Source organism: Mycolicibacterium pyrenivorans (assembly GCF_025821625.1).
In the GTDB taxonomy this organism is placed as follows: Bacteria; Actinomycetota; Actinomycetes; order Mycobacteriales; family Mycobacteriaceae; genus Mycobacterium; species Mycobacterium pyrenivorans.
This window is the reverse complement of the sequence record NZ_JACKSH010000154.1, coordinates 1-41,718: the sequence shown is the minus strand read 5'-3', so window position 1 is coordinate 41,718 and position 41,718 is coordinate 1. Positions and strand designations below refer to the sequence as shown.

Sequence of the window (41,718 nt, the reverse complement as noted above, 5' to 3'; positions counted from 1 at the left end):
GACCTCGAGCTCGCGGTGGGCCCACTCGACGGTGCCGTCGGCGGTGACGGCGGGAGCGGCGGCGCGGGCGGCGCGAACCTGTCCGACCCGGGCGTCGGCACGGTGCGGGTCGGTGACGGAGGCAGCGGCGGTTCCGGTGGCTCCGGAGGTGCCGGCGGAAACGGTGGAACCGGGGGCTCCGGCGGCAAGGGCGGAGCCGGCAGCGTCGAAGGGCCTGCAGGCGCGGACGGTGCACAGGGCACTACCGGCTCCGGTGGCTCCGGTGGCTCCGGCGGCGGTGGCGGCGCGGGCGGAGCGACCGGGGACGGCCAAGCGGGAGGGTCGGGGAGCGCAGGTGTCGGCGGCAGTGGGCCGCGGGGCACCAGTGGCGGGGCCGGCGGTCAGGGTGGCGGTGGCGGCGACGGTGGCCGCGGCTCTGGCGACAGCGGAGACTGACACCCCCGAGGCCCGACTGACTCAGACGGGAACGGCCTCGATGATCGACACCGGGCCCGGGGTGAACACCACTCGGGAGAGCCGAAAGCCCGCTCTGGACAACAGCTCCGCGTACTGGGCCTCGGTGCGCTCCATGCCGCCGGCGGAGACCAGCATCTCCAGGTCGACCAACATGCCCAGATGGGCCGGGGCGCCCTCGGGAAGGACCAGTTCGAACAACAGGAGCTTGCCGGCGGGGTCGATGGCGGTGCGCACGTTGCGCAGGATCGCGACCGACTTCTCGTCGTCCCAGTCGTGGATCACGGCCTTCAGCAGGTAGGCGTCCCCGCCTGCGGGGACCGCGCCGAAGAAGGATCCGCCCTCGATGCCGCACCGGGACGCCACCCCCGCCGACTCGAGCAGGTCTGCGGCGTTGGCGACCACCGACGGGAGGTCGAAGAGCACGCCGCGGGCCTGCGGAGCCTGCTTCAACACCGCGGCCAGCAGGGCGCCGTGTCCGCCGCCGACGTCGACGATCAGCCGTGTATCGCTGAAATCGTATGCGGGAACCGCGGTTTCGATGGCGAGCGTGGAAGCTCCCGTCATCGCGTCGTTGAAGATCTCGGCGAACTCGGGGTCGGTGGCCATATAGTCGAATGTCGGCACGCCGCGGATGGCCTCGATCGCGGTCTGCCCTGTCCGCACGGAATGCTCCATGCTGCCCCAGTGCTCCCAATGCTGGCGGCTCCCCACCATGGTGGCCATCGCCGCCACACTGTTGGGGGCGTCGCGGCGCAACGTCCGCCCCAACCTGGTCAGCTCGAATCGTCCGTCCCGGCGAAGCTCGAGGATCGAGTAGCTGGCCAGCAGTCGCATCAGCCGGTAGGTGGCTCCCGGGTGCGAACCGACCCGCTGGGCCACCTCGTCGGCCCTCTGCGGACCGGTGCTCAGTTCGTCGGGGATACCCAGCCGCACCGCGACGTAGATCGCCTGCGTGAGCCATGACCCCAGCACGATCTCCATCATCGTGACGTTGGCTGGTGCCGTTGACCTGTGGAGCCGGGCGAGCGCACCCCGGAGCCCGCTGATCATCCGCAGCACCGCGGGCGGCGGTGCGGCAATACGTCCGGCCATGGTCCTAGTCCAGGTAGTCGCGCAGTACCTGAGAACGGCTCGGGTGGCGCAACTTCGACATCGTCTTGCTCTCGATCTGGCGGATGCGCTCGCGCGTGACGCCGTAGACCTGGCCGATCTCGTCGAGGGTGCGCGGCTGACCGTCGGTCAGACCGAAGCGCAGTCGGACGACGCCCGCTTCACGCTCCGAGAGGGTCTCCAGCACCGACTGAAGCTGATCCTGCAGCAACGTGAACGAGACGGCGTCCACGGCCACCACGGCTTCACTGTCCTCGATGAAGTCGCCGAGTTGCGAATCACCCTCGTCGCCGATGGTCTGGTCCAGCGAGATGGGCTCACGCGCGTACTGCTGGATCTCCAGCACCTTTTCGGGCGTGATGTCCATTTCCTTGGCGAGTTCCTCGGGCGTGGGCTCACGGCCCAGGTCCTGCAGCAGCTCGCGCTGGATACGGCCGAGCTTGTTGATCACCTCGACCATGTGCACCGGGATGCGGATGGTGCGGGCCTGGTCGGCCATCGCGCGGGTGATCGCCTGCCGGATCCACCATGTCGCGTACGTGGAGAACTTGTAACCCTTTGTGTAGTCGAACTTCTCGACCGCACGGATCAGGCCCAGGTTGCCTTCCTGGATGAGGTCGAGGAACGCCATGCCGCGTCCGGTGTAGCGCTTGGCCAGGGACACCACCAGTCGCAGGTTGGCCTCGAGCAGATGGTTCTTGGCGCGGTCGCCGTCACGACAGATCCACTGATAGTCGCGGCGCTGCGCCGTCGTCAGCTTCTCGCCCCGCTCGGCGAACTCGGTCATCAACTGCGTGCAGTACAGCCCCGCCTCGATGCGCTTGGCGAGTTCGACCTCTTCCTCGGCGTTGAGCAGCGCGACCTTGCCGATCTGCTTGAGGTAGGCGCGAACCGAGTCGGCCGACGCGGTGAGCTCGGCGTCCTTGCGGGCCTGCCGCAGTGCCTCGGACTCCTCCTCGTCCCAGACGAAGTCGCCGGAGGCCTTGTCCTTCTCCGAGGGTTCGGCGATCTCGTCCTCGACCTCGGCCGCCTTGGCGGGCTTGCCTGCCGCCTTGGGCGCGGCTTTGGCCGTGCCCACGGCGTCGTCGGATGCCTCGTCGTCGGTGTCGGCTTCGTCGTCGGACGATTCCTCGTCGTCGGCGTCGTCCTCGACCACGATGTCCTCGAGGTCGATCTCGGTGTCGTCCACCTCGAGGACGTCACCGGGCTCACCCTCGATCTCGGCGGCGTCGCCGTCGACGAGATCGTCGTCGGCCGCACCGGGAGTGGGCGACGTCGCCTTCTTGGCCCGGCTGCGCGCTGCCGGGGCGTCGGCGGCCTTGGCGGCACGCGGCTTGGCGGTCTTCGCGGCCTTCTTGGCGGGCGCTGCACCGTTCGCCGACTTCGCCGGCGAGGCCTTCTTGGCGGGGGGCTTGGTGGCGGTGCGCTTCACCGGCTCATCGGTTGCCGGGCTTGCCTTTGTCGCTGCCACGTACACCCTTTCGGTCGTGCGGTTTCCGGCGCGCACACGTGCGCCACCGAAAAGTGTCGGCTATGTCGAATGTCGGCGTGGATCTCACGGCGGTTTGGTCGAGGTGGGATACATCCGCCGCTACTCGGTAGGCGGCCGCCGTCATCCATTGTAACGACAGTGTGGGTGGGTGCTGCGCCGAGCGGCAAATTTGACGCGCGAGCGTGCCGACCAGCCGAGGCTACCCGCGGGTAGCTGTGACGTCGACGTCGGCCGCCATGGCGGCACCGACGATGCCCGCCTCGTTCTGCAACGCCGCCGCGACCACGGGCGTGCGGTTCTTCAACAGCGGAATCCACTTGTGAGCTTTGCGGCTGATCCCGCCGCCCGCGATGAACAGGTCCGGCCAGATGGCATTCTCGATCGCCACCAGCACTTTCGTGACCTCCTCGGTCCAGCGCTCGTAACTCCATTCCTTGCGTTCCTTGACCGAACTCGCGGCCCGATGCTCGGCCTCCTTGCCGCCGACCTCGAGGTGCCCGAACTCCGTGTTGGGCAGGAGCACGCCGTTGTGGATGACCGCCGAGCCGATGCCGGTACCGAACGTCAGGAGCACGATCACTCCCGTCTCGTCGCGTCCTGCGCCGAATTTCTCCTCGGCGAGTCCTGCGGCGTCGGCGTCGTTGAGCACCGTCACACGCCGGCCGCCGAGCGCCCCGCCGATCACGTCTTGGGCGTTGGCGCCGATCCAGCCCTTGTCGACGTTGGCGGCCGTGCGCACCGTCCCATCCGTCACCACACCCGGGTACGTCACACCCAACGGGCCCTCCCAGCCGAAGTGCTCCACGACCTGGGCGATGGTCTCGGCGACGGCGTCAGGCGTGGACGGCTGGGGGGTGAGCAGTTTGAAGCGCTCACCGATCAACAGGCCTGTGTCGAGGTCGACGATGCCGCCCTTGACCCCGCTGCCGCCGACGTCGACGCCGAACCCGCGGTGCTGCCCGGCGCCGCTGGATTCGGCGGCAGGTGAATCGCTGGCGGTCATGGAAGCTCCTCTGCGCAGGTCGGCGGCCACGAAAGTCATCGGCACGGCTCGGCCGTGCGGCAGCCAAGGCGCACTCCACACATTATCGGCTCGCCAATTCTGATGGGTGCCAGTCGCGCATCCGAAGGGCCGCCGATCGCCGGATGTGCTGCGATGGGCGTGTGACCGACCTCGACACCGATCCCGCGCTGCTTCGTTCGGTGGCCGAGCAGCTCGCGGCGGAAGCCGCCGCGTTCGTCAGGCGCCGCCGGGTCGAGGTCTTCGGCACGGGCCGGGCCGGGGCCGATTCGACCGTGGGGGCGGTGTCCTTCACGAGCGCGGTGTCCTCCAAGAGCTCGGCCACCGACCCCGTCACCGTGGTCGACACCGAGACGGAGCGGCTGTTGCGGGACCGGTTGGCCGAACTGCGCCCGGGCGACCCCATTCTCGGCGAGGAGGAGGGCGGGCCGGTGGGCGCGGCGGACGGGAAGGTCATCTGGGTGCTCGACCCCATTGACGGCACGGTGAACTTCCTCTACGGCATCGAGGCGTACGCGGTGTCGGTCGGTGTGCAGCGCGATGGCGTCTCGGTGGCCGGGGCGGTGGCCGACGTCGCCGCCGGCGCCGTGTACTCGGCGGCGCTGGGGCACGGTGCCCGGGTGCGCCGCGGCGGTGTGGTCTGTGAGCTGCGGGCCAGCGGTGTCACCGAACTGTCGATGGCGCTGGTGGGGACGGGTTTCGGCTACCAGGCCGAGCGGCGCAGGCGCCAAGGTGAGGTTGTCGCCCGGTTGCTGCCGGAGGTGCGCGATCTGCGACGGATCGGTTCCTGCGCGCTGGACCTGTGCATGGTCGCCGCGGGCAGGTTGGACGCCTACTACGAGGAGGGCGTCCACGTGTGGGATTGGGCCGCGGGCGCCCTCATCGCCACCGAGGCCGGCGCGCACGTGCGGTTGCCGCAGACGACCGAGGGTGCGGGCCTGGTGGTGGCCGCCGCGCCGGGCATCAGCGCGGCGTTCGGCGACGCGCTGGTCCGCTGCGGCGCGATGTAGCGGCCGCGGCCGGTAGAAACCGGGCCGCGCTCAGCACGTTCCGGTGTGGATCTTCGACAGCAGCGTGGGGTCGGCCGGCTGGGTGGCATCGGGCAGCAGGCTGGCGAGCACGGCGTCGATGTCGTCGCTGTGGCTCAGCTCGGCGAACTCGGTTCCCAGCGCCAGGTCGACGGTGTCGTCGGTGCGCTGATCCTGGAAGAGTTCGGTGCACGGGGCCACCAGCCAGAGCGCCGCCGCCGCGGCCCGGCCGGACGGTCCGAACCGGATCTGGCCCTGGCAGACCAGCCGCACCGCCTCGTAGATCGGGTCGTTGGCAGCCTCCGGGTCGGCGAACCCGAGGTCGCGCAGCGCGCCCGCGACCTCGGCGGCCTGCCCGCCCTGCCCGCTGGCGTTGAGCACCCGGACGTCGGTGTCGGCGAGCTTGGCCGGCGTCACGTCGATCATCTCGGCCCGCGACACCTGCTCGCCGAGCTGGGGCCGAAATGCGCCGGGTTCGGCGGGAGCGGGGGGCGGGTTGCAGACCGCGGCCTCCCTGACCTCGGGTGGCCGCGACAGCGCGATCATCCAGACGAGAAGGGCCACCACCGCCAGGGATGCGAACAACACGATCCCGGGGAGGAAATGGCGGCGTCGGAAGGGGCGTCCGTGTTTGTCGAACGCCGTGCCGTCGGTGATTTGAGCGACCACGTTGAGCACTCTAAGGCCAGCATGACCGGGGTTCCGACCGGTGTCGCAAGGCGTGAGGACCAAACTGTGACATAAATCACATTAGAACCGGTGTCAATACGGGCACGAATCATTTGGCGGATGCGTTCGACGCTGGTACAAAGCACTGCTGCACAAGCTTGATGGAGGGGACCGAGATGGCCACTGACTACGACGCCCCACGGCGCACCGAGACCGACGACGTCTCCGAGGATTCGCTCGAGGAACTGAAGGCACGCCGCAACGAGGCTCAGTCGGCCGTCGTCGACGTCGACGAGTCAGAATCCGCCGAGTCGTTCGAACTGCCCGGCGCCGACCTCTCCGGTGAGGAACTGTCGGTGCGGGTGATCCCCAAGCAGGCCGACGAGTTCACCTGCTCGAGTTGCTTCCTGGTGCATCACCGCAGCCGTCTCGCCAGCGAGAAGAACGGGATGATGATCTGCACCGATTGCGCGGCCTGAGGTCAGGACGCGAGCGCGGCGAGCACCTTGTCGGGGTGCCTGGCGCTGATCAGCCAGTACGGGGTGGGGTCATCGGGATCGTCGAGGACCAGCAGGACCATCGGGCCGACCCACGCCCGATGCACGACGTAGGCCGCCGGGTCGAGCTGTCGGCCCAGGGCCGCCGACTTCGCCGAACGGGGAACCGCTGCCGAACGCGCGATGACGCTCACCGGCAGGTGGGCGCCGCCGATCCAGACCTCGGTGACGCCGTCGCCGGTGGTGACGCGCAGTTCGGTTCGGCCCATCCACACGAGCACGATCGCCGCCACCGGCAGCAGCACGGCGAAGGGCAGCCAGTTCGGCAGGGCTGCGACGCCCTGGTTGACCTCGAGTGCGATCAGGCCGGCAAGGCCCAGGCCGGGCAGCCACCACCACCACGGGACCCACAGCCGTTCGCGGTAGCGAACGGTTTGCGTGGTGGCGCGCGTGTCGGACACGCGGCCAAGAGTAATCTCTGACGTCGTGTCCACCTCTCTTGCGGTAGTGCGACTGGATCGCGACCTGCCGTTGCCCCACCGGGCTCACGACGGCGACGCGGGAGTCGACCTCTACAGCGCACAGGACGTCGAATTGGCGCCCGGTGAGCGGGCATTGGTGTCGACGGGGGTGGCGGTGGCCATCCCGTTCGGCATGGTGGGCCTGATTCATCCGCGCTCGGGTCTGGCTGCCCGCGTGGGGCTTTCAATCGTCAACAGTCCCGGCACGGTCGACGCGGGTTATCGTGGCGAGATCAAGGTCTCCCTGATCAACCTCGACCCTGTCGTCCCGATCGTCGTCCGACGGGGGGACCGGATCGCCCAGTTGCTCGTGCAGCGGGTGGAACTACCCGAGTTGGTCGAGGTGACGTCCTTCGACGAGGCGGGTCTGGCCGACACAACCCGTGGTGACGGTGGCCACGGTTCCTCCGGCGGACACGCCAGTCTCTAGAAATCGAGTTGAGCTGACCATGGCACTGAGAAGACAAAACCAAGACAGCCCCGAGACACCCGAGGTGGCGCCGCAGGACGCCGGTGAGGAACTCGAGGGTCCGTTCGACATCGACGACTTCGACGACCCGTCGGTCGCCGCGGTGGCCAGGCTGGACCTCGGATCGGTGCTGATCCCGATGCCCGACGGCGGGCAGGTGCAGGTCGAACTGAACAACGCCGGCGCACCCAGCGCCATCTGGGTGGTGACCCCCAACGGCCGCTTCACCATCGCTGCATACGCCGCGCCCAAGTCCGCGGGCCTGTGGCGCGAGGTCGCCTCGGAGCTGGCCGACTCGCTGCGCAAAGACACGGGCAAGGTCAGCATCGAGGACGGTCCCTGGGGTCGCGAGGTCGTCGGCGTCGGCGCCGAGAACGCTGGGGTGGTGCGCTTCATCGGCGTGGACGGATACCGCTGGATGATCCGCTGTGTGGTCAGCGGGCCGCACGACCGGATCGACGCCCTCGTCGAACAGGCACGAGATGCGCTGGCTGACACCGTTGTTCGCCGTGGCGATACCCCGATGCCGGTGCGCAACCCGCTTCCGATCCAGCTGCCCGAGCCGATGGCCGCCCAGCTGCGGGCCGCGACCGAACAGGCCGCAGCGCAGCAGGCGCAGGCGACGGGGCAGCCTCAGCCGACGCAGCCTCAGCAACAGCAGCCCACCGCGCGGCGCGGCACCCAGGGATCGGCGATGCAGCAATTGCGCACGATCACCGGCGGCTGACTACCCCCCGGCGTCCCGCAACGCGGCCAGGCACTGCGCGCCCAGAACCCCGGGGTCGGCTCCGATCTCGTCGAGGGTCACCGTGCGCAGCGACGCTCGTGGGGCTGCCGACACCCACTCGAGGCCGACCTCCAGAGGGTGCACCGGATCGTCGGTGGCTGACACCACCCCCATCGGCGCCGTCAGCGACTCCAGATCGACGCTCGTCGGCGCGACGTATCCGGCCGCCTCATCCATCGCGTCGGGCAACGACGGCCACTGCCCGACCCACGATCGGGTCAGCTCGTCGGCGAGCCACCTCGGGCTCGACGCCTGCATCTGCCCGGTGGCCGACACGAGTCCGTCGCGACGCAGCATCTCCGCGGCGTGACGGGCTGCCGACGCCGCCGGCGCCGCGTCGGGGGCGCCGGTCCACGCCGGCAGCGCCGCCAGCACCGCGGCCACACGGTCCGGATGTGACAATGCCCACGCAGCGGCGACGGCGGCGCCGATCGACACACCTCCGACGGCGATCGGCAGAGGTCGAGCTGCGCGGGCCGCGTTGTCGAGGTCCTCGCGGTAACCGTCGACCAGGCGGTGCGGCTGCGGTGCCGGGGTGACGACGACCGCGCCGACCGCGTGCAATGCGGCGGAGAACGCCCGGTAGACGAAGTCGTCGTCGGATCCTGTTCCGGGAAGCAGCACGGTGGTGACGCCGCGCAGATTGACCGTCATCACTCGATCGTGCCCGGTCGCGAAATCCCCGGCGCGGCGGGCCGTGCCGACGTGGCGAATCGGAACCAAGAGGTCTAGCGTGGCGTTGATTGGGGTACACACAGTTGCTTGGCAACAAGTTCCACAGAAGGTCAGGAGAAGCCATGGCCACGGCCGAGGGGTATCTGCGGCGGTTGACCCGTCGGCTGACCGAGGACCCGGAACAGCTCGACGTCGAGGAGCTCGGCGACGAGGCCGCGAGCACCGGCGCGCAGAAGGCGATCGACTGTCAGCGCGGCCAGGAAGTGACCATGGTCGGCACCCTGCGCAGCGTTGAGTGCAACGGCAAGAGTTGTGCGGGCGGCGTCAAGGCCGAACTGTTCGACGGCACCGACTCGGTGATCCTGGTGTGGCTGGGACAGCGCCGCATCCCCGGCATCGAATCCGGCCGCACCCTCAAGGTGCACGGCCGGGTCGGCAAACTGGACAACGGCGCCAAGGCGATCTACAACCCCCACTACGAGATTCAGAAGTGACCGACCCCGGCTCCGAACCGGGCAGTCAGACCTCACCACCGCGGGGAGCGGCCGTCCTGGAACAGATGGGCGGCATCAGCGGGCTGATCTACTCGTCGCTGCCGGTGGTGGTGTTCGTGCCCGTGTCGTCGGCCTTCGGGCTGATGCCCGCCATCGGCGCCGCGCTCGCCGTGGCCACCCTGATCCTGGCGTGGCGGCTGCTGCGCCGGGACTCCGTGCAGCCGGCCATCTCCGGATTCTTCGCCGTCGGGATCAGCGCGCTCATCGCCTACCTCGTCGGCGCCTCCAAGGGCTATTTCCTTCTCGGCATCTGGATGTCGCTGTTCTGGGCCATCGTGTTCACCGCATCCGTGATCGTCCGCCGGCCGGTGGTCGGCTACATCTGGGGCTGGGTGAACACCCACGACCGGCGCTGGCGCGGCGTGCGGCGCGCGGTGCTCGCCTTCGACGTGGCGACCCTGGTGTGGGTGGTGGTCTTCACGTCCCGGTTCGTGGTGCAGCACCACCTGTATGACGCCGACCAGACGGGATGGCTCGGTGTCGCCCGGATCGCGATGGGATGGCCGCTGACGGCGGTGGCCGCGCTGGTGACCTACCTGGCGATCAGAGCCGCGCAGCGGGCGGTGCGCGAGCACCACGGCACCGATGAGGTGTCAGGGGACACTGACACGTCGGGGGACACGGACGCGGCAGGGGACACCGAGACGTCGGAAGCCGGCGACTCGGCGCGGAAGCCGCGCTGACGGGCGCTCAGCGCTGACGCGGGTGAAGCAGCAGTTCGCGCAGCTCGGGCTCGACCTCGGAGACCGCGACGAACAGCAGCTCGTCGCCGCCCTCGAGTGGTTCGTCGCCTTCCGGCACGATCACCCGCGGCCCTCGCAGGATCGTCACCAGCGCAGCGTCTCTTGGCAGTTCGAGGCGCTTGACCGGCTTGCCGCCCCACGGTGTGTCATCGGGGAGGGTGATCTCGACGAGGTTGGCCTGGCCCTTGCTGAACTCCATCAGCCGGACCAGATCACCGACCGACACCGCCTCCTCCACCAGTGAGGCCAGCATCCGGGGGGTGGACACCGCGACGTCGACGCCCCAAGCCTCGTCGAAGAGCCATTCGTTGCGGGGGTCGTTGACCCGGGCCACCACACGGGGGACCGCGAATTCGGTCTTCGACAGCAGGCTGACCACGACGTTGGCCTTGTCGTCGCCCGTGGCGGCGATCACGACGTCGAACTCCTCGAGCTTGACCGCCTCGAGCAGGCTGAGCTCACACGCGTCACCCAGGCGCCAGCTCGCCGTCGGGATCGCCTCGACGTCGATGTGGTCCGGGTTGCGCTCGAGAAGCGTCACGTCGTGGGCGTCGACGAGCTCGCGCGCGATGGACCTGCCGACGGCCCCGGCTCCGGCGATCGCGACCTTCATCGTCTTGCTCCTCGCGTCCGCGTCATCGTCTTGCTCCTCGCGTCCGCGTCATCGTCTTGCCCCCCGCGTCCGCGTCATCGGGCCTCCGAATCCTCGCTGGGGGGCAACGCCGCAATGGCCAGCGCTTCGGCGATGTGACCGGAGACGGCGGCCAGGTAGACCTGGTCGCCGGCCTGGATGACGGTCTTGGCGTCGGGCAGCGTGCCGGCACCGAACCGGATCAGGAACGCCACCCGGCCCGACGTGGCCGCTTCCAGCTCCGTGACCCGGTGTCCCACCCAGTCCTCGTGCAGCGACAGCTCGGCGACCCCGACGTTGCCGGTCGGGTCGCGCCATTTGGTCGTCTCGGTCTCGCGGGTCAGCGCATGGAGTAGCCGGTCGGTGGTCCACGGCACCGTGGCGACGGTGGGGATACCGAGGCGCTCGTAGACGGCGGCACGTTTGGCGTCGTAGATGCGCGCGACCACGCGCGAAACACCGAACGTCTCGCGGGCGACCCGGGCGGAGATGATGTTCGAGTTGTCGCCCGAGGACACCGCCGCGAAGGCTGATGCGCCTTCGATGCCCGCACGGAGTAACACGTCGCGGTCGAACCCCATGCCGAGCACCCGTTCCCCGGGGAAATCGGGAGAGAGCCGGTGAAAGGCCGTGCCGTCCCGGTCGATCACGGAGACGTCATGGCCGATCCTGGCCAGGCTGTCCGACAGCGACGCGCCCACCCGGCCGCATCCCATCACCACTACACGCACCTGAGGTGTCCTTTCCGGCTGGAGCCAGAGGTGGCTTACCCAAGACTGCTGAAACAGAACCTGCGCACGGTGAACGCTACCGTGATTCGGCCCTGGGCCTACTCTTGGCACTCGTGTCCAAGCTTTCTACCGCCGCGCGGCGTCTGGTGCTGGGCCGGCCCTTCCGCAGCGACAACCTGTCGCACACCCTGCTGCCCAAGCGGATAGCCCTGCCGGTCTTCGCCTCCGACGCGCTGTCCTCGGTCGCGTATGCACCCGAGGAGATCTTCCTGGTGCTGTCGGTGGCGGGGCTGGCCGCCTACTCGATGGCACCGTGGATCGGCCTGGCGGTGGCGGCGGTGATGCTCATCGTGATCGCCAGCTACCGGCAGAATGTGCACGCCTACCCGTCGGGCGGCGGCGACTACGAGGTGGTGACCACCAACCTGGGTCCCACAGCGGGTCTCACCGTCGCCAGCGCGCTGCTGGTGGATTACGTGCTGACCGTCGCGGTGTCGATGTCCTCGGCGATGTCGAACATCGGGTCCGCGGTGCCGTTCGTCGACCAGCACAAGGTGCTGTTCGCGGTCGTCGCGATTCTGGTGTTGGCGTCGCTGAACCTGCGGGGTATCCGGGAATCGGGCACCGCGTTCGCGATTCCGACCTACGCGTTCATGATCGGCATGATCGTGATGCTCGCCTGGGGCTTCTTCCAGATCTACGTCCTCGGCGAGCCGTTGCGTGCGGAGTCGGCCGATTTCGAGATGCACTCCGAACACGGCGACATTCTCGGGTTCGCGCTGGTGTTCCTCGTGGCGCGGGCCTTCTCGTCGGGAAGTGCGGCGCTGACCGGTGTGGAGGCGATCAGCAACGGTGTCCCGGCGTTCCGGAAACCCAAGTCCCGCAACGCCGCCACCACGCTACTGCTGCTCGGGGTCATCGCTGTCACGATGTTCATGGGGATGATCATGCTGGCGAAGGCGACCGGCGTGCAGATCGCGGAGCGGCCGCACGAACAACTCGGGGGCGCGCCCGCGGACTACCAACAGAAGACGCTGATCGCCCAGTTGGCGGAGACGGTGTTCCACGGCTTCCCGCTCGGCCTCATCCTGATCGCCACGGTGACCGCCCTGATCCTGGTGCTCGCGGCGAACACCGCCTTCAACGGATTCCCTGTGCTGGGATCGATCCTGGCGCAGGACCGGTTTCTGCCCCGCCAGCTGCACACCCGCGGCGACCGGCTGGCGTTCTCCAACGGAATCCTGTTCCTGGCCTTCGGCGCCGTCGCCTTCGTCGTCGCGTTCCAGGCCGAGGTCACCAAGCTGATCCAGCTCTACATCGTCGGGGTGTTCGTGTCGTTCACGCTGAGCCAGATCGGCATGGTCCGGCACTGGACCCGGCTGCTGCGCACCGAGACCGAGCCCACGGCCCGGGCCCGCATGAAGCGTTCCCGTGTCATCAACACCATCGGCTTCGTCTGCACGGGCACCGTGCTGATCATCGTGGTGGTCACCAAGTTCCTTGTCGGAGCATGGATCGCGATCCTGGCGATGGGCGCGCTGTTCGGCCTGATGAAGCTGATCCACAAGCACTACGCGTCGGTCAGCCGCGAGCTCGAGCTGCGTGCCGCGGAGACCGAGGACATCGTGCTGCCCAGCCGAAACCACGCGATCGTGTTGGTGTCCAACGTGCACATGCCGACGCTGCGGGCGCTGGCCTACGCGCGGGCCACCCGCCCCGACATGCTGGAGGCCATCACGGTCAGCGTCGACGACGCCGAGACCCGCGAGCTGGTGCACAAGTGGGAGCACAGCGACATCAGCGTGCCGCTGAAGGTGATCGCGTCGCCGTACCGCGAGATCACCCGGCCGGTACTCGACTACGTCAAGCGGGTCAGCAAGGACTCGCCGCGCACCGTGGTCACGGTGTTCATCCCCGAGTACGTGGTCGGGCATTGGTGGGAGCAGGTGCTGCACAACCAGAGTGCGTTGCGGCTGAAGGGCAGGCTGTTGTTCGAACCCAACGTCATGGTGACCTCGGTTCCGTGGCAGCTGTCCTCGTCGGAGCGGTTGAAGAAGCTGGCGCCACAGTCCGCCCCGGGCGACGCGCGCAAGGGGTTCCTGGATTGACCGCCTTCGAAGCACCCGACGAACTCACGCTGACGACCGGAGACGCCGCGAACGGCGGCAGTTGTGTGGCGCGCCACGACGGCCGGGTGGTGTTCGTGCGGTACGCGCTCCCCGGCGAGACGGTCAGGGCCCGCCTGACCGGGGGAGCGGGCGAGCGCGGGTCGTACTGGAACGCCGAGGTGATCGAGGTGCTCGAGCCCTCCGTCGACCGGATCGACTCATTGTGCCCGATCGCCGGAGTTGACGGGGCGGGTTGCTGCGACCTCGCGTTCGCCGAACCCGCGGCCGCACGCAGGCTCAAGGGCGCGGTCGTGGCCAATCAGCTCGCGCGGCTCGGGGGATACCGGTGGCGCGACGAACACGACGCGGTCGCGCAGCCGGTGGGTGAACTGGGGGCCACGGGATGGCGGACCCGGGTGCGGCTCGACACCTCGGCCGACGGTCGCGCAGGATTTCACCGGTACCACAGCACCGAGCTGGTGCACCGGCTCGACTGTGCGCAGCTGCCCGCGGGCATGCTCGCGGGCATCGCCGACACGCGGTGGCCCGGCGAGTCCCACGTCCATGTGGTGATCGACGACGACGGCGACCGCCACGTGGTGGTGGCCGGGACTCGCGGTGGCCGCAAGACCACGACGTCCGAAGGCGGCTACGAGGCGGTTCAACGCGTGGGCGGGCGCAGCTGGCGGGTGCCGGTGACGGCCTTCTGGCAGGCCCACCGCGACGCCGCGGAGTTGTACAGCGCGCTTGTCGCCGAGTGGGCCCGGCTCGGGACGGGGATGACCGCGTGGGATCTCTACGGCGGCGCAGGCGTTTTCGCCGCGGCACTGGCGCAGTCCGTCGGTGACACCGGCCGAGTGCTCACCGTCGACACGTCGCGCGGTGCCTCGCGGTCGGCGCGCGCGGCGCTCGCCGACCTGGGCTGCGTGTCCGTGCTGACCGACTCCGTGCGCCGGGCGTTGGCCGGCCAGCGGGACCGCGCCGACGTCGCGGTTCTCGACCCGCCGCGTGCCGGTGCGGGTCGTGAGGTGATCGACATGCTGGCCGCCGCCGAGGTGCCCAGAATCATCCACATAGGTTGTGAGGCAGCATCATTCGCCCGGGACGTCGGGCTCTACCGCGGCCACGGATATACGGTCGAACGGTTGGAGGTGTTCGACTCGTTCCCGTTGACCCACCACGTCGAGTGCATCGCAGTGCTGACCCGCTGAGCAGCATCCGTCACGGGCCCCCCGGCGCGAGTCCGTCGACCGCCTGCTCCATCCGCTCGAGGGCCTCGCGCATCTCCGCGAGGGCTTCCCTGAGTTCGGTCGCCGACGTCGGCGGCTCGTCGGCCACGGGTCCCGGCGCGGCCCGCGGAGGTGCCGGCGGCGGCGCCGTCGGTGCCGGCGGAGGAGCCGACGCGGCATCACCGCCGGGTGCGGTGGCCACCCGGCCGGCGCCCGGGCCGAAGACCTGATCGAGCGCTTCGGCCACCGTCGGGGCGTAACCCACCCGGAGACCGCCGGCACCGGGTTCGCGGAAGCTCACAAGGACGCGAGACAGTTGCGGGAACGTCGAACTGTTCGGGTTGGTCGAAATACGCTCTGTGTAAAGAGGTTCCACGTACAGGACACCGCCGTCGCCGATCGGCAGAGTCAGCAGGTTTCCGTAATGGATACGGTTCGACCGCTCCAGCAGCGTGCGCTCCGAGGCCACCCGGGTGTCGGAGATCATCGAGTTCTGGATCTGCTGCGGTCCCTGTGTGAGCGTGTCGGTCGGAAGCCGAAGCACGGTGAGTTTGCCGTAGTCGCCGGGGTCGGAGTGCGCGGAGATGTAGGCCGAGAGGAACTCGCGGTTGTAGCCGACCATCGCGGTCGCCAGCCGGAACGATGGTTCAGCCGTCTGGTCGTCCCCGATGAGGATGTAGAACGGCGGCTGCGCCGGGTTGGCGTCATCGGTCGGGTCACTGGGCACCGACCAGAACGCGTTGGTGGTGAAGAACTCTCGCGGCTCGTTGACGTGATACTTGGCCAGCAGCTCCCGCTGGACGCGGAAAAGGTCCTCGGGATACCGAAAGTGTGCGCGCAGTTCGTCGGGAATCTCGTCTTCGGCCTTGACGCTCCCGGGCAGCGATCGCATCCACGCCGCCAACACGGGGTCCGCGGTGTCGAACTGATACAGCGTCACGGTGCCGTCGTAGGCATCGACGGTGGCTTTGACCGAGTTCCGCGCGTAGGACACGCTCGCGCCCGGTCGCACCACCCCGGTCGCGGTGGTGACCGGAGCCCCCAGCGACATCCGCTGGGCGTAGGGGTAGGCATCGAGGGTGGTGTACGCGTCGATGATCCACAGGATGCGTCCGTCGACGACGGCGGGATATGCGTTGGCGTCGACGGTGAGCCACGGCGCCACCCGTTGCACCCGTTCCTTCGGATCGCGGTGGAACAGCACCCTGGACTCCGAGCCGATCGCGCGGGAGAACAGGATGTTGCGTTCGGCGAACTTCGCCGCGAAAACACCGCGGTGCAGCCAGCTCCCGATCGAGACCCCGCCTGCGCCGGTGTAGGTGTAGGTCGAGGTGTCGGTGTCGTACTCCCGCGGCTGGGAGCCGGCTGCGCCGCCGACGATCGCGTAGTCGGGGTCGGTGCTGGCGATGACCTCACCGAAGTAGACCCAGGGTTGGTCGACGGGGATTACCTGTCCGCCCGCTGACTGGGTGGCGATGTCGCTCACCGCGTAGATCGGGTAACCGCTGTTGGTCTCCGACGCCTCCGCGGCGTCGCGCACCGCAGCGTTGACGCGGTTGGCCGGCGCGGCAACGAAGCCGTTGCCGTGGGTGTAGACCGTGTGGCGGTTGATCCAGTCGGTCTGATTGCCGGTCAGGCTCTCGGGCGAGAGTTCGCGCACACCGACGATGTAGTCCTGCAACTGCCCGTCGATGTGGTACCGGTCGATGTCGAGAACGTCGGGGAAGCTGTAGAAATTCTTCAGTTGCTGCTGCTGGGTGAACGTTCGCGACAGAATGTTGGGGTCGAGCAACCGGGTCTGCGCGATGGTCGTCCGATCGGCGGGCACCTCCTGCGGAGCCTTGGTGCCGACGCCCGGGTAGTCCCGGTATTCGACGGCGTCCCCGTCGAGTCGGAAAGCCTGCCGCGTGGCGTCCATGTTGCGTTGGATGTAGGGCCTTTCGACGTCGGCCGCGTTGGGGCGCACCGAGAACTGTTCCATCAGCATCGGCCACACGCCACTGACCAGCAGAGACGACAGCACCAGCAGGACCGTGGCCATCGCCGGGATGCGCATGTCGCGCAGGAACACCGCGGCGAAGAAGGAGGCGGCGCACAGCACGGCGATGGCCAGCAGAACCAGTTTGGCCGGCAGATTCGCATTGATGTCTGTGTAGCCCGCTCCGGTGAACGTCGGTTCCTTGCGTCCGCTGGTGAGCAGGTCGTAGCGGTCGAACCAGTAGGCCACCGCCTTGAGCAGGATCACGGTGCCCGCCAGCACGGCGAGCTGCATCCGCGCGGGCTGGCTGAGCGTCGCCTTTCCCTTCTTCAGGCGAAACCCGCCGAACAGGTAGGTGGTGACAAGGTTCGCGACGAAGGCGAGCACCGCGGCGATGAGCAACCAGTTCAGCACCGACCGGTAGAACGGCAGGTCGAAAACGAAGAAGGCGATGTCATGACCGAACTCCGGGTCGTCGACGCCGAACGGGCCGCCGTGCAGGAACAACTGCACTGTCGCCCAGTTCAGCTGGGCGATCAAACCGCACAGCGCGCCCAGCCCGCCTGCGGTCGACAGGGTGATCAACAGCGGGCGGGTCATCACCGGGGTGCGATAGGGCGTCAACGGATCGTTCGGTTCGGTTTCCGGGACGAACACCGGGCGGGCGCGGTAGGCCATCACGATCGCGATCGTCAACGCGCCGCCGATCAGCATCGTCACGACGGCGAACGTGGCCAGTTTGGTGAGCAGCACGGTCAGCCACACCGACCGGAAGCCGACCTCACCGAACCACAGCCAGTCGACGTAGACGTCGAGAAGGCGTGGGCCGAAAAGCAATAGCGCGAACAGGGCCGAGGTCGCGATCACGATCGCCCGGCCGCGCCTGGACAACTGGGGAAACCTGTCGGGCGATCGTGTGGTCATGTGCGCGCTCCGAATCGCGTTACATGCCGTCGATCCGGGCATACCGCGGCATCGTTGCGGTCAGGCTCCCGGCATTCACCGATTCTGGGAACCCGGCTCGGTGAGTACGCGGGTGGCAGATGACTTAGATTGATCGTAGTAGGTGTGCCGGGAAGTCTGGTCGGCGCGTATTCGTCGAGCGCCAAATCAAAGAGGGGTCCAGTCATGCCTTCCGACCGCGTCCCAGCCGGGGGCAAGCGCCCGCTTCTCGCGCGCGGGTCCTGGTCGGAAACCAGTCGCATCACCTCGATCCTGCGCAAGGAGACCGTCGGCGGGATCATCTTGCTGGTGGCCGCGGCCGCGGCGCTCGTCTGGGCCAATTCACCGTGGGCGGAGACCTACTTCTCGTTGCGAGACCTCGAGGTCGGCGGTGAGCCCTTCGGCTTGCACCTGAAGCTGACGTTGGGCGCATGGGCCGCCGACGGGTTGCTGGCGATCTTCTTCCTGGTCGTCGGGCTGGAACTCAAACGCGAGTTCGTCGCCGGGGATCTCCGCGATCCTCGCCGCGCGGCGCTGCCGATCGCCGCGGCCGTCGGCGGGATGGTGGTGCCCGCGGTCATCTTCGTCCTGGTCAACATCCAGACCGGTGACGGCGCACTACGAGGCTGGGCGATCCCGACCGCGACGGACATCGCGTTCGCGGTCGCCGTGCTCGCGGTCATCTCCACGCACCTGCCGTCGGCGCTGCGCACGTTCCTGCTGACGCTGGCCGTGGTCGACGACCTGCTGGCGATCACCGTCATCGCCGTGTTCTACACCCAGGACATCGACGGGGTCGCCCTGGCGCTCGCGCTGGTGCCGCTGGCGCTGTTCACGCTGTGTGTGCAGCGCGGGGTTCAGGCCTGGTGGCTGCTGATCCCGCTGGCGGTGGCGACCTGGGTGCTGGTCCACGAGTCGGGCGTGCACGCCACGGTGGCGGGGGTGCTGCTCGGGTTCGCCGTGCCGGTTCGCCGCTCCGCGACGCGGCGCGGTGTCGAGGTCGACGGGCAGCATCGGGTGGGGATGGCCGAGCACTTCGAGCACCGCACCCGGCCGCTGTCGGCTGGGATCGCGATACCGGTCTTCGCGTTCTTCGCCGCCGGGGTGAGCCTGGGCGGCATCAGCGGCCTCACGACGGCCCTCAGCGACCCGATCGCGCTGGGCATCGTGCTGGGGCTGGTGGTGGGCAAGCCCGTCGGGATTCTGCTCACCACCAGGGTGATGTCGGCGGTCACCCGCGCGAACCTGGACTCCTCGCTGCGCTGGATCGACGTGCTCGGCATGTCGATGCTCGCCGGGATCGGCTTCACGGTGTCGCTGCTGATCGGCGATCTCGCGTACGGACTGGGGTCCGATCGTGACGAATTGGTGAAGGTCGGCGTGTTGTGCGGGTCACTGTTGGCTGCCGGGTTGGCCTCGGTGCTGCTGCTGTCCAGAAACAGGGCCTACCGGCGCATTCACCTCTTGGAGACCGCCGACGACGACGCCGACGGAGTGCCCGATGTCTATCAGACTCAACAGGACTGACAGTGACGGCCGTGCGTAGACTGACGGGATGCTTGAACAGATCCGCGGTCCCGCTGATCTGCAACACCTGACACAGGCGCAGCTGGACGAACTGGCCCGTGAAATCCGCGACTTCCTGATCCACAAGGTCGCGGCCACAGGTGGGCACCTGGGACCCAACCTCGGCGTCGTGGAGTTGACGTTGGCGCTGCACCGCGTCTTCGATTCGCCCCACGACCCGATCCTGTTCGACACCGGTCACCAGGCCTATGTGCACAAGATGCTCACCGGCCGCAGCCAGGATTTCGAGACGCTGCGCAAGAAGGACGGCCTGTCGGGCTACCCGTCGCGGACCGAGAGTGAGCACGACTGGGTCGAGTCCAGCCATGCCAGCTCCGCGCTGTCCTATGCCGACGGCCTGGCGAAGGCCTTCGAGCTCAACGGACACCGCAACCGGCACGTCGTCGCCGTCGTCGGCGACGGTGCGCTCACCGGCGGGATGTGCTGGGAGGCGCTGAACAACATCGCCGCATCCGGGCGCCCGGTCGTCATCATCGTCAACGACAACGGCCGCAGCTATGCACCGACGATCGGCGGGTTCGCCGAGCACCTGGCCGGCCTGCGGCTGCAGCCGGGGTACGAGCGGGTGCTCGACGAGGGTCGCAAGGCCGTCCGTGGCGTGCCGGTGATCGGCGAGTTCTGCTATCAGTGCATGCACAGCATCAAGGCCGGCATCAAGGACGCGATCTCCCCTCAGGTGATGTTCACCGATCTGGGGCTCAAGTACGTCGGCCCGATCGACGGTCACGACGAACACGCGGTGGAGAACGCGCTGCGTCACGCCCGTGGCTTCAACGCGCCGGTCGTCGTGCACGTCGTCACCCGCAAGGGGATGGGCTACGCACCGGCGGAGAACGACGAAGACGACCAGATGCACGCCTGCGGGGTCATCGACCCCGAGACCGGACTGGCCACCTCGATCCCCGGCCCCGGCTGGACGTCGACGTTCTCGGAGGCGCTGATCCGGCTGGCAGCCAAGCGGCGCGACATCGTCGCGATCACCGCGGCCATGCCGGGTCCCACTGGCCTCAGCGCGTTCCGGAAGCGGTTCCCGGACCGATTCTTCGACGTCGGCATCGCCGAGCAGCACGCCGTGACGTCGGCCGCCGGGTTGGCGATGGGCGGCTTGCACCCGGTGGTCGCCATCTACTCGACATTCCTCAACCGCGCGTTCGACCAGGTGATGATGGACGTCGCGCTGCACAAGCTTCCGGTGACGATGGTGCTGGACCGGTCCGGTGTCACCGGACCCGACGGCGCGAGCCACAACGGCATGTGGGACCTGTCGATCCTTGGCATCGTGCCCGGGATGCGCGTGGCGGCCCCACGTGACGGTGCCCGGCTACGCGAGGAACTCGGCGAGGCGGTCGACGTCAACGACGGGCCGACCGCGATCCGATTCCCGAAAGGTGATGTCGGCGAGGACATTCCGGCACTCGAGCGTCGCGGTGGCGTGGATGTGCTCGCCGTTCCGGCCGAGGGCCTGTCCGACGACGTTCTGGTGGTGGCCGTCGGGCCGTTCGCCGGCATGGCGCTGGCGGTCGCCGAACGGCTTCGCAATCAGGGCATCGGTGTGACGGTCGTCGACCCACGCTGGGTGCTGCCGGTGCCCGCGCAGATCACGGCGCTGGCCACCGGCCACAAACTGGTGGTCACGCTCGAGGACAACGGCGTGCACGGCGGTGTGGGTTCGGCGGTCTCGGGCGCACTGCGGCGTGCCGAGGTCGACGTGCCATGCCGGGACGCCGCACTGCCCCAGGAATTCTTCGCCCATGCGTCCCGCGGGGAGGTGCTCGCCGACGTCGGTCTGACCGAACGCAACATCGCCCGCCAGATCACCGGTTGGGTGGCCGCGCTGGGCGCCTCGGTGACCGAGCAGGAAGTCAGCGAACACCTCGACTGACGGCCCCGTACCGCTGTCGCTGTGAAAACAACTGGGCCCGTTCGTGTTCTGATGGCCGCACTGCTGATGGCGGCCGGCGTGCTGGGAACTGCGACCAGTTCATGGGCCTGCCGGCGACGGGTCATGACCACCCGCTCTTCCTCGGCGTCGGGCTCCTGGACCGCGACGTGCCACCGAACCTGACTCTGCGGTTCGCCGAGGAACTGGCGGCTAACGGCCAGGACATGACATTGAAGGTCTATCCCGGCGAGGACCACGGCGGCACGGTGCTGGCGTCGTTGCCGGACTCCACGCCGTTCGTGATGCGCGAGCTCAGCTGACGGCAGGTCCCGGACCCGGAGTCACCTCGACGAGGCGGGCGTCACGGATCAGGAGGAGACAGCGCATCGGTGAGGACCGGCACGGTGAGCTCGCGCTGCCACTGCCGGGCCGACGATTCGCGCAGGAAGCCGTCGATGGCGGCCACGGTGTCCTCGACGGCTTCCCAGTCCCAGCACAACCGCCGCAAGGTCTCGGGGGACAGCAGGTTCTCGGCAGGCACATCAACCCGTTGCGCGAGTTCGGTCAGCTTCGATCGCGCGGCTTCCAGGCGCAGGGCTGCCTCCGGCTTGCGCCGCGCCCACCGGGACGCCGGTGGCGGGCCGTTGGACGGTTCCGAGGAGGTGGGCGGGTCGGTGGCGGCACGGGCACGGTCCAGCGCGTCCAACCACACCTGGGCGCTGCGCCGTTGCTTCGCCCCGCCGAACACCGGCAGCGCGATCAGCTTCTCCACCGTGTCGGGGTTCACCGTCGCGGCGTTGATGATCGCGCTGTCGGGCAGGATGCGTCCGGGTGCGATGTCACGACGCCTCGCGATCTGGTCGCGGGTGGTCCACAGCTCCTGCACCGCGGCCAGGGCCCGCGGATTGCGGACCTTGTGGATGCCCGACGTGCGCCGCCAGCGGTCGCGCCTGGTCGGGGCGCCCTCGAAGGTGCGAAGGAACTCGAATTCCTGTCTCGCCCAATCGGCCTTGCCCTGGTCCTCCAGGACCTCGGCGATCGCGTGGCGCAGCTCGCCGAGGACCTCGACGTCCAGTGCGGCGTAGTTGAGCCAGTCGTCGGGTAGCGGACGCTTCGACCAGTCGGCGGCGCCGTGACCCTTGGTCAACTGCAGGCCCAGGAGCCGCTGCACCATCGCGGCGAGATTGACCCTGTCGAAGTTGGCGAGCCGCCCGGCCAGTTCGGTGTCGTAGAGCGCGGTGGGCCGCAGTCCGATCTCGGCCAGGCACGGAAGGTCCTGATCCGCGGCGTGCAGCACCCATTCATCGGTGGCGAGGACTTCGGCGACCGGCGTCATGACGGCGAGGGGGTCGCCGCCGTGCATCACGGGGTCGATCAGCACGGTGCCCGCGCCGGCGCGGCGGATCTGCACGAGGTAGGCGCGATTGGAGTATCGGAACCCCGATGCCCGTTCGGCGTCCACGGCGAAGGGTCCGGTGCCGGACGCGAGAAGGTCTGCAGCCCTGGCGATTTCGGTACGGCTAACCGACACCTCGGGCATCCCGTCCCGCGGGGCCAGCAGGGGAGTGGCCGGGGGCTCAGGATCGCCGGGCACCTCGGATACTTCAGGGTCCACGGCGGGACCGGCCGGCTCGGGTTCGGACATGTGGTCAGGCGCGGGTACGGGAGCTGAGGTCGGTCACCCCGTCGGGTGGCAGGCCGGCGGCGTGCTCGAGCACCTCGCAGAAGGCTTCGACGTGAGGGCCGAGCTCCAGCGTGGTCGCGGTCCACGACGCGCGCAGCTCGAGTTGGTGGGCACGGGGCGGTCCGGAGATGTCGCCGTAGCGGACCGAGGTGGTGGCGGTGACGGTCCCGCCGAGGGCGGTGACGTGCTCGGCCCGCTCCTCGAGCGCATCGACCAGCCAGCTCCAGGCGACTTCGGGCAGCAGCGGGTCGACGGCCTCGGTGGAGTCGAGATCGGCCTGGATATAGGCGACCAGGCGCATCGTGCCGTCCCAGGCCTCCGCGCCCTCGGGGTCGTGCAGCAGGATCAGCCTGCCGAACGCATCGCCCTCGGAGCGTTCCGGGACGATCGTCGTCTCGGCGTGCTTGACCTCGGCGCCCAGCGCGTAGCTGAACGGCGCCAGGCGCTGCGGCGGCCGGATCGGGCCCAGCTCGATCTCCGGTCGTACGGTGGTGGCATTCATGGCCGCCACCGCTTCACGGAATTGAGCCGGTTCGGCGGTGGTCACGACATCTGACGCTAGTCCATTTGGGCAGGTCTGTACTCATGGCGCGCCGATTCGATCATGACCGTGTCATGGCAGCATGGGGGGCGATGAACACGCGTCGCGAGCTGCCCGAATCGCCCTACCTGGCCGCCGTTGCCGGCCGCAAACCCCACCGCGTACCGGTGTGGATGATGCGACAGGCGGGTCGGTCGCTGCCCGAGTACCGGGCATTGCGGGCGAAGAACACGATGATGCAGGCCTGTTTCGACGCCGATCTGATCACCGAGATCACGCTGCAGCCGGTGCGCAGGCACGGCGTCGACGCGGCGATCCTGTTCTCAGACATCGTGGTGCCGCTGCGGGCCGCCGGGATCGCACTGGACATCGTCCCCGACGTCGGCCCGGTGATCGACAACCCGATCCGCACCCGCGCCGATGTCGAGGCCATCGCGCCGCTGGAGCCCGGCCAGGTCGCCCCGGTGGCCACCGCGATCTCGCAGCTGACCTCCGCACTCGGCGACGTCCCGCTGATCGGCTTCGCCGGCGCACCCTTCACGCTGGCCTCCTATCTCGTGGAGGGCGGGCCGAGCCGCAACCACGAGCACACCAAGGCGATGATGCTGGGCGAATCCGCCACCTGGCATGCCCTGATGACCGCCCTGACGGATGTGACGATCGCGTTCCTGCGCACCCAGCTCGAGGCCGGCGTGGACGCCATCCAGGTGTTCGACTCCTGGGCCGGCACATTGTCTCTGGCCGACTACCGCACCTATGTGTTGCCGCACAGTGCGCGCGTGTTCGCCTCGCTGGCCGGCTTCGGGGTCCCGATGACGCACTTCGGGGTCGGAACCGCCGAGCTGCTCGGCGCGATGTCGGAGGCCGTCGCCGGGCAGGGCGTGCCCGCGGTGGTCGGGGTGGATTGGCGGACGTCGCTGACCGATGCGGCCGCGCGGGTGCAACGCGGCTGCGCGCTTCAGGGAAATCTCGACCCGGTGGTGCTGATGGCGGGCTGGCCGGTGGTGCAGCGCGCGGTGCGCGCCGTCGTCGAGGACGGCAGGCGTGCCGTCGACGCCGGTGCCGTCGGCCACGTCTTCAACCTCGGCCACGGAGTGCTGCCCGGCACCGACCCCGAGGTGATCACCGACGCGGTGGCCTTGGTGCACGAGCTGTGACGCCCGCCAGTCGTCGCGAGTATTGCGTTGTCGGGGGCGGCATCTCGGGCCTCGTCGCCGCCTACCGACTGCGGGTGGCTGCCGGCCCGGACGCGTCGATCACGGTGCTGGACCCGGCCGACCGGCTCGGCGGTGTGCTGCGGACGGAGCGGATCAGCGGGCAGCCGTTGGATGTCGGTGCCGAGGCCTTCGTGGCGCGCAGGCCGGAGGTGCCCGCATTGCTCGCCGAGCTGGGGCTGTCGGGCAAGCAGATCGCGACCAGCGGCGCGCGACCGCTGATCTACAGCGAGGGCCGTCTGCATCCGCTGCCCAAGGACACCGTCAACGGCATCCCGTCACGGCCGTCGGCGCTGTCCGGCCTGGTCGACGACGCGACGATCCGCTGGATGCTCGACGAGCCCCGGCGACCGTTCACCTGGCGTGCGGGGGCCGACCCCAGCGTTGCCGACCTGGTCGGTGACCGATTCGGGGAGCAGGTGGTGGTCCGCTCGGTGGACCCCCTGTTGTCCGGGGTGTACGCCGGGTCGGCGGCGACGATCGGGATCCGCGCGGCGGCGCCGACGGTCGCCGCAGAGCTGGACCGCGGCGCCCGGAGCCTGACCGAGGCGGTGGTGGCGGCCTTGCCGCCGCCGCTGACCGGTTCGGTGTTCGGTGCGGTCGACGGCGGATACACGGTCCTGGTCGACGAACTGGTGCGCCGGTCCGGGCTGCGCTGGGCGCAGGTCGCCGTCCGCGGAGTTCAGCGGGCGCCGCGGGGGTGGGAGCTCGTCGATGACGAGGGCACCCGCTGGTCCGCCGACGCGGTGGTGCTCGCCGTCCCCGCGCCGCGGCTGCCCGCACTCGTCGCCGACCTCGCGCCTCGCAGCGCGGCGGCGGCACGCAAGATCCCGGTCGCGTCGGCGGCGGTGGTGGCCCTCGCGTTGCCGGGCGGCACGCCGCTGCCCGAACAGTCCGGGGTGCTGGTCGCGGGCCGGGGGCGGTTGCACACCAAGGCGGTGACGTTGTCGTCGCGCAAGTGGGGGCGGCGCGGCAGCGTCGAGATGGTCCGGCTGTCGTTCGGCCGGTTCGGCGACGACGTGGCGCGCAGTGTCGGCGACGAGGACCTGTTGAGCTGGTCGGGGGAGGACCTCACGACCCTGTTCGGGATCTCGGTCGAGCCGGTCGATCACCGCGTGGCCCGGTGGATCGACGCGATGCCGCAGTACGGACCGGGTCACACGGATGTCGTCGCCGAGCTGCGGGCGGGGCTGCCGGCCGGGTTGGCGGTGGCCGGCGCCTATCTTGACGGCATCGGGGTGCCTGCGTGTGTCGCGGCCGCGACGCGGGCGGCGGCGGCCGTGGTGGTCGACGGGAGCTGAGCGGGAACTGCGACCGGGGCGAGCGAAGCGACGGGGGATGTGACCGGGGCGAGCGAAGCGACGGGGGATGTGACCGGGGCGAGCGAAGCGACGGGGGATGTGACCGGGGGCGAGCGAAGCGACGGGGCATGTGACCGTGGCACGATAGGCGCATGGCCAAGCTCGACTACGACACCCTCAACTCCACGATCCGCTACCTGATGTTCTCGGTCTTCTCCGTGCGGCCGGGCGCGCTGGCCTACGAGGATGACGCGCGCGCGGACGTCGCCGAGGAGACCGCGGCGTTCCTCAAGCTGCAGGAGGAGAAGGGGGTCGTGGTGCGCGGCCTGTACGACATCGCCGGGATGCGCGCCGACGCCGACTTCATGATGTGGACCCACGCCGAGAGCATCGAGGCGTTGCAGTCCACTTATTCGGATCTGCGCCGCACCACCACGCTCGGCCGCGCGTCCACCCCGGTATGGAGCAACGTGGCGCTGCACCGGCCCGCGGAGTTCAACAAGAGCCACATCCCGGCGTTCCTGGCCGGTGAGGAGCCCGGCGCCTACATCTGCGTCTACCCGTTCGTCCGGTCCCTCGACTGGTACCTGCTGCCCGACGAGGAGCGTCGGCGGATGCTGTCCGAGCACGGGATGGCGGCGCGCGGTTACAAGGATGTGCGGGCCAACACGGTGCCCGCGTTCGCGCTGGGCGACTACGAGTGGCTGCTGGCGTTCGAGGCTCCCGAACTGCACCGCATCGTCGACCTGATGCGCGATCTGCGGGCCACCGACGCCCGCCGCCATGTGCGGGAGGAGACCCCGTTCTTCACCGGGCCGCGGGTCACGGTCGAGCAGCTCATCGCCACCCTTCCGTAGGAATTTGCTGAAAGATCTTCGCCGAGCCCGTCTCTCGCAGGGTGTGCTGTCCGCCGCGATCCGCCGCAGTAACCGCTCGCTGGTCATCCGCCGCACGTGACGGCTCTGTGACGAGAGCGTCAAATCATCCCGTGCCTGGCTGCGGCTGTTGCTAGCATCGTCCGGTGCCGAACGCCAGGCTGTTGGGGGCAGTCATCGTCGCAGTGGGTGCCGGTTTTTCCGCGTTGCAGCTGAGCGACTGGAGTGGACAACCGGCGATCCGGTTTGCCGCAGATCTCGTCGTTCTCGCCATCGCGCTGTTCGCCACGGTGTGCGCCGCGACCGCCGCACGGCGATTGCTGGGCAGGCGCCGCGCCGCATGGGCATGTGTGGCGTTCGGCGCCGGTGGCTTCGCGGCCGGTCAACTGGTGTGGGCCTACAACGGCCTGGTCCGCGGCACGGTTGAATTCCAGTCGTGGGCCGACGTGGGGTATGCCATGCAACCCATCGGCACGGTACTCGGCCTGATGTTCCTGCTGGGTGGCCATCCACGTGCGACGAGGCTTCGGGTGCTGCTCGACGGCGTGATCATGGCCGGTGCGCTGTTCGGTGCGACCTGGGTGATGCTGCTGAACACCGTGTATGCCGCTCGGGTCATGAAACCGACGGCGTTGGCGTTGACGCTGGCATACCCCTTCGCCGACATCGCGGTGGTCACCATTGCGCTGCTGCTGTTGGTACGCGTCCCGGCCGGGGACCGCGCCATGGTGGCGATGCTGACGGCGGGGCTGGTCCTCATCGCAGTCGCGGACACCGCGTACGCCTATGTGACGACGGTGGAAGGCCAGTATCTCGAGTCGATCTCGCTCGGGTATGCGTGGGGCTTCTTGGCCATCGGGGGCGCCGCCCTGGTCAGCCGTGGGGCATCGCGAGGATCCGAGGCCCAGCCGTGGGTGCCGTCGCGGGTGTCGATGTGGTTGCCGTTCGTGCCGGTCACGATCGCCGTGGCGGTGTGCGCTCCGGTGATGGTCCCGATGCTGGGGCCTCTGTACATCGTCGGGATCATCACGGTGTTCGCCGTGATGATCCGCCAGTACCTGGTACTCGACCAGAGCCATCGGCTGCTGGCCGAGGTGTCCGACCAGGTGATGCGTGACCCGCTGACGGGCCTGGCGAGCCGGACGCTGTTCCAGAGCCGACTGGACCGCGCAATGGAGGCGCCGCGCAGTGACACGCGTTCGGTGGCGGTGCTGCTGATGGATCTCGACGACTTCAAACTCGTCAACGACAGCCACGGGCACGCCATGGGGGACGCCATGCTGGTGCGCTTCGCCGAACGCCTGAGCGGCGCCGTGCGCCCATGCGACACGGCGGCCCGGCTCGGCGGTGACGAGTTCGCGGTCTTGATGGAGGGTGACGACGGGTCCGTGCAGACGGTGGCGCAGCGCGTGGTCCATGCCTTCGACGGGCCGTTCACCGTCGCGGGACACGAGCTGTGGGTGCGCCCGAGCGTGGGTCTGGCGATGACCATGACCGACGGCGCCGAGATCACCGCCGATGAGCTGCTCATGCAGGCCGATGTCGCGATGTACGCGGCGAAGAAGTCGCGGTCGGGTGGACTGCACGTTTTCGGTGCCGACATGGCGCACAGCGAGAACTCCGCGGGCGTGCTGGTCGCCGACACCAGGAGTCGCGCCGGGGGTCGCATCGCCTCCCGGCAGCTCACCGAGCTGCGGCTGGCGATCGAGCACGGCGGTCTCAGCGTGGTCTACCAGCCGAAGTTCGACGTGCGAACCCGCCAGATCGTGGGAGTGGAGGCGCTGGTCCGCTGGCCGCACCCGCGGCGGGGACTGCTTGTCCCCGAGCAGTTTCTGCCGTTGGTGCGTGAGCACGGCCTGATGCGTTCGGTGACGTCGCTGGTGCTGGATCGGGCGTTGGACGACGCTGCCCGGTGGTACGCCAAGGGTGTCGGGGTGCCCGTCGCAGTCAACGTGTTCGCCCCGTCGATCAGCGACACCGATCTGCCCGGCCAACTCGTGCACGCACTCGACAGCAGGTGCCTGCCGCCGGAGATCCTGACCGTCGAGATCACCGAAGACCAGCTGCTGCAGGACATGGCGCAGACCCCGGTGGTGTTGACCATGCTGCGGGACTGCCGGATTCGCATCGCGATCGACGATTTCGGTAGCGGCTACTCGGCGCTGTGGTACCTGCGCGATTTCCTGGTCGACGAGGTCAAGCTCGACCGGGAGTTCATCGCGCCCATCCTGACGCAGCCGGCCTCGGCCGCGATCGTTCGCGCGGTGATCGACCTCGCGCACGTGCTGGGAGTGATCCCCGTTGCCGAGGGCGTCGAGAACGCCGAGACCGCGGCCAGATTGCTCGAGTATGGCTGTGATGTCGCCCAGGGGTACTACTACAGTCCACCGCTGCCCGCACCGGCCGTGTTGGAGCTGCTGGAATCGCAGCGTCGGGTTCAGAACAGCCGGGACGGGGACGATCCGGTCGGTGGGGACGACTACGAACCCGACGGCACGAGGCGCAGCGAGATCGAGTTGATGCAGTAGCGCTGATCGGTCGGTGTCGGGTAGCCCTCACCCTCGAAGACGTGCCCGAGGTGGCTGTGGCAGTTGGCGCACACCACCTCGACACGGTGCATCCCCAGCGTGTCGTCCGAGCGCAGGAGCACCGCGCTCGAGTCGGCCGGATCGAAGAAAGACGGCCAGCCGCAATGCGATTCGAACTTCTCGCTGCTGCGGAACAACTCGGCGCCGCACGCGCGGCACTGGTAGACGCCCTCGGTCTTGGTGTCGGTGTATTCGCCGGTGAAGGGCCGCTCGGTGCCGGCCCGACGCAGCACGGCGAACTCTTCGGGGTTGAGGCGTTCGCGCCACTGGTCGTCGCTGAGAACCAGCGCCGGACCCGGCGCGGCGTCTGACCCGGAACCTGTCGCAGTCATGGGTCTCAGGCTACCCGCCGGGCTTGGCTCCCGACGCTGCGTACTGCGTGACCCAGGGCGGGTCGATGCCGTCGTCGAGCCGACCGTCGTCCTTGGCGTCGAGGTAGCGGTACAGCAGCACCAGGAACACCACGATCGACAACAACGACCAGCCGTAGGTGATCTTCAGGTATTCCAGCGCCCGGCCGGTGGTCGGCCAGTGCATCAATAGCCAGCGGTCCATCGTCGTGAATCCGTAGATCGCCAGCCACGCCACCCAACTTCGGATCGCCGAGTTCGGCAGCACGACCGTCATCAGGAACGGGAACAGCATCATCGAGTAGTAGCCCTGCCCGAGGGACAGCACCAGCCACGAGGTCAGCAGCAGGACGCCCGAGGAGGTCAGCATCCAGAACAGCGGGTCGCGGGTGCGGTAGTGGCGGTACAGCAGCCACAGCGAGGCCGCGCCGAGGACGGCGAAGGCGACGCGCAGCAGCATGATCAGCCACATCGGAAGGCCGTAGTAGACGCCGTTGCCCAGGATCGAGCTGTTGAAGTAGTCGCGGGTCGACAGGATGTAGGGCAGCGTGCGGGTGACGAAGCTCATCGGGTCGCTGATCAGCGGCCAGGCCACGGCGTTGAACACCGCGGGGACGGCGAAGGCGGTCACCAGTGCGCGCCACTGGCGGTTGAGCAGCGGCAGCAAGAGCAGCGGCGCGAGCAGTGGTTTGACCACGAGCGTCAGGCCGATGGCCACGCCCGCCCACCATTCGTGGCTCCGGTTGCCGTCTAGCAGCCACCGGAAGAACAGCACCTCCAGCAACAGGATCGGTCCGTTGATGTTCCCGAAAACCAGGGTGTTGGTGACGTTTTCGGTGCAGAACATGGCGAGCAGCAGCGCGGGTGCGGCCACCGAGGCGAGGGTGAACTTGAACAGCCGCAGCAGGAAGTACGCCGCGAGCAGGATCGCGAGCGTGTTGAAGAAGATGAACCAGTACCGCGAGGCTTCCACCGGCAGATACCCGAACGGCGCCATGATCAGCGTGCCGCCGGGGGGATACAGGTAGTGCGGGTCGACGTGGTTGAAGTTCTCGTTGTAGATGTCCCAGCCGAGCTTGAAGTTCACCACGGCGCGGTACACGGGCGCGAAGTCGTCGGTGATGTAGCCGTTGGTGGCGAGGACGAAGCTGCGGTGGATGATCGACAGGATCGCCAGCGGCCACAGGATGGAGCGCAGGACCGACGCGGTGCTGGGTGGGGACGTGCGAGGCCGGAAAGCGGTCAGAACAAGATCACGCACGTGCGCACCGTACCCGAACGAGTGGCCGGGGCGCGGTAGGGGATGGCCGCGACATGACCAGCCTCAGGCCGGGCAGTACGTGTCGGTTTCCGGCAACTGGCCGGTGTCCAGGTACTTGAGCACCGGTGGCAGTGCGCACGACGAGTAGATGGCCGCGCCGTGTCCGATGCCCTGCCACATCACCCGCCGGTTCGACGAACCTGCGTTGATGGCGGTCGCCGCCACTGCCGCGACGCCTTCGTTGCCGACGACGGGATCGTTCTGCACACCGAGCAGCAGGGTCGGGATCCTGAGGTCTTTGGGTTCCTGCGGCGCGGTGCCGCTGGGCCAGTTGAGGCACTTCACCATGTCGAGCGCTCCGACGGTGCCGAACTGCGGATACAGCTTGTCCCATGCGACGACGAGTTCGCGGACCCGGTCGGGGGTCGGCCGGTTCAGCGCGTCGCTGCAGGTGTTGACGAACTGGCCGTCGGTCTGGCGCAGCGTCTCGGCCTGGTTGATCAGGTTGTTCAGCCGGTTGGTGTTGCCGGAGCGGGCGTCGGCGACCGCGAGGGCGAGTTCGTTGCCTGCGCCGACCCTGTCGCCGCGCGGGAAGGCCAGCGTGGTGGAGATCGCGTCGGCGACGGCGGCCACCGACACCCCGCCGGGGCCGTTGCCTGCGCGCGCCGATTCCAGCAGCGAGTCGACGGCGCCCTTGGGATCGCTTCCCAGTGGGCAGTTCGTCGCCTGGCACTGGGTCGCCCACGCATCCAAAGCGGCCTGCTCACCCTTGACGCGCTGCTCGGTGGCGGCTTCGGCGGCGATGCCCAGGGGCAGGGGAGAGTCCAGGATGAGCCTGGCCACCTTGCTCGGGTGTGACCCGGCGTAGGCCAGCGCCACCTGCGCGCCGTTGCCGACGCCCATCAGGGCCAGGGCGGGGACGTCCCACGTGGTGCGCAGCCGCTCGAGATCCTCGGCGGCGTGGACGTTGTCGTACGCCGAATCGCCGGGGGCGATGGTGTCGGTGCAACTCGTGGTGGCCGTGATCGTCACCGCGCCGAGGTTGGCGACGGGGTCGTCGCCGGACTGGAACTGGGCCTGCTCGAACATCTCCTGGCGGTCGAACAGGTCGCGGCAGTCCAGCGCCCCCGACATGCCGATGCCGCGGCGGTCCACGGCGACGACGGGGTGCTGGGCCAGCACGTCGGCGCCGGCGCGCGACAGCCACACCGGCAGCTGCACCGATGTGGGTAGGTCCGAACCGGTGGTCATCACGAGCGGCCCTGCGTCGCCGGGGGTCTGCGCGGATCTGGCGCGGACCACCCCGATGCTGACGGTCCCGGTCGCGCCTTTGAGGGAGTCGAGGTCGGCGTCGTAGCTGGCGCATTCGAGCGAGACGCCGGGGATCGGGTCGAGCGCGGCCTCGCGGAACATCCGCGACGTGCAGTCGCGCCAGGACAGATCGTTCTTCGGTGCTTCGATCGCCGGTGGGCCGGCCGGCTGGTCAGTGGTCTCGGTGGCACCTTGGGGTCCCGCCCCGGAGTCGGTGGCGTAGCGCGGGTTTGCGGCCAGGCCGGGCGAACAGCCGGCCACGACCACGGACGCCGCGACGGCCAGCACGGCGGCCCGAGCGCGCGGAGCACGGAGCAGTCGACGCATGCCGACCACAGTACTGACCGGTGTCATCGAGCCGCGCTGGAGCGCGGCGGGTCGCGGCGGGCATAGCGCAGGTAGAGGTAGCCGTCGTCGTCGGTGAGCGCGTGGTGCAGCCGCATCGCGGTGTGCACTTCGGCGGGACCGGTCACGATGCGGCCGGACCCGCCGCCGACGAGCACCGGCGCCACCGTCAGGCACAGCTCGTCGAGCAGGTCGTGTTCGGTGAACATGCCGAGAACGCCCGGGCCCCCTTCGGTCAGGACCCGCGTCAGTCCGCGGTCGGCCAGCAGGCCGAGCGCGGTGCGCAGATCCACCGAGTCGGGGTGCTCGCCGGAGGCGTCGAGGACCTCCGCGAGCCTGCCGAGGCGCGCCGTGGTGTCGGCGACGGCGTCGGCGCTGGTCAAGATCAGCGGGGGGACGTCGGTGCGGTGGAACAGTTTCGCGTCGCGCTTCAGGCTGCCGAACCGGGTCAGCACCGCGATCGGCGGAACCTCGGCCTGCCCGCGTCCTCGACGTGCCTGCCGTTGCGCCGCGCCGAGCCGGACCCCCGAGTAGTTCTCCACCCGCACCGTGGACGCGCCGACCACGATCACGTCGGCGAGCTCGCGCAGCACCCCGAACACCGCACGGTCGCCGGCACCGCCCAGATCGCCGGACTTGCCGCTGCTGGTCGCCCCACCGTCGACCGACGCGATCATGTTGCCCCGCACCCAGCACGACCGCAGGACGTCGGGGTCGGTATCCGGATAGGTGTAGCGCTGGGTGAGCAGGCCGGTGTCGACTTCGTCGATCCGGCCCAACACTGTGAACTGCGTCCCGTCACCCTCGGCGGACATACGCAGAATCACAGCACGCCGTTAAGGTGCCTGCATGCACGGGTCCAGCGGTGTCGGGCATCTGGTCGATCGACATCCCAGCGTCACGCCGGAACGGCTGATCGCTCAGCTGATCCCGCCGCCGACGTTCGCCGACGTCAGCTTCGACACCTACCGGCCCGATCCGGGCGAGCCGTCGCAGGCCGCGGCGGTGCAGGCGTGCCGCCGGTTCTGCGAGCAGGCGGTGCAGCGGCGGGCCGGAAAGAAGAAGCTGTTCGGCAAGCGCGAGGTGCTGCCAGGGGTGGGGGTGTATCTCGACGGCGGGTTCGGTGTCGGCAAGACCCACCTGCTGGCGTCGTCGTACTACGCGGTGGGCGGAGCCCCCGAGAGCAAGCGGGCCTTCGCCACGTTCGGTGAGCTGACCCAGCTGGCGGGGGTGTTCGGGTTCGTCGAGTGCATCGAGCTGCTGTCCGACTATGTCCTGGTCTGCATCGACGAGTTCGAGCTCGACGACCCCGGCAACACCACCCTGATCTCGCGGCTGCTGTCCCAACTCGTCGAACGTGGCGTCTCGGTGGCGGCGACGTCCAACACGTTGCCCGAGCAGTTGGGTGAGGGACGGTTCGCCGCGCAGGACTTCCTGCGGGAAATCCACACGCTGGCAGCGATGTTCACCACCGTGCGCATCGAGGGGCCCGACTACCGCCACCGCGACCTGCCGCCCGCACCGGAACCGCTGAGCGATGCCGGGGTCGCCGACCGCGCAGCCGCCGTGCCCGGGGCGACGCTCGACGACTTCGATGTGCTGTGCGCGCATCTGGCGACGATGCATCCCTCGCGCTATCTGACGCTGATCGAAGGGGTGTCGCAGGTCTTCCTCACCGGCGTGCACCCCATCGACGACCAGAACGTCGCGCTGCGCCTGGTGTCGCTGACCGATCGGCTCTACGACGCCGGGATCCCGGTGGTGGCGTCGGGAGCCAAGCTGGACACCATTTTCAGCGACGAGATGCTCGCCGGCGGTTTCCGTAAGAAGTACCTGCGGGCGACCTCACGACTGCTGGCGTTGACCGCCGCCGGTCAACTCGGGCGCACCATCACGTAGTCGGCCTCGATGTGGGCGCCGAGCCGGAAGGTCTTGGTGCCGGTGATCGCGAAGCCGTGCTTGGCGTAGAAGCGTTGTGCGCGCGTGTTCTGCTGGTTGACGCCGAGCCACACGCACGCCGCGCCCAGCGTCGTGGCCTCGTTCAGTAGCCCCGACATCAGCATCGCGGACACCCCGGCGCCGTGGGCGGCGGGCAGCACGTACAGCTTCGACAGCTCGACGCTCGGGCGGGCGGTGATCGCGCCCGCGACGTCGGGGTCGGTGGGCTCGCCGCGAATCATCATGGCGTACCCCACGATCCGGCCGTCCTCGACCGCGGTGAGCACCGTTCGCTCGGGGTCGGCCAGGTAGTCGCCGAAGCGCCCGGGGGTGAGGTTCTCGGCGATGAAGGCCGCGACATCCTCGGGTGCGACGGACGGGGGGCAGGCCAGCGGGAAGGTGCGGGCGGCGACGTCGGCCAGCTCGGCCAGCCGGGACGGGGCGGCCGGGACGATCTCGGCGGTCACAGCGTCGGGTGTCAGGCCACGTTCCACTGCGCCAGGTGGACACCGCTGATCTTGTCGAGCAGCACGACGTTGGAGACCAGGTCGCGGTAGCAGTCCCACCAGATGCCGCCGGTGAACGTCTGGCCTACTCGCGCGTTCTGCATGCCGAACTGCAGTGCATCGGGAGAGTCGCTGTTGCGCGGCTCGTAGCATCGCCGGTCGGGGTGACCCCGCGGAACTGACAGGTGATGGCCATCGCGTACGGGGTGGGCACCTGCACCGGGGTGATGGTGATGTCGGCGCGGAAGACCTGGTAGCGCGGTGCGCGGGGCGGATAGCCGAATCCCGGGGGCACCGGAGCGGGCAGGATGTTGTTGACGGTGACGTCGGCGATCAGCCCCTTGAACTCCACGCGCAGCGGCTCACCGAGACGGCCGATCGGAATGGTGGCCGCTGTCGCCGACGGTGCCAGCAGACCTCCGAGGGCTGCCGATGTGGCGATCAGCAGCGCGAGCCAGCGACGCATGGTGTTGTGTCCCCTCCTAGGCGTGCTTCGCATGATCGCATACGCGGCCCGTGGCCAGGAGTGGTTGGCGGTCAGGACACACAGGGCCGGGTTGTTTCCCGTCCTCACGCGGCTTCCAGTTCCAGCAGGGTTGCTTTGGCCAAGGGTCCGCCGACGTACTGGCCGGTGGAGCCGTCCGAGCGCACGACGCGGTGACACGGGATGACGACCGGCAGCGGGTTGTGCGCGCAGGCGGTGCCGACGGCGCGGACCGCGCGGGGACGGCCGATCGCGGCGGCGACTTCTGCGTAACTCTCCCGGCGGCCGTAGTCGATGTCGCGCAGATGCTCGATGACGCTTCGCCGGAACCCGTCGGCCAGGCTCAGGTCGACGGGCACGTCGAAGCTGGTGCGCCGCTTGGCGAAGTACTCGTCGAGCTGGCGGGCCGCGCGGTCCAGGCGCGCGGCGGAGCGCAGGATCCGCGGGCTGAGCTGTTCGGCGAGTCGGGCCAGCACCGCGTCGTGGCCCTCGACGTCGAAGGCGACCCGCACCAGGCCGGCGGCGGTGGCCGCCAGCAGCAGGGTGCCGACGGGCGTGTCGAGGGTCCGGTAGGCGACGTCGAGCAGTCCCGCGGGTTCCGCGGTGGCGGTCAGGCGGTCACGAAGGCGCTGCAGGGTGTCGTCCTCGTCGAGCAGTGATCCACTGAAAATGTTGTCGTTCATGCTGATTCGTCCTTCTTCCAGTGCTTGCGCAGGGTCTTGATGCCGTCGGCGGCGGCGCGGCGGGCAGCGTCGGGGGAGTTGCCGAGGATCACGGCGATCTCGGCGAACGGGAGCCCGGCGATGTGGTGGTAGGCCACGGCGTGACGTTGCTTGTCGGGAAGCCGCTGCAGCGCGGCCCACAGGTCGGGGTCGCGGGCGGCGGGATCGGCCCGGGTGTCGGCACGCTCGGGCAGCGTCGCGGTGGGGACGGGGCGCCGGGAGCGGGCGCGGCCGATGTCGAGGGCCCGGCGATGGGCGATGGTCACCAGCCAGGCCTCGACGTTCGCGTCCGCGGGCAGGTCGGGGTAGGCCCGCAGGGCCGACAGGAACGTGTCGGACCACGCATCCTCGGCGTCGCCGGGGCCCACGACCGCGCGGCAGACCCGAAGCACGGCCGCGCCGTGTTCGGTCACCAGGTCGTCGAACGGTCGCATCCTCACATCATGAAGACGTCGGGGTACGCCCAGATGTGAGATCAGGACTTGGTGATCGCCTCCAGGGCGGCGAGCAGGTCGCGCTCGAAGCGGTCCCAGTCGATCCCGGCGTTGTGGAGCAGGCCGTCGTCGTCCTCTTCCTCGTAGAGCGCCAGCAGCAGGTGCTCGGTACCGATGTAGTTGTGGCCGAGCCGCAGGGCCTGACGAAACGTGAGTTCGAGTGCCTTCTTGGCGCGCGGATCGAAAGGGATCAGGGCCGGGACGTCGTCGACCCGCGGCGGCAGGGTGATGGTGTCGGCGACGGCGGTGACGTCGATTCCCTGTCCGGCCAACAGTCGCGCGGCCAGGCCCGTCGGGTCGGCGCACAGGCCGAGCACCAGGTGCGTGGGTTGGATCTCCGGGTTGCCGGCGTCGTGGGCCTTGTTCTGGGCCTGCACGACGACGTTGCGAGCCCGTTCTGTGAACCGGCTGAAGCCGGCGTTGGGGTCGAGCGCGTCGGCGGCCGTCGGGGTCTTGGGCACGAACCGCTTCTGGGCGGCCTGCTTCGTGACGCCCATGCACTGGCCGATCTCGGTCCACGATGCGCCGGATCGGCGGGCCTGGTCGACGAAGTGCCCGATGAGGTGGTCGGCGACGTCGCCGAGGGCCTGCGCGGCCAGCACGGCGTCGGTCAGCTGTTCGAGGGGCTCGTCGTGCACCTGCTTGATGACGTCGATGAGATCGTCGAGGCGGACGGGGTGGCTGATCTTCGCGGTCATGCGTCAACCTTAAGTTGACGAACCAGAATCGTCAACCCTGGGTTGACGATGTCCCGCGCGGTTAGCCGCGCCGGACGGTGCGGTCGAGGATGCCGAGGGTCGCGCGCAGTGCACCCTCGGACACGACGGGGAAGATGTCGGCGTCGCGCCAGTGCTGGTCGATATCGGACCAGTCGTAGAACGACGTGACCAGCGTGCCCTCGTCGGCAGGCTCGAGGCGGTAGCCGTACACATGGCCGATCTGTGGCTTGATCTGGCCGAGGATCGTCCACGCGATCAGCTGGTCCTGGACGAACTCGCTGATCTGCACGGTGACGTCGTAACGGCCCAGTGGGAAGTCGTTGAGTGCCTCGCGGTCCATGTGGACGACGAAGCTGTCCCCGACCGCGCGGACGGGTCCGCCGTCGGCGTCCTGCAACATGCCGGTGGCGTCGATGGCGACGTGGCCCTGCGGATCGCAGAGGACCGCGAAGATATCGGCGGCCGGGGCGGGAATCGTGCGCGGCACCTCGATGCGCTCGGTCATGGCACGATCGTGTCAGGCGAGGCAGTGGTGTGGATCACTCGGGGGTTTCGCCCTGCGCGAAGTCAGGGAATCCCACCGGCGATGCGGGCACACGACAGGACGACCACGACGCAACCGCGGATGCTGCGGCGGGCCTTGGACTTCATCCATGCCAACGCCCAGTACGAGATCACCATCCGCGACATCGCAGCGGCCAGCGGCGTCACGCCGCGGGCGATCCAGTACGCGTTCCGGGAGCACCTGAACCTGACGCCGCTGGAGTATCTGCGGCGGGTGCGTCTGGAGCGTGCCCACCGCGAACTGAAGTCGGCGGACCCCGCGCTGGAAACCGTCACGTCGATCGCGGGCCGGTGTGGGTTCAGCCATCCCGGTCGATTCAGCAGCGCCTACAAGCAGGTGTTCGGAACCGAACCGAGCAGAACGTTGCGCAGCTAGGCCCGTCAGCGGGGAAAGAAGCGGCCGTCGGCGCTGGTGAGGAAACCTGGTTGCCAGCCTTGGGGGCCGCGGCACAGCAGGGGGCGGCCGTCGGGAGCCTGGGCGGCGGCCTGCGGCTTCGGGCACGGTGCGCCGATGTCCTGGACACCCTGCAACGCGTAGGTCGCCTGCCAGAATCCGGTGTACACCGGCGGCCATTGATTGGGGATCCACCGGCACTGCAGCGCTTCGCCACCGGGGCCGCGGCCGAACGTGAACAGTTCCATGTTGGTGCACGGGCCGGTGAGGTGGGCGTCGTACACCATGCCGGGTACGTCGGTGGCGTAGCGCCCTGGCTCGTCGGGATAGTCCGTGCCCGGCTCAGCTGTCGCGGCCGGTGCCGCGCACATGGCAGCGGCGCCGATGGCGGTCGCAACGAGCAACTCGCGAAGCATGTCCCACCCCTAGGGTCGTCTGAACCGTGCTGGCGTCACCGCGAAGACTATCGGGTATGGCGGGCCCGTCGCGGTCTTTCGGTACCAGCAAACACGATCTCGGCCCGCCACCTGGGGGGGTTGGTGGCGGGCCGAGTGTATCGGGGTTGTCTGTCGGTTGGTCGTCGATCTGACTTTGAAGGTATGGACGCAACCTGAGAGCGACCTGATAAATACATAGGTCCCGGCTGCGAAAGCGGTAACGATCAGACCACCTATCGCGGAGCGTGTGCAGCGCGTGGGGTGTTCAGCGTTGCTTGCTGCAGCAGTAGTGCATGAGCACCGTGGCGTGCGGCACGATCTCGGCCAAACCGGGGTATGGGCCGTCGGCGAAGATCTCCATCACGTAGCCGGGTGCCGGGGTGTTCATGCCGGCGACAAGGGCGGCCCGATAGCCGTATTCGCGCAGCAGCGCGACTTCGGCGGGGTCGGAGTCGTCGCGGTCGGTGGCGGCAATGAAGACGGCTCCGTTCCGAACCGCGGCGGCGGTGGCGGGGTAATCGTCGAAGCTGTACACGCTCTGTTCGGCCGGCGCCAAGAGGCGTAGACCGGAGCTGGTCAATGAACTCTCAAGTCCTGCAACGGCTTTGACGCCGCGACGATCGTCGGTGACGATTGAGACGCACCAGGCGGCTGCGCCGGCGATGCGGGTGAGTTCCACAGCGAGCATCTCCAGGGTCGACAGTAGCGGTAGCGCGGGCTCGTGGACCGCGACGACGCGTGCGACCAGCCGGTCCATCTGGCGCTGCAGGGGAGTGTCGGGCCGTCGTCTCGAGTCGTGCGCGGGCTGCTGCCGGGCGGGGGCGCAATGGACGGCGAGCCGGCCGGGGCCGAGCTTCTTGGCCTCGAGCAGTGCCGCGTCGGCGGCGGCGATGAGTTCCCCGTCGCAGGCGATCTGGTCGCTCACGGTGGCCGCTCCCCAACACAGCGACACCGCCGGGCTGACTTCGGCGGTGAGCAGCCGAGTGACGTCACATGCCAGGCGCTGCGCATCCGACAGCGTGGAGTTGGGCATCATGATGCAGAACTCGTCGCCGCCCAGGCGGGCCACGAGGGCGTCGGGCACGGTCGAAGCCGCAGCGCTGAGGACGTCGGCGACCGCGCGAAGCAGTGCGTCACCGGCAGGGTGACCGTGCTGATCGTTGACGACCTTCAACCCGTCGAGGTCACCCATCAGCAGCGTCGCCCGCTCGCCGCCGTCCTTGCAGTCGCTCAGTCGCTCATCGAGGGCGCGACGGTTGGCCAGCCCGGTCAGCGCATCCTCGTTGGCGCACCGCGACATTTCGCTGAAGATCTTCGCCGTTTCGATCGCGATCGACAGCTGGGTCGCGATGGCCTGCAGTATCTGGATGTCTCTGCCGCCGAAGCGGCGCCCCTCGTGTCCCGCGGCCCACAACTCACCCCACATCGCCCCCGCGACCATGACCGGCACGGCGAGTTCGCTCTCCTTCTCCAGCGACCTGATGAGCGCGACGGCGTCGTCGTCGGCGTCGTGATCGTCGATGGAGTTGACGTAGGGCTCGCCGTGCCGCAGAAGGTCGGTGACGAGGCGGTACTCGGTCAACGGGTAGAACTCGTCTTCGGGCCAGCGTTCTTCGCCCGGACCGAGGGCGCCGACGTTGATCAAGGTGCGCAGCACGCCGCGCTGTCGTTCCCACCGGCTGATCGAGAACGAGGCCGCATCGAGAATGAGAAGGCTCTGCTCGGCGACGACCTCCAGGGCCTGGTTCAGATGGCGTGCGCCGGAGACCGCCTGAGAGATTCGCAGGGCCGCGCGGATTGCTGAGATATCCAAGTCCCCGGGCAATTCCGAGGACCGTGATGATAGGGAACCGCGGCGGGTGAACGGCGGTCCTGTGGCGCGCCTAGCTGACGACGTCTGCGACAGATTGGGAGCCCATCGCCGTGGCTCTGAAGGAATCAATGCACCCCCTTGAGCTGGACTCGGGTATCAACTGTAAGCGCAATGAGGAGGGGTGGGCCGACAGTTCATCTCTTTTGACGCACTCGTCAGTGGCCCTCTGCCGGCGACGCTGATTGATCGAGACCGAGAATGCGTGATCTCCGGCGGTCGTGTCTGCCGCGCAAAGTGTCTCTTACCGGCTGGCGGGGCCGGGGCCACCGCTTCCGGCGTTGGCCGGGCCACACATACTGGCCGCCGCCGCCGCAAACGCTGAGGCGAGTGCGAGGCGGCGCAAGTAAGCGAATGTGGCGTGGTGTCATGTGTGCTCCCGCGGGATTCGGCGCATGTGGCCTCGAGCAAATCTCGAAGTTGGCGGAAGCTCACTACGACTCGTGTTGGATAATGCTCAACTCTCCGTCCGTTAGCTGGTCATGCTCAGATTATTGGCCAGCTGGCCGAAGATAGTTGACGGAGCAAGAACCAGCGCTGGCTACCTCTCCATCACGAGATTGAGCGATGAACTTTGAAGTCGGGCGCTTGAACATGGGACAAGATGCTGGAGCTTGGCACCCGCGAGGCTGGCCACCTCCCGCGAGATTCTGATCTTGAACTCGAAGGCCTCGCATGGCAAATGATCACAAGTTTGCTGAAATTACTGGTCTGTGACGGTGGTCACTGCTACGCTCTGTGCGTGGTAGGGCTGTCAGCTGATGGTTCCCGCCTAAACTTGGGACGGTATCTATGGGAAATCCTTCAAAACCGTTCGTTTCCGGCATTGCCGCCAGCACATTGATCCTGTTGGCGTCAGCGCCGGCATTTGCCGCAGCGCCGGGTGAGCTTGTCTCCGAGGTGTGCACGTCTTGTACCAACGGGGTTACCGGATTGCTGGTCGGGGGGCAGGGCAGCTACGCCGTGCTCACCGAAGAGCAAATGTCGACGGCGTTCGGCGGGTACTTCGC

At 68.7% G+C, this 41,718-nt stretch carries 38 protein-coding genes and 3 pseudogenes; 17 read left to right on the top strand and 24 right to left on the bottom strand.

From position 1 onward, the window contains the following. The 4 genes and pseudogenes from H7I57_RS19175 to ppgK form a co-directional block, all read right to left on the bottom strand. Positions 1–438 (bottom strand): annotated as a pseudogene (locus H7I57_RS19175) (hypothetical protein); the annotation flags it as partial. A gap of 18 nt (positions 439–456) precedes the next feature. Further along, positions 457–1,548: a methyltransferase gene (locus tag H7I57_RS19170; protein WP_264025345.1), complete on the bottom strand. Its 1,092-nt coding sequence runs from the start codon at positions 1,546–1,548 to the stop codon at positions 457–459. Between the two features lie 4 nt (positions 1,549–1,552). After that, a complete protein-coding gene (locus H7I57_RS19165) occupies positions 1,553–3,037 on the bottom strand; it encodes an RNA polymerase sigma factor (protein ID WP_264025344.1) in 1,485 nt (494 codons plus the stop codon). A gap of 220 nt (positions 3,038–3,257) precedes the next feature. Next, positions 3,258–4,061 (bottom strand): polyphosphate--glucose phosphotransferase, encoded by an 804-nt coding sequence (gene ppgK / locus H7I57_RS19160; protein WP_264025343.1) that lies wholly within the window; start codon positions 4,059–4,061, stop codon positions 3,258–3,260. A gap of 143 nt (positions 4,062–4,204) precedes the next feature. Here ppgK and H7I57_RS19155 point away from each other — a divergent pair, with 143 nt between their 5' ends. Further along, positions 4,205–5,089 carry an inositol monophosphatase family protein gene (locus H7I57_RS19155; protein ID WP_275081444.1) on the top strand — a complete coding sequence of 295 codons (885 nt, stop codon included), beginning with the start codon at positions 4,205–4,207 and terminating at the stop codon, positions 5,087–5,089. 30 nt (positions 5,090–5,119) lie between these two features. On the opposite strand, the gene cei is transcribed toward H7I57_RS19155, so the two are convergent. Then, complete coding sequence (gene cei, locus H7I57_RS19150) at positions 5,120–5,776, bottom strand: envelope integrity protein Cei (RefSeq protein ID WP_264025339.1); 657 nt, start codon at positions 5,774–5,776, stop codon at positions 5,120–5,122. 176 nt (positions 5,777–5,952) lie between these two features. Between cei and H7I57_RS19145 the strand changes: the two genes are divergently transcribed. Continuing rightward, positions 5,953–6,255, top strand: coding sequence for a DUF4193 domain-containing protein (locus H7I57_RS19145; RefSeq protein ID WP_011894786.1), 303 nt, complete (start codon positions 5,953–5,955; stop codon positions 6,253–6,255). A gap of 2 nt (positions 6,256–6,257) precedes the next feature. Here H7I57_RS19145 and H7I57_RS19140 read toward each other — a convergent pair whose 3' ends face one another. Beyond that, entirely contained in the window at positions 6,258–6,734 is a 477-nt protein-coding gene (locus H7I57_RS19140; RefSeq protein ID WP_264025337.1) for a DUF3093 domain-containing protein, read from the bottom strand. Between the two features lie 25 nt (positions 6,735–6,759). Between H7I57_RS19140 and dut the strand changes: the two genes are divergently transcribed. Both dut and H7I57_RS19130 read left to right on the top strand, forming a co-directional pair. Beyond that, complete coding sequence (dut, locus tag H7I57_RS19135; protein WP_264025336.1) at positions 6,760–7,224, top strand: dUTP diphosphatase; 465 nt, start codon at positions 6,760–6,762, stop codon at positions 7,222–7,224. A 19-nt stretch (positions 7,225–7,243) separates the two neighbouring features. After that, a complete protein-coding gene (locus tag H7I57_RS19130) occupies positions 7,244–7,990 on the top strand; it encodes a DUF3710 domain-containing protein (RefSeq protein ID WP_264025335.1) in 747 nt (248 codons plus the stop codon). Here the strand turns inward: H7I57_RS19130 and H7I57_RS19125 are convergent, their stop codons facing one another. Beyond that, the gene (locus H7I57_RS19125; protein ID WP_264025334.1) at positions 7,991–8,704 is read right to left on the bottom strand and encodes a serine aminopeptidase domain-containing protein; all 714 of its coding nucleotides are present in this window, start codon (positions 8,702–8,704) and stop codon (positions 7,991–7,993) included. Between the two features lie 143 nt (positions 8,705–8,847). On the opposite strand from H7I57_RS19125, the gene H7I57_RS19120 reads away from it, so the two are divergent. Next, positions 8,848–9,219 (top strand): OB-fold nucleic acid binding domain-containing protein, encoded by a 372-nt coding sequence (locus H7I57_RS19120; protein WP_264025333.1) that lies wholly within the window; start codon positions 8,848–8,850, stop codon positions 9,217–9,219. Continuing rightward, a complete protein-coding gene (locus H7I57_RS19115; RefSeq protein WP_264025331.1) occupies positions 9,216–9,962 on the top strand; it encodes a DUF3159 domain-containing protein in 747 nt (248 codons plus the stop codon). The genes H7I57_RS19120 and H7I57_RS19115 overlap by 4 nt, the downstream gene beginning before the upstream one ends. Before the next feature lie 7 nt (positions 9,963–9,969). Here the strand turns inward: H7I57_RS19115 and H7I57_RS19110 are convergent, their stop codons facing one another. Both H7I57_RS19110 and H7I57_RS19105 read right to left on the bottom strand, forming a co-directional pair. Further along, entirely contained in the window at positions 9,970–10,635 is a 666-nt protein-coding gene (locus tag H7I57_RS19110) for a potassium channel family protein (RefSeq protein ID WP_264025330.1), read from the bottom strand. A 74-nt stretch (positions 10,636–10,709) separates the two neighbouring features. Beyond that, positions 10,710–11,384 (bottom strand): potassium channel family protein, encoded by a 675-nt coding sequence (locus H7I57_RS19105; RefSeq protein ID WP_264025329.1) that lies wholly within the window; start codon positions 11,382–11,384, stop codon positions 10,710–10,712. Positions 11,385–11,488: 104 nt separating this feature from the next. Here H7I57_RS19105 and H7I57_RS19100 point away from each other — a divergent pair, with 104 nt between their 5' ends. Beyond that, a complete protein-coding gene (locus tag H7I57_RS19100; RefSeq protein ID WP_275081443.1) occupies positions 11,489–13,492 on the top strand; it encodes an APC family permease in 2,004 nt (667 codons plus the stop codon). Then, entirely contained in the window at positions 13,489–14,703 is a 1,215-nt protein-coding gene (locus tag H7I57_RS19095; protein WP_264025327.1) for a class I SAM-dependent RNA methyltransferase, read from the top strand. Before H7I57_RS19100 ends, H7I57_RS19095 begins: the two co-directional genes overlap by 4 nt. 10 nt (positions 14,704–14,713) lie before the next feature. Here the strand turns inward: H7I57_RS19095 and H7I57_RS19090 are convergent, their stop codons facing one another. Continuing rightward, the gene (locus H7I57_RS19090; RefSeq protein WP_264025326.1) at positions 14,714–17,623 is read right to left on the bottom strand and encodes a UPF0182 family protein; all 2,910 of its coding nucleotides are present in this window, start codon (positions 17,621–17,623) and stop codon (positions 14,714–14,716) included. A gap of 204 nt (positions 17,624–17,827) precedes the next feature. On the opposite strand from H7I57_RS19090, the gene nhaA reads away from it, so the two are divergent. The 3 genes and pseudogenes from nhaA to H7I57_RS19075 all read left to right on the top strand — a co-directional run. Next, positions 17,828–19,168, top strand: coding sequence for a Na+/H+ antiporter NhaA (gene nhaA, locus H7I57_RS19085; protein WP_264025325.1), 1,341 nt, complete (start codon positions 17,828–17,830; stop codon positions 19,166–19,168). A 28-nt stretch (positions 19,169–19,196) separates the two neighbouring features. Beyond that, positions 19,197–21,110, top strand: a complete 1,914-nt coding sequence (gene dxs / locus H7I57_RS19080; RefSeq protein WP_264025323.1) for a 1-deoxy-D-xylulose-5-phosphate synthase — start codon at positions 19,197–19,199, stop codon at positions 21,108–21,110. Positions 21,111–21,202: 92 nt separating this feature from the next. Beyond that, positions 21,203–21,430 (top strand): annotated as a pseudogene (locus tag H7I57_RS19075) (prolyl oligopeptidase family serine peptidase); the annotation flags it as partial. A gap of 41 nt (positions 21,431–21,471) precedes the next feature. Here the strand turns inward: H7I57_RS19075 and H7I57_RS19070 are convergent. Together H7I57_RS19070 and H7I57_RS19065 are read right to left on the bottom strand one after the other, a co-directional pair. Then, entirely contained in the window at positions 21,472–22,755 is a 1,284-nt protein-coding gene (locus tag H7I57_RS19070; protein WP_264025322.1) for an HRDC domain-containing protein, read from the bottom strand. 4 nt (positions 22,756–22,759) lie between these two features. Then, positions 22,760–23,296: a DUF3000 domain-containing protein gene (locus tag H7I57_RS19065; RefSeq protein WP_308204383.1), complete on the bottom strand. Its 537-nt coding sequence runs from the start codon at positions 23,294–23,296 to the stop codon at positions 22,760–22,762. A 131-nt stretch (positions 23,297–23,427) separates the two neighbouring features. On the opposite strand from H7I57_RS19065, the gene hemE reads away from it, so the two are divergent. From hemE to H7I57_RS33520, 4 genes are all read left to right on the top strand, one after another. Continuing rightward, a complete protein-coding gene (hemE, locus tag H7I57_RS19060; RefSeq protein ID WP_264025320.1) occupies positions 23,428–24,492 on the top strand; it encodes a uroporphyrinogen decarboxylase in 1,065 nt (354 codons plus the stop codon). Then, complete coding sequence (locus tag H7I57_RS19055; protein ID WP_264025319.1) at positions 24,489–25,850, top strand: protoporphyrinogen oxidase; 1,362 nt, start codon at positions 24,489–24,491, stop codon at positions 25,848–25,850. Before hemE ends, H7I57_RS19055 begins: the two co-directional genes overlap by 4 nt. A gap of 152 nt (positions 25,851–26,002) precedes the next feature. Further along, positions 26,003–26,707, top strand: coding sequence for a hydrogen peroxide-dependent heme synthase (gene hemQ / locus H7I57_RS19050; RefSeq protein ID WP_264025318.1), 705 nt, complete (start codon positions 26,003–26,005; stop codon positions 26,705–26,707). Between the two features lie 164 nt (positions 26,708–26,871). After that, on the top strand, positions 26,872–29,253 hold the full coding sequence (locus tag H7I57_RS33520; protein WP_264025317.1) for a putative bifunctional diguanylate cyclase/phosphodiesterase: 2,382 nt from the start codon (positions 26,872–26,874) through the stop codon (positions 29,251–29,253). Here H7I57_RS33520 and msrB read toward each other — a convergent pair. The 4 genes from msrB to H7I57_RS19025 form a co-directional block, all read right to left on the bottom strand. Beyond that, complete coding sequence (gene msrB / locus H7I57_RS19040) at positions 29,205–29,645, bottom strand: peptide-methionine (R)-S-oxide reductase MsrB (protein ID WP_264025316.1); 441 nt, start codon at positions 29,643–29,645, stop codon at positions 29,205–29,207. The two genes, H7I57_RS33520 and msrB, sit on opposite strands and share 49 nt — an antisense overlap. Positions 29,646–29,655: 10 nt before the next feature. Next, positions 29,656–30,924, bottom strand: coding sequence for an arabinofuranan 3-O-arabinosyltransferase (gene aftC, locus H7I57_RS19035; protein ID WP_264025315.1), 1,269 nt, complete (start codon positions 30,922–30,924; stop codon positions 29,656–29,658). 63 nt (positions 30,925–30,987) lie between these two features. Further along, a complete protein-coding gene (locus H7I57_RS19030) occupies positions 30,988–32,562 on the bottom strand; it encodes an alpha/beta fold hydrolase (RefSeq protein ID WP_264025314.1) in 1,575 nt (524 codons plus the stop codon). Between the two features lie 23 nt (positions 32,563–32,585). Beyond that, entirely contained in the window at positions 32,586–33,395 is an 810-nt protein-coding gene (locus H7I57_RS19025; RefSeq protein WP_264025313.1) for a pyrimidine reductase family protein, read from the bottom strand. A gap of 34 nt (positions 33,396–33,429) precedes the next feature. Here H7I57_RS19025 and zapE point away from each other — a divergent pair, with 34 nt between their 5' ends. After that, complete coding sequence (zapE, locus tag H7I57_RS19020) at positions 33,430–34,479, top strand: cell division protein ZapE (RefSeq protein ID WP_264025312.1); 1,050 nt, start codon at positions 33,430–33,432, stop codon at positions 34,477–34,479. On the opposite strand, the gene H7I57_RS19015 is transcribed toward zapE, so the two are convergent. The 6 genes and pseudogenes from H7I57_RS19015 to H7I57_RS18990 form a co-directional block, all read right to left on the bottom strand. Next, positions 34,455–35,012 carry a GNAT family N-acetyltransferase gene (locus H7I57_RS19015; RefSeq protein ID WP_372510286.1) on the bottom strand — a complete coding sequence of 186 codons (558 nt, stop codon included), beginning with the start codon at positions 35,010–35,012 and terminating at the stop codon, positions 34,455–34,457. The two genes, zapE and H7I57_RS19015, sit on opposite strands and share 25 nt — an antisense overlap. Further along, positions 34,997–35,490, bottom strand: a pseudogene (locus H7I57_RS19010) (hypothetical protein). Before H7I57_RS19010 ends, H7I57_RS19015 begins: the two are co-directional and overlap by 16 nt. A gap of 104 nt (positions 35,491–35,594) precedes the next feature. Then, positions 35,595–36,191 carry a methylated-DNA--[protein]-cysteine S-methyltransferase gene (locus tag H7I57_RS19005; protein ID WP_264025310.1) on the bottom strand — a complete coding sequence of 199 codons (597 nt, stop codon included), beginning with the start codon at positions 36,189–36,191 and terminating at the stop codon, positions 35,595–35,597. Beyond that, complete coding sequence (locus H7I57_RS19000) at positions 36,188–36,664, bottom strand: RNA polymerase sigma factor (protein WP_264025309.1); 477 nt, start codon at positions 36,662–36,664, stop codon at positions 36,188–36,190. Before H7I57_RS19000 ends, H7I57_RS19005 begins: the two co-directional genes overlap by 4 nt. 41 nt (positions 36,665–36,705) lie before the next feature. Then, positions 36,706–37,422, bottom strand: coding sequence for a Clp protease N-terminal domain-containing protein (locus H7I57_RS18995; protein ID WP_264025308.1), 717 nt, complete (start codon positions 37,420–37,422; stop codon positions 36,706–36,708). Positions 37,423–37,483: 61 nt separating this feature from the next. Continuing rightward, entirely contained in the window at positions 37,484–37,948 is a 465-nt protein-coding gene (locus tag H7I57_RS18990; protein WP_264025307.1) for an SRPBCC family protein, read from the bottom strand. Between the two features lie 81 nt (positions 37,949–38,029). On the opposite strand from H7I57_RS18990, the gene H7I57_RS18985 reads away from it, so the two are divergent. Then, positions 38,030–38,383: a helix-turn-helix transcriptional regulator gene (locus tag H7I57_RS18985; RefSeq protein WP_264025306.1), complete on the top strand. Its 354-nt coding sequence runs from the start codon at positions 38,030–38,032 to the stop codon at positions 38,381–38,383. A 5-nt stretch (positions 38,384–38,388) separates the two neighbouring features. On the opposite strand, the gene H7I57_RS18980 is transcribed toward H7I57_RS18985, so the two are convergent. Both H7I57_RS18980 and H7I57_RS18975 read right to left on the bottom strand, forming a co-directional pair. Further along, positions 38,389–38,817: a hypothetical protein gene (locus H7I57_RS18980; protein ID WP_264025304.1), complete on the bottom strand. Its 429-nt coding sequence runs from the start codon at positions 38,815–38,817 to the stop codon at positions 38,389–38,391. 286 nt (positions 38,818–39,103) lie between these two features. After that, on the bottom strand, positions 39,104–40,651 hold the full coding sequence (locus H7I57_RS18975; RefSeq protein WP_264025303.1) for a GGDEF domain-containing protein: 1,548 nt from the start codon (positions 40,649–40,651) through the stop codon (positions 39,104–39,106). Positions 40,652–41,718 lie beyond the last annotated feature (1,067 nt).

Bases quoted from the DNA above. Each gene is read 5' to 3' on its own strand.
- H7I57_RS19125 (WP_264025334.1), bottom strand. From the start codon at position 8,704: ATGACGGTCAATCTGCGCGGCGTCACCACCGTGCTGCTTCCCGGAACA.
- H7I57_RS19070 (WP_264025322.1), bottom strand. From the start codon at position 22,755: ATGTCCGAACCCGAGCCGGCCGGTCCCGCCGTGGACCCTGAAGTATCC.
- H7I57_RS19130 (WP_264025335.1), top strand. From the start codon at position 7,244: ATGGCACTGAGAAGACAAAACCAAGACAGCCCCGAGACACCCGAGGTG.
- H7I57_RS19065 (WP_308204383.1), bottom strand. From the start codon at position 23,296: ATGAATGCCACCACCGTACGACCGGAGATCGAGCTGGGCCCGATCCGG.
- H7I57_RS19025 (WP_264025313.1), bottom strand. From the start codon at position 33,395: ATGTCCGCCGAGGGTGACGGGACGCAGTTCACAGTGTTGGGCCGGATC.
- msrB (WP_264025316.1), bottom strand. From the start codon at position 29,645: ATGACTGCGACAGGTTCCGGGTCAGACGCCGCGCCGGGTCCGGCGCTG.
- H7I57_RS19005 (WP_264025310.1), bottom strand. From the start codon at position 36,191: ATGAACGACAACATTTTCAGTGGATCACTGCTCGACGAGGACGACACC.
- nhaA (WP_264025325.1), top strand. From the start codon at position 17,828: ATGCCTTCCGACCGCGTCCCAGCCGGGGGCAAGCGCCCGCTTCTCGCG.
- ppgK (WP_264025343.1), bottom strand. From the start codon at position 4,061: ATGACCGCCAGCGATTCACCTGCCGCCGAATCCAGCGGCGCCGGGCAG.
- H7I57_RS19030 (WP_264025314.1), bottom strand. From the start codon at position 32,562: ATGCGTCGACTGCTCCGTGCTCCGCGCGCTCGGGCCGCCGTGCTGGCC.
- hemE (WP_264025320.1), top strand. From the start codon at position 23,428: ATGAACACGCGTCGCGAGCTGCCCGAATCGCCCTACCTGGCCGCCGTT.
- H7I57_RS19155 (WP_275081444.1), top strand. From the start codon at position 4,205: ATGTGCTGCGATGGGCGTGTGACCGACCTCGACACCGATCCCGCGCTG.
- H7I57_RS19120 (WP_264025333.1), top strand. From the start codon at position 8,848: ATGGCCACGGCCGAGGGGTATCTGCGGCGGTTGACCCGTCGGCTGACC.
- H7I57_RS18995 (WP_264025308.1), bottom strand. From the start codon at position 37,422: ATGACCGCGAAGATCAGCCACCCCGTCCGCCTCGACGATCTCATCGAC.
- H7I57_RS18985 (WP_264025306.1), top strand. From the start codon at position 38,030: ATGCGGGCACACGACAGGACGACCACGACGCAACCGCGGATGCTGCGG.
- H7I57_RS18980 (WP_264025304.1), bottom strand. From the start codon at position 38,817: ATGCTTCGCGAGTTGCTCGTTGCGACCGCCATCGGCGCCGCTGCCATG.
- H7I57_RS19090 (WP_264025326.1), bottom strand. From the start codon at position 17,623: ATGACCACACGATCGCCCGACAGGTTTCCCCAGTTGTCCAGGCGCGGC.
- H7I57_RS18990 (WP_264025307.1), bottom strand. From the start codon at position 37,948: ATGACCGAGCGCATCGAGGTGCCGCGCACGATTCCCGCCCCGGCCGCC.
- H7I57_RS19110 (WP_264025330.1), bottom strand. From the start codon at position 10,635: ATGAAGGTCGCGATCGCCGGAGCCGGGGCCGTCGGCAGGTCCATCGCG.
- hemQ (WP_264025318.1), top strand. From the start codon at position 26,003: ATGGCCAAGCTCGACTACGACACCCTCAACTCCACGATCCGCTACCTG.
- H7I57_RS19170 (WP_264025345.1), bottom strand. From the start codon at position 1,548: ATGGCCGGACGTATTGCCGCACCGCCGCCCGCGGTGCTGCGGATGATC.
- zapE (WP_264025312.1), top strand. From the start codon at position 33,430: ATGCACGGGTCCAGCGGTGTCGGGCATCTGGTCGATCGACATCCCAGC.
- dxs (WP_264025323.1), top strand. From the start codon at position 19,197: ATGCTTGAACAGATCCGCGGTCCCGCTGATCTGCAACACCTGACACAG.
- H7I57_RS19000 (WP_264025309.1), bottom strand. From the start codon at position 36,664: ATGCGACCGTTCGACGACCTGGTGACCGAACACGGCGCGGCCGTGCTT.
- H7I57_RS19145 (WP_011894786.1), top strand. From the start codon at position 5,953: ATGGCCACTGACTACGACGCCCCACGGCGCACCGAGACCGACGACGTC.